This is a genomic window from uncultured Enterovirga sp., from assembly GCF_964242715.1.
Classification (GTDB): Bacteria; Pseudomonadota; Alphaproteobacteria; order Rhizobiales; family Beijerinckiaceae; genus Enterovirga.
Genome location: NZ_CAXTAZ010000046.1, coordinates 1 through 41,068, shown reverse-complemented (window position 1 = coordinate 41,068; position 41,068 = coordinate 1). Strand labels below are relative to the sequence as shown.

Below are 41,068 nucleotides of genomic sequence, written 5' to 3'. Positions count from 1 at the left end.
GTGGTTCAACCCCAGCGACGTTGGCCGGTCACATTGGGTCGTCTCGAAGGCAAATATAAGATCCCCGCTGACTTCGATGCACCTCTTCCGGACGAGATCTTGGACCTGTTTGAAGGCAAGTCTTGAAGATCCTGCTGGACACTCAGGTACTGATTTGGAGCATCATGCGGACGAGAGATCTTCCGCCGAAGCTGCGTCAGATGCTCGAGGAACCGGGCAACGAGAAGCTCTCCAGCGCGGGAAGCATTTGGGAAGTCGCGATCAAGCGAGCGCTGGGTCGATCGGATTTCGATGTCGATCCCCTCGAGCTCGCCGCTACCGCCCGCCTGGATTACGCCGAGCTTGCCGTTACCTCCGAGGTCGCCGCCCGCGTGGCGACCCTCCCCCATCACCACCGTGATCCTTTTGACCGGCTTCTTGTGGTGCAAGCTATCGAGGCGAATGCGCTCCTGGTCACTGTTGATCGGCAGCTTGCCAGTTATGGCTCCAACGTGCGGCTCTTCGCCTAGACGGCGCGGCTGCTGAAAGTGCCCATGTCCGATAGCGTCACCGACACCATCGAGGCCTTCGCGCAGGGCGAGATCGTCGTCGTCACCGATGACGACGACCGCGAGAACGAGGGCGATCTCGTCGTTGCGGCCTCGCTCTGCACGCCGGAGAAGATGGCCTTCATCATCCGCAATACCTGCGGCATCGTCTGCGCGCCGCTGACGGTGGCCGAGGCGAAGCGGCTTCGGCTCGACCCGATGGTGGCCTCGAACGACGCCCCGCTCGGCACGGCCTTCACGGTCACCGTGGACGTACGCCACGGGCTCACGACCGGCATCTCGGCCGAGCAGCGCACGAACACGGTGCGGGCGCTCGCGAACGGCAATATGGGGGCGGCGGATTTCGTGCGACCCGGCCATGTCTTCCCGCTGATAGCCCGGGACGGCGGCGTCCTGATGCGGTCGGGCCATACGGAGGCGGCCGTCGACCTCTGCCGGCTCGCCAAGCTGCCGCCGGTCGGCGTCATCTGCGAACTCGCCAATGACGACGGCACCGTGATGAAGGGCGAGCAGATCGTCGCCTTCGCGGCCCGGCACGGGCTGAAGCGGCTCTCGGTCGCCGATCTGATCGCCCACCGGCAGGTTCGCGAGAAGCTCGTCGAACGGATCGGCACATTTCCGGTCAAGACCGAGTTCGGCGAACTCACGGGTTATGCGTATTCCACGCCCTTCGACGCCGTGCAGCATTACGCCTTCGTCCATGGCCGGATCGGGGACGGGCGCGACATTCTGGCGAGATTGCACCGGGCCAATGTCGTGGCCGATGTCCTCGCCGGAGGTAAGACGATCGCTGCGTCGCTGAAGCGCTTCCGCGAAGAGGGCAGGGGCGTCCTCGTCTATCTCCGGGAGGGAACGGCCGGCGTTCCGGTCACGGCTTTCCCGGACGAAGCCGGGGCAGGTTCCGAGGCGGACCGGACGCGGCAATGGCGCGAGGTCGGGGTCGGGGCCCAGATCCTGCGTGACCTCGGCGTGACCTCGATCCGCACGCTGGCGTCGGGTCCCCGGGCCTATGTCGGGGTTGGCGGCTTCGGCATCGAGCTTGTCGGCACCGAGACGATCTGAGACCCTGCCCGGAGAGGTGATTGCGATGGATCGACGGCAACTTATCCTCGGCCTCGCAGCGGGCGGAGCCGCGGCCGGACCGGCTGCCGCCCAGCATGCGGGCCACGGCGGCGCCGCCGCGCCGCTGCCGGAAGCCAAGCCCTCGCCGGACCCGTTCGCAGGGCTGCAGGGCGGCAAGCCGCATCACCTGACGCCGGAGCAGGAGGCGCAGCGCGTCATCGGCTCCTCCGCACCCCCGGGCGCGCCGGGCCGATGGGTCGCTCGCGCGGCGCTGCCGATCCCGCGAAGCGAGATGGCCTGGGCGACGGCATGGGCCGGTCGCATGCACATCATCGGGGGCTACGGCGAGGGCCGGGTGGACCGCACCTACCACCACATCTACGACCCGGCGCAGGACCGCTGGTATAACGGCGCGCCGCTGCCGCGAGGCGCGAACCACGTCTCCGTGACGGCCGATGCCGGGCGGATCTACGCGCTCGGCGGCTTCATCGAGCAGAACCGCAATCCCGACCACAACGCTTATGCCTATGAGGTCGCGTCCGACCGCTGGACCCGCATCGCACCGCTCCGCCGCCCGCGCGGAGCCGGGGCCGCCGAGGTTCTGAACGGCCGCATCCACCTGATGGGCGGGGCCTCCGAACCGACGCTCGAGCGTGCCAGCGTCGGCTGGCACGAAGCCTACGACCCGGCCTCGGACACCTGGTCGGTCCTCAAGCCGATGCCCGGGGCCCGCGACCATGTCGGGTCTGTGGTGCATGAGGGCCGGATCCACATCGTCGGCGGCCGGTTCAATACCTTCGAATACAATACCGGCCTTCACCACGTTTACGTGCCGGAGCGGGATACGTGGGAGGAACGCTCGCCCCTCCCGACCGTCCGATCCGGCCACGGCCTCGTCTCCTACCGAGGGCGCTTCTTCGCGATGGGCGGGGAATCAGGCGTGATCGACCGCGGGCGCATCACCCAGGCCCGGGTCTTCGGCCAGATGGAGAGCTACGATCCGGCGACGGATGCGTGGCAGAGCCACGCGGCGATGACGACCCCGCGCCACGCGGTCGGCGCGGTCGCGATCGGGGACTGGATCTACGTCGCCGGCGGAGGCGCGGTCACAGGCGGGGCGGTGCAATCCTCGGTCCACGAGGCGTTCACGCTCACGGCGTGATCCGCTCGGTCAGAGCTGCGAGCGGTCTTTGGGAAAGATAAGGTCGAGCTGGGCCTCGACCAGCCCCGCGACGTCGAGCGGCAGGTGCCGGTCGAACAGGCTCGTCCAGACGATCCCGACGAGGGCGGGCGCGAAGAGCAGCTGCGGAAACCGCGCCAGCACCTCGCCTCCCGCTTCGCCTCGCGCTGTCGCCCGGCCCCCAAGGTCCTGAAGCGCGGCGAGCCCAGGTGCCATGACTGTGCGGAAATAGATCGAGGCCAGATCCGGCACCCGTGCCCCTTCCGAGATCATCAGCCGGATCACTTCGCCCCGGCTCGATCCGGGTAGGCCGGCGAGGATCGGAACCACGACCCTGCGAAGGAACGCTCCCGTGTTCTCGTCCGGCTCCGGCCGCTCGGTCGCGATCCGGTCCACCGCCGAAGAGAGAACCTGCTGCAGGATCCCTTCGAACAGGGCCTGCTTGTCCGTGAAGTTGAGGTAGATCGTGCCTTTCGCGACCCCGGCTCGCTTCGCGACATCGTCCATCCTGGTGGCCGCAAAGCCTTTCTCGGAGAACTCGGCCAGGGCGGCCGACACGATGGCTTCACGGCGGGCTGCTGCGCCGGAGGCGCGCTTACGGTCAGGAACGACTTCAACAGCTTCCTTCATCCTCATCCTACTAACATATGACTGACTGGACAGTCATCAAAATCGAACTTAGACGTCAAGTCTCGTCCTGACGTTCCCGTCAGGGCTTGCTGCTCCGGAGCTGCGCCATGTCCGAATTCACAACGAACGAGGTCGAGACCACCGACGTCGTCATCGTCGGCGCGGGACCGACAGGCCTCATGGCCGCATCGCTGCTGCAGCGCAGCGGTCTCTCGGTCCGCATCTTCGATAAGAGCCTGGATTCGGCGCAGCAATCGCGGGCCTTCGCGGTCCAGGCTCGGACGATGGAGCTGTTCGCCAGCATCGGCCTTGCAGAACCCGTGCTGGAATCCGGTCTGCTCGCGGCCGGCGCCCGCATCGTTGTCGAGGGGCACGAGGCGGCGGAGGTGGATTTCGACGACATCGGCCGCAACGACACGCCCTATCCGTTCGTGCTCGCCATTCCGCAATCCGAGGTCGAGACCATCCTGTCCCGAGACCTCGCGGCGCACGGGGTCTTGGTCGAGCGGGGCGTCGACGTGCAGAGCTTCACGCAGGAGAACGCCGGGGTCACGCTCCGGCTTGCGACCCCGGACGGAGTGACCCAGGAGGTCCGGGCCGCGTTCCTGCTCGGCGCCGACGGCGCGCACAGCATGGTCCGGAAGGGACTCGGGCTGACTTTCGCCGGGGAGGCTTACGCGCAGAGTTTCCTCCTCGCCGATTGCCGCGTCGAGGGCGCGATCGATCCGGAGCGGCTGAACATCCTGCTGGGCCGTCGCAGCTTCGGCCTCGTCTTCCCGCTGCGGGGTCGCGGGATCGTCCGGGTCATCGTCAGTCAGCCTCGCGCCGAGGGCGAGCCGACCGGCATGGCGTCCCAGGGCCTCGCGCCCGCGACGCTCGACGAGGTCGAAGCCGCATTCCGGGATGCGGCCGGACAGGATGTTCGCCTGACGGACGCGGTCTGGGTGTCCCGCTACCGAATCCATCACCGCAGCGTGGATCGATATGGCAAGGGCCGGGTCTTCGTGGCCGGGGACGCCGCGCATATTCACTCGCCGGCCGGCGGCCAGGGCATGAATACCGGCCTGCAGGATGCCGCCAACCTGTGCTGGAAGCTCGCCGCCGTGCTGAAGGGCTCGGCTCCTCCGGTCCTGCTCGACACCTATCATGACGAGCGCTGGCCGGTCGGGCAGAAGCTGCTCGAGGTGACCGACCGCCTGTTCGAAGGCATGACGGCCCAGGCAGGCTGGAGCACGAAGCTCCGCAACATCCTAGTGCCGGTCGTGGCGGGCGCCATCTCGCGTTTCCGGCTCGCGAGGGCACGCGCCTTCCTGTTCCTCTCGCAGCTCGGCATTCGATACCGCGCGAGCGCCTTCGTGCGTGACGAGGCGCCGGGCTGGACCGGAGCGCCGGGCATCGGCGAGCGGGCGCCGAACGCGTCCATCGGGCGGTCGCTCGACGTCTTCGGCCTCATCGCCGATTACCGCTTCCACGTGCTGGCCCTGTCCCGTCGCGCGCTCACCGAAGCCGAGATCGGCGACATCGCGGCGGGGCTTGCCAGCCTCCCGAAGGTGCCGGGGATGTCGTGGCATCTCGTGGCCGCGAGCCTTGCCGGCCGAGCACCGCACCTGAACCGGGTCGAAGGCGGGGATGTGCTTCGCCGCTACGGGCTCGACGGCACGATACCGCAAGCGCTGTTCTTGATCCGGCCCGACGGTCACATCGCCTGGCGCTGCGACCGTCTCGACATGGCGGCGCTCGCGAGCTTCCTCATCGGCCGTTTCGCGCCGGATCCGGACGGCTCTCAGGCCTCCATCAACGCGGCGACGTGAGCGGCGGCCGAAGCCGCGAGCCCGTCGAGGTCATAGCCGCCTTCAAGGAGCGAGACGACCCGCCCGCCCGCATGGCGCTCCGCCACCCCCATCAGCGCCCGGGTGGCCCAGGCGAAATCCGCCTCGGTGAAGCGCAGGCTGCCGAGAGGGTCGCGGTGATGGGAATCGAACCCGGCCGAGATCACGACGAGATCGGGCCCAAAAGCCTCGATCCGGGGCAGGATCACGGCCTCCATCGCTTCCCGGAAAGCCTCGCCGCCGTCGCCGGGGCGGAGGGGGGCGTTGACGATGGTGTCGTGGTCCCCGCGTTCGGAGGCGGCGCCGGTGCCTGGATAGAGCGGCATCTGGTGGGTCGAGGCGTAGAGCACGCTCGCGTCGTCCCAGAAGATGTCCTGCGTGCCGTTGCCGTGATGGACGTCGAAATCCATGATCGCGACCCGCTCCGCCCCGTGCTTCCGTTGGGCGTGCCGGGCCGCGATCGCGGCGTTGTTGAAGAAGCAGAAGCCCATGGCGCGGGTGCGCTCGGCATGGTGGCCGGGGGGCCGCATCGCACCGAAGGCATTCGCGGCCTCGCCCGTCATGACGGCATCGACGCCCGCCACCGCCGCCCCAGCCCCGCGCAGGATCGCCTCCAGTGTGCCGGGGGACATGATCGTGTCGGAATCGACCTGGACGAGCCCGGATTTCGGGTTCGCCTTGGCGATGGCCTCCACCCAGGCGATCGGATGGGCAAGGGCCACCTCCTCCATCAAGGCTTCGGGCGCGAGCTGCCGCTTCAGCGTGCCGAACGCCTCGGCCGAAAGCGCGCGCTCGACGGCCCGGATGCGGTCGGGACGCTCGGGATGCCCGGCGGGCGTGGCATGGGCGGCGGCGGCCGGGTGATGCAGGAGGAGGGTTGTCATCGGGGGTTGAACGGCCGGGGCTGAGGATCGTTGCGGGCGATTCGCACGATGCCGCCGCGGCGGCAAGGAAGCCCGGCGTCCAGCCCCGGATGGCCGCGCTACGCCGTCGGCAGGCGGTAGTCCCGGAAGCGGTGGCGCAACTCCGTCTTCAGGATCTTGCCGGTCGCCGTGTGGGGGATCTCGTCCACCACCACCATGTCGTCCGGCATCCACCATTTGGCGATCTTCGGCCGGAGATATTCGAGCACGTCGGCCTTCTCCGGGCTCATCCCGGGTTTCGCGACGACGACGAGGAGCGGGCGCTCGTCCCATTTCGGATGCGCGATGCCGATCACGGCGGCCTCAGCCACATGGGGGTGGCCTACGGCGAGGTTCTCGAGGTCGATGGAGGAAATCCACTCGCCGCCGGACTTGATCACGTCCTTCGACCGGTCCGTGATCCGCATGTAGCCGTGCGGGTCGAGGGTCGCGACGTCGCCCGTGTCGAAGAAGCCATCCTGGTCGAGGATTTCCTCTTCCTCTCGCCGGAAGTAGCGGCGGGCGACCGCCGTGCCCCGCACCTTCAGCCGGCCGAAGGTCTTTCCGTCTCGCGGCAGCTCACGACCGGCATCGTCGGTGATCTTCCACTCGACGCCGAAAGGCGCATAGCCCTGCGTCGCCTTGACGCCGAGCAGCGCACCGTAATCCTCGCTCTGCACCTCGGGCTTGATCGAGCAGATCGAGCCGACCGGGCTCATCTCGGTCATGCCCCAGGCGTGCAGGACGGGCACGTTGTATTTGCGCTCGAAGGCCTCGATCACGGCCGGCGGGCAGGCCGAGCCGCCGATCGCGACGCGGGTCAGGTCGGGTAGTCCGCCGCCCACCTTCTCGAGATGCTGGAGGAGCGCGAACCAGATCGTCGGCACTGCCGCCGTGAAGGTGACCCGCTCGGTCGTCAGGATGTCGTAGATCGATGGCCCGTCGAGCTTCGGCCCCGGCAGGACGAGCGCCGCGCCCGCCATCGGAGCCGCGAAGGCGAGCGACCAGCTATTGGCATGGAAGAGCGGCACGACGGGCATCACGACGTCGCGGGTGGAGAGCCCGAACGCGTCCGGCATCACCGTCATCATGGCGTGCAGCACGTTCGACCGGTGCGAGTAGAGGACGCCCTTCGGCTCGCCCGTGGTGCCGGACGTGTAGCAGAGGCCGGCCGCGGTGGTTTCGGGGAAGTCCGCCCAGCGGAAATCCTCATCGACCTCGTCGATCCACGCCTCGTAGGCGACCGCGTTCCGGAGCTTCGTCTCCGGCATGTGGGCCCCGTCAGTGAGGACGACATAGCGCTCGATCGAGGGCAGGCGGTCCGCGAGCTTCTCGACCAGGGGCACGAAGGTGAGGTCGAGGAAGAGGAGCCGATCCTCGGCGTGGCTGATGATGTAGACGATCTGGTCTTCGAACAGGCGCGGGTTCACCGTGTGGTAGACTGCGCCGAGGCCCGTGATGCCGTACCAGGTTTCGAGATGGCGGGCGGTGTTCCAGGCGAGGGTCGCGACCCGGTCGCCGAGCCGGATCCCGTCCTGCGTCAGCCGCTTCGCGACCCGGAGCGCTCGCGACCTCACCTCGGCATAGTTCGACCGGACGATCGGCCCCTCGACGCTCCGCGATACCACCGCCCGGCCCGGATGCTCGGTCGCGGCATAATCCATGACCTTGTGGATCAGGAGCGGCCAGTCCTGCATCAGCCCGCGCATGATCGTCTCCTCCGCAGCCTTGCCGCGTCGTCGCGGTCTTCGCCGCAGGTTCTAGGGCAGAGCGCTCGCCCCTGCCAATGACGACGATGGGAGCAGGCCGGTGCCGCTACCCTGCCCGTACCGGCCGCTCGCGCAAGGCTACGGCGGCGCCCGCGGTACGCCGCTCGGCCCAGCCCCGAGCCGCGTCGATCGCCGCGACCGCGAGCCCGACAGCGAGCACCCACCAGCCCGGCCGCACGCCGAGACCGACGTCGAAGATGGCGGAGAGGAACTGGGTCGCGAAGGCGAGGACGGGCTGGCGGAAGGCGAGCGCGATCCCGACCGCCTCGCCGACGAAGGTCAGCGCGGCCGCGGCGACGGCCAGAAGCACGAGGGCGAGGGGCGTCAGCGCCTCCTCGCCGCGCCATCGGGCGAGGATTCGGTAGCCCAGGAGCCACACGAACAGGCCCGCATAGAGCGTCGGTACCGAGACGTCGGCCTTGGTCTGCTGGAAATAGTGGATCAGCGCCAGCAGCGTGATGCCGTAGGTCAGCATGTGCAGCCGCCGCCAGGTGAGGCCGCCGAGGCGCTTCACCATCGTGTCGTTCGAGGTCACGGCGAGCGCCAGGAGGCCTAGGAGCGCCACGAAGCCGATCGTCAGATAGAGGCGGGACACGATCTCGGTCGCGACCTTGACGAGGCTGAAGCCCTGGTCGGCGACGAAGAGCAGGATGTGAACCGACGCATAGAGGGCGGAGGCGACCCCGACCATGCGCCGTATGTCGATCAGCTTGCCGAGCCGGGCCGAGCGACGCAGCGGCGTGATCGCGAGCGAAGCGAGGAGGAAGACGAGCGCCCACCAGCCGGTGCGGTGGATGACCTCGTTCAACGGGCGGCCGCCGAGCGCCCCCCGGGCATAGTCGATCCCGAACAGGAGAACCGGCCAGAGCAGGATCGCGAGCGTCGCGATGCGGAGGGGAGACAGCCGGCCGCGTCGGTCGCGCCAGAGGACGAGTGCGTTCAGCATGCTGGCGGTCCAGACCTGGTCGAGGAGACGCGGCCTCTCACGCCGGATGCGCCGTGGCCCATTCGCATAAGGTGTCCTCGCCGGTCTCGACCTGCAAGGTGACGTGGCCGATCGCGAAGGAGTCCTTGAGCCCGGCCGCGGCCTCCATCAGGAAGGCGTCGCCGGGGAAACCCGCCGGCATGACGAGATGGGCCGTGAGCGCCGTCTCGGTCGTGCTGGTCGGCCAGATATGGAGATCGTGCATCCGGGCGACGCCCGGCCGTGACGCGAGGTAGGCCCGCACCGCATCGTAATCGACGGTCGCGGGCACGGCTGCGAGCGACATGTCGAGGCTTTGGCGGAGCAGGCTCCAGGTCCCCCACACGATCACGACGTTGATGAGGAGCCCGGCGAGCGGGTCGAGCCACAGCCAGCCCGTGAGGAGGATCAGGATGCCGGAGAGGACGACGCCGGCGGACACCGCGGCATCCGCCGCCATGTGCAGGAAGGCGCCCCGGATGTTGATGTCGGTCCGGCCGCCGGAGGCGAACATCCAGGCCGTGACCCCGTTCAGCACCATCCCGATCGCCGCCACCACGATCACCGTCATGCCGGCGACGGGCCGGGGATCGCGCAGCCGCTCGATGGCTTCCCAGCTCAGCGCGCCGACGGCGACGAGCAGGAAGACGGCGTTGAAGAGCGCGGCCAGGATCGAGGAATTGCCGAGCCCCCAGGTGAAGCGCGGGCTCGGCTTCTTGCGGGAGAGCACGACCGCCGCATAGGCGACGACGAGACCCAGCACGTCGGACAGGTTGTGGCCGGCATCCGCGAGCAGCGCCATCGATCCGGCGGCCCAGCCGAAACCTGCCTGGAGGGCGACGATGGCGACATTCAGCGCGATGGCGATCTTGAAGGTCGGGCCGAAATCGGCCGGCATGTGGACGTGGGCGGCCCGATGGGAATGCACGTGGCTATGCGCATGGTCGTGGTGACCGCCATGCGGGTGATCGTGCGGCTCGGCGGCGTGGTCGTGCTTCTCGGCCATCACTGTCCCGCGGCGAGCCCTGACATGGCCGGCGCCCCCGGTCCGAGGGTGTCCAGCCAGTCCGGCAGGTCGGCGATCGTATCCACGACGTGGTCCGCATAGGGCTCGATCGCGGCGCGCGCCGCGTGGCCGAGCGGGCCCGTCAGGACCCCGACCGCCACGACGCCTGCGGCGCGGGCGGCCGCGAGATCGTGAACCGAATCGCCGATCATCGCGACCTCGTCCGGGGCAAGGCCGTGATGGCGGACGAAGGCCGTCACCATGCCGGGATCGGGCTTCGAGCCGAAACCCGAATCGTAGCCGGCGATGAAGGGGCAGAGCCCGGAAAGCCCGAGCGCCTCGGCCTGGGCCCGTGCGGATGCCTCGGCATCGTTGGTCGCGATCCCGAGGTGGAGACCGCGCGCCGACAGGCCGCCGAGAATGGCCGCCGGATCGAAGATCGGTGCGAGGGTCGCGAGGCCCCAATGCCGGAACAGATCGTCCATTTCGCCGTAGAGCGCCGGACCGGGCTCACGCCCGAGCGCCTCGGCCCAGAGCGGCCCGTATTCGGCCGAGGAGCCGCCGACCAGCGGCGAGGAGGGCAGGAACCGCCGCTCCTCCTCGACATATTCGCTGACGGACATCAGCCGCTCGAGCAGCATCCGGTCGCCACGCGACAGCGTCCGCATCACCTCGTATCCGGCCGGACCCCAGGTCCGGTCGAAATCGATGAGGGTGCCGTCCTTGTCGAACAGGATCGCCCGGATACTGGTCATGCTGCTCCGGCGACCCGTTCCACGTCGATCGAAGTTCCCGTCGCCGTCCGTCTCTCGCGCGCGACGATGCGGTCGGTCGGTCCCATGACGCCGAGAGGCACGTCTCGATCAGGGAGGATCACGGTCGCGCTCTTGTTCAGGAAGACGATCACGTGCTGCCCCCGGCCGGCGGCGGCACCCGACCATTGCTTGAGCTGACGGTAATACGGCTCCGCCCGCCACGCATTCGGAGCGCCATGATCCACCTGGACGAGGAGGAAACGCGTCGCGGCATCGATGGTCAGCACCATCTTCGAGCGGTCGGGCTTCCATTCCGGGCCAAGCCAAGCCTGTGTGATCCACAGGCAATGAAAGTCCCGGCAATGCTGCGGTCGGTCCGGGTGGATGACGCAGCCGCGTCCGGGCCGGCAATGCCGGCACCATGCCCCGGCCGGCTTGGCGAGCGGCGGGATGTCATAGACCTTGCAGCAGAGCGTGCAGGTTCCGCATGCGCGGCCCGGCGCCGGCTCCATCGCCAGGGCGGCGGGATCGAGCATGGGACGGGTTCTAGAGGAGCCGCGCGGCCCGGTCGAGGGAGACGTCAGGCCGCGGGCGCGGCGGGAAGGAGCCGGCCGAGGCTCAAGCAGGCGCCGAGCAAGGCGAGGCCGGCCGCGACGGTGAGCGACGTCGCCGCCCCCCCGGTCGGGCTCAGCGCGAAGAACACGGCGACAGCGGTCGCGCCGCCTGTCTGGCCGGTGAGGCGAGCGGTCGCCAGCATGCCGCCGGCCGCCCCGGCCCGGCTTCGCGGCGCCGACAGCATCATGGTGCGGTTGTTCGGCGCCTGGAAGAAGCCGAAGCCGCAGCCACAGAGCGCCATGCGCCATGCGACGTCGACGAAGCTCGCCTCCGGCGTCAGCATCGCGAGCGCGCCGAGGCCGACCGCGAACAGGACGAGACCGATGCCGCCGAGGATCGCGGCCGGGAACCTGTCCGACAGGCCTCCGGCGATCGGCCCGAGGATGCCGACCATGATCGGCCAGGGCGTCATCAATAGCCCGGTCTCGACCGGGGTCCGGTGCAGCACGCCATCGAACAGGAAGGGCAGCGAGATGAAGGCCAGCATCTGGGCCGAGAAGCTGCAGATCGAGCTCGCGACGGAGAGGGCGAAGACCGGGATCCGCATGAGGTCGACCGGAAGAAGCGGGCTCGGCTCCGCCCGGCCTTTGAAGGCGAGCAAGGTGCCGCTCGCGATGCCGGCCGCGATGGCCACGCAGCCCAGGAGAGGCCGCCCGGCCCGCGTCAGCAGGTCGACGCCGCCGATCACGAACCCGAAGGCAAGCGCGTTCAGGACGGCCCCGCCGAGGTCGAACCGCCGCGCAATTCGGGCCGTCCGGGGGAGAGCATAGGCCGCGAGCGCAAAGGTTACGAGGCCGAGCGGCGCGTTGATTGCGAACAGCCACGGCCAATGCGCGACGGCCAGGATCGCGGCCGCGATCGAGGGCCCGACCGCCGAGGCGAGGGAGACGACGAGCGCGTTGAAGCCGATCGCACGGCCGAGCAGGTGCTGCGGATAGGTGAAGCGGACGAGCGCGGCGTTGATCGACATGATCCCGGCCGCACCGAAGCCCTGCAGCATGCGGGCGAGGGTCAGTTCGAGGAGCGTCGAGGAGAGCGCGCAGAAGAGCGAGGCCGTCGTGAACAGCGCGAGGCCGGCGAGATAAACCCGCCGGTAGCCGACGATCTCGCCCAGCGAAGCCAGCGGCAGGAGGGCGGTCACGATCGCGAGCTGGTAGGCGTTGACGATCCAGATCGCCTCGTGCGCCTCGACGCGGAACTCGCGTGCGATCGTGGGCAGCGCGATATTCGCGACCGAACTGTCGAGCACCGCCATGGCGATGGCGAGCCAGATCGCGATGGCGGACCAATAGCGCTGCGGGACGGGAAGCCCGTCCTCCGGATCCACGGCTTGACTCACGCGCGCCTCATGAGGCCGGGCCTACGCCCGGCCGGACCATGCCGCAACACGCAACCGACGGCTCGGCCATCCCGGTTCCGGAATGACGGTCGTGCCTATTCCCGATCGATCGGCCAGGCCTTGAACACGTCGAGCTGTTCGCAAGCCTTCGCCTGTGCGGCGAGGGCCGGCCAGCGGCCTTCGTCGACATGTTCCGGGATGACGAAGCGCGAGAAGCCCCAGGCGACCGCGGCCGCGATCTCGGCCGGCTTCAGCTCCGGACCGTGCCGGAGGTCGCCGTTCCAGGCGGCCTGGTTCAGGAGGTCGAGTGCGGTGTGGAGCTGAGCGAGGATGCGTTCCTGCCACGGCCCGTAGCGCTGGGCCTCTGGGCGTTTCCGCTCGTATTCCACCGCGACGGCCTTGTCGGCGGCCACGATGCCGATCCCGGTCAGGCTGAGGTCGAAGCGTCGGGCGGCCGGATTGTCCGGCCGGAGCGAGCGGCCGGCGAGGTCCTCGAAATGCTGGATGATGAGCAGCGATTCGCTGATCACGACGCCGTCGTCGCAGACGAGGCTCGGGGCCTTGATCAGCGGATTGATCGCCCGGAACGCGTCCATGTGGCGGAAGACCGAGACCGACCGGTGCTCGACATCGAGGCCCAGCAGCGTTCCGGTGACCGCCGCCCGGCGAACATACGGGCTGTCCAGCATCCCGACGAGTATCATGACGGTCTCCTCCGCTCGGATGTAGATTGCGGAGGCGCCGGCCGGAACGCACGCGAAATGCTGTGATGCGACCCATCAGCATTCGCTGGACGGCGTCCCGCGTCAGCCGGCGAGCCGGTACTCGCCCCCAACCTGCGGGGGCCCGTCCGTCGCGACCACGCCTCGCCGGACGAAATCCTCGAGATGGGCGAAGACGGAGAGCCCGGCAGCGCGGTGCAGCTCGGGTTTCAGCCCGGCATAGATGGCCGGGACGATCTCGGCGATGCGGCGGTCGCCGGCCGCCAGCCGGTTCAGGATCGAGGCCTCGCGCGCCCGGCGATGATGGATCAGTGCGCGCACGAAACGGGGCGGATCGCGCACCGGCCCGCCATGGCCCGGCCAATACACGCTCTCCTGTCGCCCGCGCAGCTTGTCGAGCGAGGCCATGAAGTCGGTCATCGATCCGTCCGGAGGGCCGACGATCGTCGTCGACCACGCCATCACGTGGTCGCCGGAGAAGAGGGCGTTCTCCTCCGGGAGCGCGAAGGCGAGGTGGTTCGCGGTATGGCCGGGTGTCGCGAGGGCTTGAAGCGTCCAGCCCGGCCCCGAGACCGCATCACCCTCGCGCATCTCCGCATCCGGTCGGTAGAGCATGTCGCCCGACCCCTCCATCGTATCGGCCTCACCCTCGGACAGCGCCCGGGAGCGCCGATGCGGTCCGCAGCCGACGAGGGTCGCACCGGTGGCCTCGGCGACGGCACGGGCTGACGGAGAATGGTCGACATGGGTGTGGGTGACGACGACATGCGTCACGGTCTCGCCCGCTACGGCCCGGAGCAAGGCCGCCACGTGCTCCGGCCGGTCCGGCCCGGGATCGAGGATCGCGACCCGACCCTGCCCGACGATGTAGCTGCAGGTCCCCGTGAAGGTGAAGGCGCCGCCATTCGGGGCGACGAGCCGGCGCACCAGCAGCGACAGGGTCATGCAGGTGCCGGGCGGCGGCCGGTCGTCCAGATCGAGGGGGAGATCGTCGGACATGCGCTCGTGACATTGGCGCGGCCTTCGGGTTGAGAGCCGCAGCGAGCGCCCGTATAGAACCGGCTGCGCCGCCGGCCAACGGGCGGTCGGGACAAGGGTCAAGCGCCATGACAGCAGCCGATACGGAAGCCTCGGTGACGACCTACGCGGCCCTTGTGTGGCCTGCGAAGGCGGAAGGCTGGTCGAAGCCGGTGCGGGCGGTCATCCTCGTTCTCCTCGGCGCGGCTTTCCTGACCCTCTCGGCCAAGATCCAGGTGCCCGGCCCCGTGCCGATGACGCTCCAGACCCTGGCCGTGCTGGCGCTCGGCGCGATGCTGGGCTTCCGGCTCGCGACGCTCTCGGTCCTCCTCTACCTGGCTGAGGGCGCGCTCGGCTGGCCCGTCTTCGCCAACACGCCGCCGCTCGCTCCCGGCCTCGGCTACCTGCTCGGCCCGACGGGGGGCTTCCTGCTCGGCTTCGTGCTGGCTGCCGGCATCTCGGGGACGGCCGCCGATCGCGGCATCGCGCGCCGCCCCCTCCTGTTCGCAGGTTGGCTCGCCACTGCCAGCGCCGCCATGTTGGCGATGGGCTGGCTCTGGCTCGCCTTGGTGACGCTGCCGGCCGGGAGCTTCGTCCGGGCGTTCGAGATGGGCATACGGCCCTTCCTGCTCGGCGAGGGGATCAAGCTGGCGCTGGCCGCCGTCTCCCTGCCGCTCGCTCTCGACGGGCTACGGCGCCTGCTCGGCCGCTGACGTCTAGCGGACGTGCTTGCGAATCAGCGTCTCCGCGATTCGCTTCCTGAGGGCTGAGGGGAGCTCGAGCGACACGAGACGCCATCTCAGCTGCCCGAGCCGGAGCTGCAGGCGGAACCGCTCCTCGCGCGGCTCGTCGGGCGGCAGGTTGATGTAGACGTTCCGGAACCCGCGCCAGGTCGAGGCACCCAGGAAATCGTCGAGGTCCTCGAGCGACACGCCGCGGCCCTGGCTGAAGGGAGAGCCCGAACCGACCTCGCCGGACGAGCTGGTCCGGAGCAGGCGCAAGATCCCGTCGGCCGTGAGGACCTCGTCGAGGAACGGATCGGCGAGCGCCAGGACCGTAGCGGCGGCGAGCTGGGCATCCGAGCCCGAGATGCCGCCGCTACGGTCGGCCGCCGCGAGGTCAGCCGCGATCTGCTTTGCCAGCGAGACCCGCAGGGCTTTCAAGTTCACCCGCGCGGAGACGGCCGCCACGTCGCCGCGCTCGACGGCGGCGGCGAGCCGGTAGATCGCCCAATAGGGCGACGCAAGATAGAGGATCCAGCCGAGAAGAAGCACCAGCGTGATCGCCACGAACCAGCGCATGCCTTCGGTGTCTCCCTTGGATCTGCGGCACGCGAGCCGCCGTCGGCCCGACCGGGCGATCCTACCCGCTGCCAGGGCTCCCGGGTAGCTTGCTCCGATGACGTAAGCCTGCAGTCGAGCCTGCTACATCGGATTTACGCTTCGTTTACCCCGTCTCGGGATAACAGGATCAGCGCGTCACCCGATCCCACTCTCAGCCGATCACAGGATCCAAGGACCGAGGCGATCTTACAAGGCGCTCATTCGCGTGCTCGAGGTGAGCAACAGGACAGCGGTTCTCGACGTTATGAACCAAGCGAAATCAGACGCTTGTTCATGCTTCCTCAGACTATGAGGGAGGTTCAAGCGGCTCACATTCCAGAGGAGCAATCTACCATAAGCCCCTGGCGTTTTTCATCTCTGCGGTCCTCTCTCTCGCTCTGGCCTTCCGGGCGGGATGGCTGCGGTCACAGCCGCGACATCAGGCGATCCTGAGGCAGGACAGATCGTTGAGATTCACATGTCGTCAAGGATAACGGGCTAGATCGAAGCCCGGCCGCTCGGCGGGATCCGGTCCACCCCGCCGGAGGACGAACGACGAGCCCCGCCGAAAAGGCGGGGCTCGCTTCGCTCCCGGTCAGCGCGACGCGGCACGGACAGCCTCGACGATTCGGTCCTGGACCGCCTCGTCGAGATAGGGATGCATCGGCAGGGAAATGACCTCTCGGGCGAGCATGTCCGAGACGGGCAGGCCATTCCCGCCGATCGGGTAGTCCCGGTAGGCGCTCTGCTGATGCAGGGGCTTCGCATAGTAGATGGCGGTCGGGATGCCTTGAGCTTTCAGGTCCGCGGCGAGCTGTTCGCGTTGCTCGGGCCGGACCCGGATCGTGTATTGCGCCCAGCTGGACACGCAATCCGGCCGAATGAAGGGGGGCGTGGCGACATGCGCCAGCTCCTTCGAATACCTTCTCGCGATGCGGTTCCGGGCATCGATCTCGTCCTCGAAGACGCGCAGCTTCTCGATCAGCACGGCCGCCTGAATCGTGTCGAGCCGGCCCGTCATGCCGATCCGGACGTGATCGGTCCGATCGGGGCTGAGGCCGTGGAAGCGCAGCGAGCGCAACTCGTCGGCGAGGTCGTCATCCTCGGTGAAGATCGCGCCCCCGTCGCCGTAGCAGCCGAGCGGCTTGGCCGGGAAGAAGCTCGTTGTCGTCGCGATCCCGAAGGTGCCGAGGCGGCGACCCTTGTAGCTGCCGCCAAAACTCTGGGCGGCGTCGCAGAGCATCCAGAGACCCTCGCGCTCGCAGACCGCCGCGATCGACCCGTAGTCGGCCGACTGGCCGAAGAGGTCGACCGGGATCACGCCGACCGGCTTCAGGTCGAGGCGGCGGGTCGACCGTATCGCGGCCTCGAGGCTCTGCGGATCGAGGTTGAACGTGTCCTCGAGCACGTCGACGAAGACCGGCGTCGCGCCGGCCCGCGCTACGACCTCGGCCGTCGCCGTGTAGGTGAAGGACGGGCAGAAGACGGCGTGGCCCGGCCCGACGCCCTTCGCCATCAGGACGAGGCTGAGCGCGTCCGTGCCGTTGCTGCAGGAGATCACGTGTTTCGCGCCGCAGAAGGCCGCGAGATCGGCTTCCACCTGCGTCACCTCGGGACCGAGGATATAGGCTCCGTGCCGCACGACGCGGAGGATCGCCTCCTCGATCGCAGGCCCCAGGCGAACGCGCTGGGCGGCGAGGTCGATGAAGGGCAGGCTCGGCGGCGGGACGGCTTTGTTCATGGCGACGAAGCTCCTCGGGCGGCTTGGTGCCCGAATCAGGCCTTGACGATGGTCGGGCCGGAAAGGCCGGCCCGCGCCATCGCGTTGCGGGTGTCGACGACGAGCCGCGCCGCCCCGGCGAGCGCGGGGTAGTCGATGGCATCGTGGTCGGTCGCGATCACGACCGCGTCGAAGCGGGCGATCGTGTCCGGCGCGAGGTCGACCGAGCGGCGGCCCGACAGGGCGGCGTGCTCGCGGGTCGGCGGGATCACCGGCACCCAGGGGTCGTGATACGCGGTCCGGGCCCCGCGCGCCTCGATCAGCTCGATGAGGCGGAAGGCCGGACTCTCGCGCGTATCGTCGACATTGCGCTTATAGGCGAGCCCGAGGATCAGGATGTCGGCGTCGCGCAGGCCGCGTCCAGCCTGCCGGTCGAGCGCACCCGCGAGCCGGTCGACCACGAAGGCCGGCATGGCGGTGTTGATTTCGCCCGCGAGCTCGATGAAGCGGGTCGCGACGTCGAATTCGCGCGCCTTCCAGGTGAGGTAGAAGGGGTCGATCGGGATGCAATGGCCGCCGAGCCCGGGGCCGGGCTGGAAGGGCATGAAGCCGAAGGGTTTCGTCGCCGCCGCCTCGATCACCTCCCAGACGTCGATCCCCATCGCGTCGTAGACGAGCTTCAGCTCGTTCACGAGCGCGATGTTGACAGCCCGGAAGATGTTCTCGGTGAGCTTCACGGCTTCCGCCGTCCCAGGGGTCGAGACCGGCACCACCCGCACCACGAAGGACCCGTAGAGCGCGATCGCGAGCCGCTGGGCAGCCGGGCCGTCGCCGCTCACCACCTTCGGGATCGCGGCTGTCGAATGGGTCGTGTTGCCGGGATCCTCGCGCTCCGGCGAATAGGCGAGGGCGAAGTCCTGGCCCGAGCGCAGGCCGGCCCGCTCCAGGATCGGCCGCAGAACCTCGAGCGTCGTGCCCGGATAGGTTGTCGATTCCAGGACGACCAGCTGCCCGGGCCGGAGCGTGGCGGCAATCGCCTCGGCGGTCCGCTCGACATAGGTCAAGTCCGGCTCGCGGTGGCGCCCGAGCGGCGTCGGGACGCAGATGAGGAGGGCGTCGCATTCGCCAAGCCGTCCGAAATCGGCGCTTGCCTCGAAGCGGCCCGTCGCCACCATGGCGGCGACCGCGGAATCCGGGACCTGGCGGATATAGGAGCGCCCCCCGTTCAGGCTCTCGACCTTTGCCGGGTCTATGTCGAAGCCGATCACCGGAAAGCCGGCCGTGCCGATCGCGGCGACGAGCGGCAGCCCGACATAGCCGAGGCCCAGGATTCCGATCCGGGCCGTGCGGCTGTCGATCCGTTCGAGGAGCCCGTCGAGGGCAGCGGGAAGAGGGGTCGCATTCGGCGCGACCAGGGCTGCATCCATGACGCTTGTCCGGCACCGGACCAGCCCAATGCCTGCGGGCGGTTTAGGCAACGGTCTCCCGGCGATCAAGCGGCGGGGTTGAGGAGGCGCGTCTGGCGGGCTACGCCAGTCGCATGGGAGACGGCGCGGTCCTGGTCACCGGCGGGACGGGATTCGTCGGCAGGCGGGTCGTCGAGGACCTGCTCGCGCGCGGCCGGCAGGTGACGGTCGCGGTCCGGGGGACGTCTCTCCCGCCGGAGCCCCGGCCCGGCCTGCGCCACGTCGTCGTCGGCGAGATCGGGCGGGAGACGGTCTGGGACGAAGCGCTCGCCGGGATTTCGGCGGTCGTCCATCTAGCCGCCCATGTCCATGTCGCCCCGGAACGAGCCGGGGCCGAAGTCGAGATCTTCGACGAGGTGAACCGGCGGGGCTCGCTCCGCCTGTTCGAGGCTGCCACGGCCCGCGGAGTCGGCTCCTTCATCCAGATGAGCAGCATCACGGTGCTGGGCGGCGAGAGCCCGCCCGACGCGTCCTTCGACGACCGGACGCCGCCTCGTCCGGAGACACCCTACGGCCGGTCGAAGCTCGCGGCCGAGCAGGACCTGCGGAATGCGGCGGAGGACGACCGCTGCCCGACCCTGCTGACGATCCTCCGCCCGCCGCTGATCGCGGGGCCCGGCGTCGGCGGCAATCTCGGGCGGCTCGCCCGCCTCGCGGCTCTGCCGCTTCCCCTCCCGCTCGGCGGCATTCGCAACCAGCGCACGCTCCTGTCGCTCGACAACCTCGTCGCCGCCATCGCCCTCGTGCTCGACCGGCCCGCCTCCGGCACCTTCGTCCTCGGCGATGCAGAGCCGCTCTCGACGAGTGCCATCCTGCGCCGGCTGCGCGAGGGGGCGGGGCAGCGCGCCCCGCTGCTGCCGCTGCCGGTCGGGCTCGTCCGCAACATCGCCGTGAGGCTCGGTCGGGAGGGCATGGCCCGGCGGCTGTTCGACGACCTCGCCGTGGATTCGCGCGGCTTCCGCGAGCGTTTCGGGTTCCGGGATGTCGTCGATACGGCAACCTCGCTCCGGGCGGTCGGAGCCGCGGTGCGTGCGCGGCGCTGAGGCTGCCCGGACGCCGCGCCTTCTGATAGTCAGGGCCGCAGGCCGGGCCGGCACGAGGCCGCTCGCCCGCAGGGACGCGCTGTGAATTATCGCCGGCTGATCATCGGGGCCCATGACGTCGCCATGACGGCGGTGGCGCTCCTCGTCAGCTTCTATCTGCGCTGGGGCTCGCCCGAATTCTGGCTCCGCTTCGACAGCATCCTGCTCGTCTGCGCGGCCGCGATGCCGCTCGCGCTCATCGCCTATTACCTGTTCCGGCTGCCGCGCTCGCCCTGGCGCTTCGTGTCCATCGCCGATCTCGGGCGGATCGCGGCCGCCGCCGCCGTGCCGGCCGTGTTCCTGGTCGTGGTGGATTTCCTGGCCCGCGGCGAGGTGATCGTGCCCCGCACGGTTCCGGTGATCTACTGGCTCGTGCAGATCGCGCTCCTGGCTGGGCCACGGGTCCTCTACCGCAGTTATCGCAGCCGGCGGCGCGACCGCCGGGCCCTTCGGGGCGCCTATCGCATCCCTGTCCTGATTGCGGGGGCAGGCGACGAGGCCGACCAGCTCATCCGCCGCCTCCGCTCGGATGCCGTAAGTTCGCTCGACCCGGTCGCGCTCCTCACGGTGAAGCCGCGCTATCTCGGCGAGCGCATCCACGGCGTGCCGATCATGGGCCGCCTCACCGAACTCGAGGAGGTGATGCGGCAGCTCGAGATCCGGCGCATCAAGCCGCGCCGCCTCGTCATCCTGCGCGAGGTGCTGGAGGCCGGGGCAGGCGTCGACGATCTCCTCGGCACGGCGCGCCGGCTCGGCCTCCCGACCGTCCGGGTCTCGCAATCGATGACCCAGATCGGCCAGCAGGGAAGCCCCGTGAAGCTCGCGCCGGTCTCGATCGACGACCTTCTCGGGCGCTCCGCGCGCGAGATGGATCTCGGTCCTGTCCGCGCGCTCGTCGGAGGTCGCAGCGTCGCCGTGACGGGAGCGGGCGGCTCGATCGGCTCGGAACTCTGCCGGCAGGTGGCGGAGATGGGCCCTTCACGGCTCATGCTCCTCGACCATTCGGAGCTGGCGCTGTGGGGCATCGCCCGCGAGCTGAAGAGCCGAGATCCCGAGATGGACGTGGTGCAGCATCTCGGCAGCGTCTGCGACGCGGCCGATCTCGGCCTCGCCTTCTCGCGCTTCCGGCCGGACATCGTCTTCCACGCGGCGGCGCTCAAACATGTCGATATCGTCGAGGCCCATCCGGTCGCGGCGGCAGCGACGAACACGCTCGGCACGCTCGAAGTGGCCCGGACTGCGCAGGCGGTCGGGGCCGCCTGCGCAGTCTTTATCTCGACGGACAAGGCCGTCGATCCCGTCTCGGTCCTCGGCGCGACCAAGCGGGCGGGCGAGCTCATCTTCGCCGATGCCGACCGGCGATCCAGGGCGGCCGGTCAGCCGACCCGCTTCCTGAATGTCCGCTTCGGCAACGTCCTCGGCTCATCGGGCTCGGTCATCCCGCTCTTCACCGAGCAGCTGAAGGCGGGCGGACCGATCACGGTCACGCATCCGGATGTCGAGCGCTATTTCATGACGATCCAGGAGGCGGTGCGGCTCGTCCTGATGGCGTCGGCGGATGGCATCCGGTCGCCCGACGCCTCGCCGACCTTCGTCCTCGACATGGGCCAGCCGATCCGGATCGTCGACCTCGCCCGGCGCATGATCCGCCTCGCCGGGCTCGAGCCCGACATCGATGTCGAGATCGCCTTCTCGGGGCTGCGGCCCGGCGAGCGGTTGAGCGAGGTGCTGGAGAGCGAAGGCGAGGAATTGCGCCCGACCGGCATTCCGGGTGTGCGGGCGGCCGCGCCTCGCGCCGTCGATCCGGCAGAGCTCGATGCGGGGCTCGCGCGGCTCCGGACCGCTGTCGCGGCCCATGACGGCCCGGCAGTGCTCGCCACACTCCTCACGCTCGTCCCCGAATACCGGCGCGGCGAGGGAGCGGCCGACCATGAGGCACTGCCGCCCGCGGTCGCGGCCGGCGATCGGCCCGCGGCCCGGCTCCGGATCGTGGGCGCCTGACGCAGCCTCCCGGCCGACGTCCTACGTTTTCAGCTGCGCCGCCATGCTCTGGAGCGCGTCGGCCGTGCCAACGAGGCTGGCCATCTCCTCGGCCGTGGCTTGCGCGGCCTCTTCGACCTGCTCGATCGTGTGTTCGGAGGTGATGAAGAAGCGCAGGCGCGCCAGCCGCTCCGGCACGGCCGGATGCAGGATCGGCATGACGTTGAAGCCGCGTTGCGAGAGCCGGTCGGACAATGTCGCGGCCTTGAGCGACTCGCCCACGATCACGGGCGTGATCGCGAGGCCGGCGCTCGTGCCGACATCGAGGCCATGGCGTTTCGCGGCGGCCAGGAAGGCGCCCCCATTCGCGTGCAGCTTCGTGACCCGCTCCGGCTCGCGGAGGAGGATTCCGAGCGCGGCATGGGCGGCCGCGGCCACCGGCGGGGACAGGCCGACGCTGAACACGAAGGCGCCGACGCTCGTCCGGATGAAGTCGATGAGGGGCGACGGCCCGGCGACGTAGCCGCCGGCGCCAGCGAGGGTCTTCGACAGCGTGCCCATCCAGATGTCGACGTCGCGCGGATCGATTCCGGTCTGTTCGGCAACGCCGTGGCCGCGGGCGCCGAGCACGCCGAGGCCGTGCGCGTCGTCGACCATCAGCCAGGCGCCGTGGCGCCGCTTGATCTCGATCAGCCGGGGAAGGTCGGGCCAGTCCCCGTCCATGCTGTAGAGGCCTTCGACAACGATGAGGGCGCGTCCATGCTGGTGGCGCTGCGCGTCTAGCAGGGCTTCGAGCGCGTCGAGGTCGTTATGCGGGAAGGAGCGGCGCGTCGCGCCGGAGAGCTGGGCGCCGAGCGCCACGCTGTTGTGGATCAGGTCGTCGTAGAGGACGATGTCGCGCGATCCGATGATCTGGCCGATGACGCCGACATTGGTCGCGTGGCCGCTGACCATGACGACGCAATCCTGGGCAGAGTAGAGCGAAGCCAAGGCCCTCTCGAGTTCGCCATGGATAGGCCGCTCGCCGGCCACGACCCGCGAGGCCGAGGTCGAGGTGCCGTAGCGGTCGATGGCGGCCTTCGCGGCTGCCGAGACCTCGGGATGGCCGTTCAGTCCGAGATAATCGTAGGAGGCGAAATTGGCGTAGGTGCGGTTCCCGATCCGGGTCTCGGCGCCGGCCCGCTCCTCGTGCACGCGGAAGAACGGGTTCTCGATCCCGAACATCTCCGCGAAGGAGCGCTGCGTCTGCATCTCCCGGTAGCCCGGGAGCGTGGTGAAATCCGTGGCCGAATCCGGCACGGCCGGTCGCTCCCGCAGCGGGGGCGGGGCCGCACTCTTCCGACGTGACACGCGCGCAAGCAGCGCCTGCCGCTCAGCCGCGGACAGGCGAGCGTCCTGGCCGGTGCTCAATGCATCAAGCCCTTCAGGTCCTTGCTGCGGGCCGTCACGGCCTGCGCCACCGAGGACACCGCCTCGAGATCGAGATCCACCCCCGCATGGCGGTCGTTCAGGGCCTGCGTCACCCGGATCTCTTCATCGGGATGCGCCGCCTGGACGAAGCCGATCATGTGATCGGCCAGAGCCGCGGTCGTCATCGCGGCGACCGAGCCGGTCGGCGGCGCGTCGAGCTCGAACCGGTCCTGGAGCGCGGTCGCGAGTTCGATCGCCATCAGCGAGTCGAGGCCTGTTTCGGACAGGCGCTTGTTCGGGCTCACGTCCTGTTTCGGCACCCGGAGGACGGTCGCGATCTCCTCGACGATCGCCTCCAGCACCCGCTTGCGCACGACCTCCGGCGGCTGCGACGCGATCAGCCCCTTCAGGTCCAAGCTCTGGCGCTCGGCCGCCTCGCCGACACTGCCTTCCCGGACGAGAGCCGCGAAGGTCGGCGACCCGAGCGCGGGTAGCCGGCGCGCCGCGCCCCAATCGAGCGACCCGACGGCAAGCACCGCGCGGGACGGATCGGACCCTGTCTCGGACAGCGCCTTCGCCATGAGATCGAGCGCGTCTCGGGCCGGCATCGCCCGCACCCCGACCCGCTTCGACAGAGCCTCGGCGAGACCCTTCTGGCGCGCCAGGACACCGACATCCGAGATGGCGCCCCAGGCGAGCGCAAGCCCGGGTAGACCACGTTCCCGCCGCAGGCGGGCGAGGCCTTCGAGATAGCCGTTCGCCGCCACGTAGGCGCCCTGGCCCGGATTGCCCAGAAAGGTCGTGATCGACGAGAACATCACGAAATAGTCGAGAGGCGTGTCGGCCAGGAGCCGGTCGAGCTGGATCGCGCCCTCGACCTTCGGACGAAGCACCCGCGTCAGCTGATCGGCCGTGAGATTCGCGACGAGCCCGTCGTCGAGGACCATGGCACCGTGCAGCACGCCGGCGAGGGGCGGCATGTCCGCCGCGACCTCCGTGAGGAGGCCGGAGAGCGCCTCCTCGTCCGCCACGTCGCAGGCCGCGGCACGGACCTGGACGCCGCGGGCCACGAGTTCGTCGACCAGAGCCTGGGCCTCCTCGCTTTGGGGGCCGTTCCGGCCGATGAGGACGAGGTGGCGCGCGCCCTTGTCGGCCAGCCAGCGCGCGGCCTCCAGGCCGAAGCCGCCGAATCCGCCCGTGACGAGATGCGTCCGGTCGGGGTCGAAGCGGAAGGGTTCGGAGCGGCGGTCCACGACCGGCTCCGCCGGAGGCCGGAGCAGGATCTTTCCGACATGCCCGGATTGCTGCATCAGCCGGAAGGCGTCCAGCGTCTCGTCCGCCGGGAAGACGCGGTAGGGCAGGGGCGTGAACTCGCCCGATTCGAACAGCGCCATGATCGTGCCGAAGATCTCGGAGGCGCGGTCCTGGTCGGACAGCAACTGGTCCACGTCGACGCCGAAATAGCTGAGATTGCGGCGGAACGGCCTGAGGCCGATCTGGGTGTTGGCAACATAGTCACGCTTGCCGAGCTCGATGAAGCGGCCGAACGGCGCGAGAGTGGACAGGCCGCGTTCCATCGCCTCGCCCGAGAGGCTGTTGAGGACGATATTCACTCCCTCCCGCCGGAGACGACGGATGTCGTCGGCGAAAGCTGCCGAACGCGAATTCAGGACATGCTCGACGCCGAGCGAGCGCAGGAGGTCCCGCTTCTCGGGCGAGCCCGCGGTTGCGACCACGGTTGCCCCGCGCCAGCGCGCAATCTGCAGAGCCGCGAGGCCGACGCCGCCCGCCGCGCCGTGGATCAGGACCCACTCGCCGGCCTTGAGGCGCCCCAACGTCACGAGCCCGTAATAGGCCGTCAGGAAGGCCACCGGGATTCCGGCTGCCGCTTCCGTGCTCCAGCCCGAGGGGACCGGGGCGACCACGCTCTGGGAGATGGAGACCCGGGTCGAAAAGGCCGAGGGCGCAAAGGCCACGACCTTTTCGCCCGGACGGAAGCGGCTCACACCGGCCCCGACGGCGCTGACCCGGCCCGCGCATTCGAGGCCGAGCGTCGCGCCCGCATAGCCGTCTTCGAGGATGTCGTCCGGCAGGAGCGACATGGCCCACATCACGTCGCGGAAGTTGAGTCCGGTCGCCTCGACCTCGATCTGGACCTCGCCCGGGCCGGGTGCGGCCGGGTCGGCAGGCTGCCAGGAGAGGCCGGCGAGCCCGCCCGCATGGCCCCTCTCGAGCTTCGCAGCCGCGGCCCGAGTGGCTCCCACGGGACGCTCGCTGCCGAGGGGCAGGACCCGCATCGCGGCCGTGCCGGCCTCGCCGATGACGATGTCGGTCTCGGTCTGCTCGACCGCCAACAGGGCCCGCAAGGCCTCGGCGGCCCTTTCGGGGGTGGCTGTCGTGCCGATGGCGACACGGCGGACGACGAGGGTCGCGTATTCATTGGCGAGGGTGCGCGAGAAGGCGAGCAGGGCGGCCGCGTTCGGGTCCGCCAAGGCGTCGCGGCCGCGATCGGCCTCCACCACGATCCAGAGCTCGTTCTTCCCGCCGGCACAGAGTTCCGCGCAGGTCTTGAGGGCGAGGCAGCCGTCGCGGAGACGCGAGACGTCGTCCTCGTCCGAGGCAGAGGCCACGAACAGCATCGTCTCGCCCGGCTGGATCGCGAGAGCCGCGGAGACCTGGTCTCGGCCGACGAGACGGACATCGTGACCATCGAGCGCGAGAAGGGCGTCTAGACGGACGGCGAGCCCGAGGCCGGCGCCTTCGCGCTCAGCCTGGATGACTATGGTGCGGCGGCCCAACTCTCCGGCCTCGACGGGCGGCACGGCCCCGACCAGGAGAACCGCATCCTCCGATCCGACCGGCAGCGACTCCGTCGCCGTGTCCGCGAACCCGGCCGCGCCCACCTCGCGCAGCCATTCCTCTCCGGATCGAAGCGGACTGAGCGGAATCGGCCCTGCGCCGGTCTCGAACCACCCCTCCCCAAGGCCCAGGACCACGTCGCGGAACAACGATGGCGAGGCCTCGAGCGCGACGAGCAGCCCATCGGGCGCCGTCACCTTGCGGATTTCGGCGAGCGTCGCGCCGGCGCGTTCGAAACGATGCAGCCCGTCCGCCGACACGACCAGATCGAAGGATCCGGACAGGCTTTCGATCGACGGAGCGAAGGCGAGATCGCTGCCGTGAACGGCCAGCTTGGCGCGTTCGACTCGGCGTGGATCGAGTTCCAGGATCGTCAGGCGGGACTGAGATTGCGTGCAGATCCGTGCCAGGGCATGCGACAGCGGGCCGTAGCCGATCTGCAGGATGCGGAGACCCTGGCCGCGAAGCGCCCCGCCGGCATCCAGCAATCGCAGCAGCATGTCCCCTGCGGCGCGCGCGGCAGCACCGCCGAGTTCCAGGCCGTCGACGATGTTCGACGGAGGAGGCGAGAGGGACGCGAGACCTTCCGAGACCGCGACCGGGCCCGTCAGACGTCCGGCGAGAAGGAGTTCGGCCGAACGCTCCGGATGTTCGGCCGCGAGCGTCCGCAGGATGGCATCCGCACGCGGCAGGCTGTCGGCCGCCGCGAGCTGCCACCCCTCTTCGGTCTCCTCGGCCAGCCCGCTGCTCTCAAGCGCGTGGAGAATATGGGCGAGCCAGGCCGCCGCACGCGCCTCGAGCCCAGCAAGCCGGTCGCGCGAAAGCTGGCCCGACGAGGCCACGCCATGTGCGGCCTCGAACCCGGCCGCCTCGGCCCAGCCCTCGAGCAGCAGATATGCGTCGCCCGCCCGGTCATCGCCTTCGGCGGTCGGAGCGACCAGGCTCCGGGCAGCGGTGAGGATCGCGTCGGCCTTGGCCGGGACCCCGGACAGCCCGAGCGAGCCAAGATCCATCGCGACCGTCTGGGTCGTGAGCGCGGTGTCGGAGAGGACCACGGGGCGGCGGACGCGGGCCGCCTGGAAACGCGCCTCGTGCAGATGTCCGATCGCCTGTCCGGCTTCGTCGAACAGCGTGAAATCGGCGACGATCGAGCCCTCGCCCGAACGCACGATCTCGATGAGGGCGCGAGCCAGGACTGCACCCGGCCGGAGCAGGCGGGTATGTCCGAACCGGACCGGGATGTAGGCCGTGCCCCGCCGCTCCGCCCCGAGATCCTGCAGCAGGACGAACAGGCCGTGGAAACAGGCGTCGAGACGGGCCGGATCGATGCCGTAGCCGGGCATCGTCTCGGACGGGATCAGGTCGACCAGCAGCGAATGCTCGCCGACCCGGGTGACCGATTTCAGCAACCGGAAGGCAGGCCCGTAGCGCAGCCCGACCGCCTCCGCGGCCCGGTAGATCCCGTCGGCCTCGACGACCTCGTCTTCCGAGACCGGGAGCGTCGCCTCGATCTCGTCGTCGGTGCCGGGGGACAGCCTCGCCGTCGCGTGCAGGTGCCAGCCGGCTCGCGAAAGGCGCGCGCGGCTCAGGATTTCGAGCGTGTTCGTGGCCGGCGAAAGGCGGACCTTCACCTCCTTCGCCCGGTCCGATTCGAGCGGGAGCGCCTGGACGATGTCGAGTTCGAGCAGGGCCGCATTGGGGCGGTCGAACCAGTCGCGCGCAGCCTTGAGCGCCATTTCGACGAAAGCCGCGCCCGGCAGGATCGCCTGGCCGCCGACCTCGTGGTCTGCCAGTTCCGGCAAGTTCAGCGTATCGAGCTGGTTCAGCCACTCGACGCCGTCGGAGCTGTTGCGACCGCCGGCCAGCCTGTGCCAGCTCGCATCGAGCGTGAAGCCGACGGCCTCCGGGGTCTCGGCCGTCCTGAGATCGCGCCGCTGCCAGGGATAGGTCGGGAGCGAGACCGGCCGCGAGGGCTCCGGGCCAAAGAGCTTCTCGAGCTCGATCGGGGCCCCGAGCGTGAAGGCCGAGAGCACGGCCGGCCGAATAGGGTCGCGCTCCTCGGGCTCGCTCCGGCGCTCGAGCACGCCGATCGCCGCGACCGGAAAGCCGCCCGATTCGAGCGTCTCGGTGATGTTGGCGAGAAGCAGGCTCCGGGGGCCGATCTCGACGAAGATGCGCGCACCGCGACGGGCCGCAGTCATCAACGCGGCCGACAGCTTCACGGGCTCGCGGACATTCCGCCACCAGTATTCCGCGCCGAGCTCCGCGCCCTCGATGAGGTCGCCCGTCACGGTGGAGATCATGTCGACCTTGGTCGACCTGGCTTTCAGGCCGGCGAGGTCTCGCATCAGCGGCTCCCGGACGGGATCGATCAGGCCGCAATGGAAGGGATAGTCGAGGTCGAGCTGGCGGAACACGATCCGGCGCTTCCGGGCGAGCACGCCGAGCGCGGCGAGCTTCTCGGTCGGGCCCGCGACCGTGAAGGTGCGGGGGGAATTCTCGGCTGCGATCTCGAGTTGTCCAACCTCGGAACAGAGGGCCTCGACCTGCTCGCGCGTCCCGACGACGACGCCCATCCGGCCCGTGTCGCGGACGATCTCCTGGCGCACGGAACGGGTGTGGATCACCCGTACGGCATCGCGAAGCGAGAGGGCGCCGGCCACAGTCGCGGCGGCGATCTCGCCGACGCTGTGTCCGAGCACCATCACGGGCTCGAGGCCTTCGGCGGAGAGGGCCCGCGAAACCCCGATCTGGGTCGCGAAGATCAAGGGCTGCGCGATGTGGGTCAGCCGGAGGCGTTGCTCGATGTCGTTGCTGAACAGGGCTTCCGTGACCGACCAGCCGAATTCGACGTCGAAGAGCGCGTCGATCTCGTCGAAGGTCTCCCGGAAACGCCGGCTCGAGTGGTAGGCGCCGCGTCCCATTCCGGGCCATTGGCTGCCGTTGCCGGAGAAGACGAAGGCGACGGGCGCGTCGACTTCCGTGACCGTTCCCCAGGTCACGTCCGCGACGTCGCCGTCCTTGTCCGCGACACGCTCCAGCTTGCGGACGAGGTCGCGCGGCGAACCCCATTGGATCACGGCCCGCTCGGACAGGAGTTCACGCCGGTGCGCGGCGGCGGCCACGATCTCGCGTGCCTCCTCGAAGCTCGCCGACGAGAGGCGCTCGCTGTAGCGCCGAGCGAGGTCGCGCACGACCGGACGGCTGGCCGCCGAGATCGCGAACAGGTCGGAGCTGCCGCCGTACCGCCTCGTTGCGGAAGGCCGCGCGACGGCGTCCGATACGACGACATGCGCGTTCGTGCCGCCGAAACCGAAGGAATTCACGCCCGCATAGCGGGGCCGGTCGCTCGCCGGCAGCGCGGTCGCGCTTGTGCAGACCGCAAGGCCAAGCTCCTCGAACGGGATCTCCGGATTCGGATCCTCGTAATGGAGGGACGGCGGCAAGGTGTCGTGCTCGAGCGCCAGCATGGCCTTCAGCACGCCCGCCAGGCCCGAGGCGGGTTCGAGATGGCCGATATTCGACTTGATCGAGCCGATCCAAAGGGGATCGGTGCGCTCACCTCCGAGGACGTCGCCGATCGTTCGGGCCTCGATCGGATCGCCGACCCGGGTGCCGGTTCCGTGCGCCTCGACGAAAGCGACCTGGGACGGCTCGATCCCGGCGCCCTTGTACACCTCGCGCAGGAGTTTCGCCTGAGAGAAGCGGGACGGCAGCGCGATGCCGTTCGTCCGGCCGTCCGAATTGACGCCCGAGGCGACGATCCGGCCATGGACATGGTCCTCGTCGCGAGCCGCCTTCGCGGCCGTCTTCAACACGAGGACGACCCCGCCTTCGGCCCGGACATAGCCGTCGGCCTTGGCGTCGAAGGTCCGGCAGAGACCCGTCGGCGACAGCATCGAGGCCTGCGAGAAGATCACGAAACCGAACGGGCTGAGAAGCAGGTTCACGCCGCCGACGATCGCGGTGTCGATGCGGCCGGACCGGAGAGCCTCCATCGCCTGATGCAGGGCGACGAGCGAGGACGAGCAAGCCGTGTCGACCGTGAAGCTCGGGCCGTGAAAATCGAACGCGTGCGAGATGCGATTCGAGACGATCGAGAGGGCGCCACCCGTGGCCGTATAGGCGTCGCCGCCGGCCATGTCGGTGTTGCGGATGTTCTGGTACTCGGTCGAGGACGCGCCGACGAACACGCCGACATCGGTGCCGGCGATCGCCGAGCGCCGGATCCCGGCATCCTCGAGCGCCTCCCAGGTCAGCTCCAGCATCAGCCGCTGCTGCGGGTCCATCTGCTCCGCTTCGCGCGGAGAGATACCGAAGACCGACGGATCGAAGCCCCAGACGTCGTCGAGCACGCCCGCCGCCCAGACATAGCTCTTGCCCGGCTCCTTCGGTCGCGGGTGCCCGTGCTTGGCGAGGGACCACCGGTCCGGCGGCACCTGCGTGACGGAGCAGCGCCCCGCGACGAGGTTGTCCCACAACGCGTCCACCGAGGAGGCGCCCGGCAGCCGACATGCCCTCCCCACGACAGCGACATCGCGCGATGGTTCTACATTCCGCACCCAGACAGCTCCGATCGCGACACGGCATTGAAGCCTGCCGTCATAGAACGGTCGTCCGAACTCAGCAACGTTGGGTCGAGGGACCAAGACGTCGTCAGAGGAGTCGCCGTCCGACGGCCTGCATCGCCGCCCCGCTTCAGCCCCCTTTACGGGCGACCAGCAGCAACGCGTTAGGTCCGGTGCGGGACGGTAGAGGACAGACGGCGTAGATGGCCCGCGCGATGGCGTAGCTGACGGCGAGGGCGACGTGCCAGCTCACTTTCGGCGCGAAGAACAGCTTGGAGCAACGGATCGGAGTGACCTTGGCCATCCAGTAGATGAGCGCTTCGTGGCGACTCATCTCGACCGGCCGCACGTGGTCGGGCTCGAGCCCGAGCTCCCGCGCGAGCGCCTCCAGGGAGCCCTTGCTCCACCAGGTGAGGTGGTGCGGCGGCGCGTTGATGATGAAATTGGGGATCGTCGTGTTGGGCGAGGGCCAGAAGGGGACACCCAGGATCAGGCGACCGCCGGGTCTGAGGCATGCCACCATCGCACGGACGAAGCCGAGCGGGTCGGGCACATGCTCGATCACCTGGAAGGCGCAGACCACGTCGTAGACGGGCCCGCATTGCGCAGCGTGCTCCTCGACACCGACCGCGAGGACGGCCCCGTTAGGATCGTGTCCTCCGAAATGAGGATCGATCCCGGTGTAGCCCGCCTCAGGCACGTAGGCCCGGAACCCCCCGAGGCCGCAACCGACGTCGAGGATCCTGTCGCCGGGCAAGACCTGCGCGGCGGCCATCTGGAACTCGCGCCGGACGGTTTTCGGGCCGGTCAATTTCTCGTGTGCGCCGAGATGCTCGTAGAAGCGCTGGTAGAAGGCCGCGTCGCCCGCGATCGGCGGATCGAAGAACATGAGGCCGGTCGGGGATTCCCAAAGCCCGAGCCGCGGCCCCGCCGGCCGGAGCAGGTCGGCGACGTCGACGCGGCCGCCGTAGCGCCAGAGGTCGGCCAGAAAGCGCGTCGAGATCCATTGGACGTGACGGAAGGCCGGGCGCCGTGTAATCGGGCAGAGCGGCGCAGGCGGCATGCCGGCTTGAGACGATCGGCTCGGATCGGCAATCATGTTGGGTCTGTATGGGCTGATCTTCGCCTGGCTGGCGCAATTCGTCGTCGCGATGTGGTTCGCCTGGCGGTTCCCGAGGGACCTCGGTAAGCCACTCTCGCCCGAAAGTGAACCGCCGGTCGTCGTCGTGACCCCGGTGAAAGGGGCCGGCCCGGACCTCCCCGGTTTCGTCGCCCGCCTGCGCTCCTTTTCCTACTCGGACTACACGGTCGTTGCGGTGGTGGAATCAGAGGCCGACCCGGCCTTCGCCGTGCTTCAGGAGGCGGCGAGAGGGGAGGGCGCTCCGATGTCCGTCCTGGTCGCCGGATTGGCCGAGACCGAGGGCCAGAAGAACCACAATATCCGTCATGCCATCGCCCATCTCGGGCCGGATCCGCAGATCGTGGCCTTCGTGGATGCGGATACGCTGCCGCAGCGCGACTGGCTGACCCGCCTCGTCCGGCCGCTGGTGCGCGACCCCGACATCGCGGCCGTCACGGGCCACCGCTGGATCGTGCCCCGGGGGGACGACCTCCCGAGCGCCATCGTCGCAGCCGCAAATGCCTCGCTGCTGACGCTGCCGCGGCTGTGGAGCGTGTGCTGGGGAGGCACGCTCGCCATGCGGCGCGAGACGCTGGAGGCGATCGACCTGCGGAGAGGCCTGTCCGGGGCGGTCGTCGACGACGTCCTGATCACCCTGATCCTGCACGAGCACGGGCTTCGGGTCTTCACGCCGAAAGGGCTCGTCGTCATCTCACCGGTCGAGCATAGCTGGGCCTCGGCCTTCGCCTTCATCCGCCGGCAGCACATGTTCGTCCGCTTCTACCTGCCGGGCTCCTGGATCACGGCCCTCGTGATGCTGACGGGACCGATCCTGGCCGCGCTCGCGGCGGCAGCCCTCGCGTTCACGGGGGACCGGCTCGCGATAGCGGTCCTCGCGGCCGCGATCGGTCTCGGGCAACTGAGAGTGTATCTCCGGGCCCGGATCGCCAGACGGCTTTGGGGCCTCGACGGCGACGCCCTGAATGCCCGAACCCGGTTTGCCGAGCGGTGGCTTGCCCCTGTCTGGATCTGCTTTCACGCGGCGGCGGCCTGGGCTGCCGGATGGTCGCGCCAGATCCGATGGGCGGGGGTCGTCTATGAGGTGCGGGGCCGGAATGAGACTCGCATCCTGAGCCACGGTGGCAGACCGTCCGAGAGCGGCATGACGACTTGACGCACCCAAAGGGAACTCTGGCGCGAGATCAGGGTTTTACTGACAAGCCGGAACGGTCGGCAGTATGGCGAGGCATCTCATGATCGGCTGGGCACTGACTTTCCTGCTCGTTGCACTTGTCGCCGCCGTATTCGGCTTCGGCGGCATCGCCGGCAGCGCGGTCGAAATCGCGAAATTGATCTTCTTCGTGGCGGTCGTCCTCTTCGCCGTCTCGGCGGTGGTCGGACTGCTGCGTGGTCGCTCGCCGACGGTCTGACCCGGATCGCAACCGGTCGTGAAAACGCCGCCCGTCGGGCGGCGTCTTCGTATCCGGATGATCGGATCGCCAAGCGTCAGCCAGTCAACTGCAATGCCGCCCTCGTCATCTTGTCCGGACCCAGATCTTCGACATCATCGACGGCGAGGAGGCTGGCCAGCCGGGAGCGTGCGCGGTTGACGCGGCTCTTGATCGTGCCGACGGCGCATTGGCAGATGTTGGCGGCTTCCTCGTAGGAGAAGCCGGAGGCCCCGACCAGAAGCAATGCTTCGCGCTGGTCCGGCGGCAGCTTGGCGAGAGCCGTGCGGAAATCCTCGAAATCGAGGCGGGCGCCTTGCTCGGGCTGGGTCTTCAGGCGGCCGGCATAGGACCCGTCCGGATCTTCCACCTCCCGCCGCCGCTTCCGGTACTCGGAATGGAAGAGATTCCGCAGGATCGTGAAGAGCCACGCATTCAGATTGGTGCCGCGCTCGAACCGATCGATATGCGACAGCGCTCGGAGGAGCGTGTCCTGAACGAGGTCGTCCGCCCGATCGACTTGGCCGCAGAGGGAGATCGCAAACGCCCGGAGGCTCGGCACGGCGCCGAGAAGCGCGTCCCTGATTTCCGGTTCTGGGCTCACGAGCCGGTCTCCCGTCCGGCGGCCCCGATTCGGGAGAGAATCGCGGTGAGCCGGTCCGGGACGGGCTGGTCGGTCAATTCACCGTACATGGCGCGCAACTTGTCGCCGATCTGCGCCTGGATCACCCGATCGAGTCCCGGGCCCTGATCTCTCATTCCGATATGCGTCGAACCATTCATTACGGCCCTGGGATCGTTGTCGCCCCGTTTCGCCGAACCCGCCATGCCCACCCCAATCGAAACACGTTGTAAACAGCTTCTAACGCGGAGCTCAGGACGTCGGTTCCACCCAGCCTGGAACTTTTCCCTCGCTTGCGGGTTGGGCGCGGATTGTCTACCACCCGGCCCATTCCAAACCGGTCGCGTCCCCAGGGGCTCTGAATGTCACCAGCGCAACTCGTCGTGCAATATCTCCCGTATTTGCGGCGTTACGCGCGGGCGCTGACGGGGAGCCAGCTTGCGGGCGACGCTTATGTGGCAGCCACGCTCGAGACGCTGGTGAGCGATCCTGCCACGATCGGCGCCGACGCCAACGTCAAGGTCGCGTTGTTCCGCGTCTTCACCCGGATCTGGAATTCGCTCGCCGTGAACGGCGAGAACGAGCCCGTCATCCGCGATCTTCCGGCCGAGGTGAGGCTCGGGCAGATCACGGCGCTGCCGCGTCAGGCCTTTCTGCTGTCCAGCCTCGAAGGCTTCTCCGAGGAGGAGGCGGCGATCATCCTGGACGCCGGCGTGGACCGTGTCCGCGAATTGGTGGACGAGGCGGGACGCGAACTCGCGGCCGATATCGCGACCGCTATCATGATCATCGAGGACGAGCCGCTCATCGCGATGGATCTCGAATCCCTCGTCGAAGGGCTCGGTCACAACGTCACCGGCGTTGCCAGGACGCGCAGCGAAGCGGTCGAGCTTGCCGGGCGCAAGCGCCCCGGCCTGATCCTTGCCGACATTCAGCTGGCGGACGGAAGTTCCGGGCTGGATGCCGTGAACGATCTCCTGGCCACCTTCGAAGTGCCGGTGATTTTCATCACGGCCTATCCCGAGCGGTTCCTCACCGGCGAGCGTCCCGAGCCGGCCTTCCTGATCGCCAAGCCGTTCCAGCCCGCCAACGTGTCGGCCGTGATCAGCCAGGCGCTGTTCTTCCAGCAGGCCGCGCGGCGCCGCGATCACGCCGACGCGTAGTCCCACGAACGGCAAACGTCCAAGGAACCGCGAGGCCCTTTCCAAGTTGATCCTCTGCCTTCTGGCGCGGAGGACCTCATGGTCCGCGATCGTTCGAGCCTTGCTGTCATCGCGCTCGCCTCGGCTGGGCTCGCCTACATCGTTGCCCCTTCAGGCCTGGGCGCCGCCGCCAAGGAGGCTGGCAGCGGTGGTCCCGTGGTCGCAACGACGATCGAGACACCTCGACAGATGACGCTTACCGCGACCGGCTCCGCGTCGGGAAACAAGGGCGCGGCTGAGCCTTCCGCCCCGGTTTTGATCCGGCACGCGGCGCGGATTGCTCCCAAGGATACTAAGCGGGTCAAGGTCCCGGTCGGTTGCGAGCGGGTCATCAGCGGGTTGGTCCGCTCCGCCATGGCCTCTCAAATCGCGCGGTGCGTGACCTGAGAAGGCGCGGTCGTCCGGAGCCGACAGGTCGTTTGACGGTCGGCACTCCTTACCGCCATGCGTGATCCTCTGCCAACGTCCTCAACGTTTTCGGCTCCCCAGTTGGCACCAGGAAAAGGGCGTGATCGCAAGGAGATCACGCCCTATTGGTGCCCGCCCATTTGGGGCAAAAGTTAGCATCCGCTTATCGCAGAAACGGCAGCGATAGCGGGAATGTTCCGAGGCTTGACGCGATTGTTCTTCCGAGTTTTGTCTCAGAAGCCATCGTCGCCGGGATGTCTCGGCGGGCCGGACGCCTGGCCACCTTTTCGACCCGCCTCGGAGGCCAAGCCGCGATCCTGAGAGAAGGAACGCTTCTCCGCCGGAACGCTGCGGCCACCTTTGCTCGCGATCTCACGTTGACGATCTTCATCCATCGACGCGAAACCTCGCGTCGAGCCGAGATGACCTTTCGGCATCTTGTTCTCCTGTCCTGGCTATGGACCGACAACCGCCAAGCTGAATCCTTGGTTCCGCTCCGGTGACCAAAACAAGTCGGTTCGAAGCAAGTCGTTGGGGCGAAACATTGACTTTTCGGCGCAGCGCCCGCATATGCGGCTCACAGCGTCAGCGCTCGGAACTCGAGACGCTTGAGAGGGGCTGCGTGACGGTACCCGCGTTCAGCGCGGCCCGGCCCCATCTTCATTCGCTTCATCGTCGGTGCACCCCATCACGCGGGTGCCCTCTCCGAGACGGCGCCGCTCCGGCTATCGATGCCCGGCGCCTGGTTGAAAGATCCCATCCTTGTCGAACTTTGAACAATTCGGCCTCGCGGCGCCGATCCTGAAGGCGCTTGCGCAGGAGGGCTATGTCACGCCCACGCCCATCCAGGTGAAAGCCATCCCGGACGTCATGGCCGGGCGCGATCTCCAAGGCATCGCCCAGACGGGCACCGGCAAGACCGCCGCCTTCGCTCTGCCGATCCTGCATCGTCTGGCCGAGACGCCGACGCGGCCGCAGCCACGCGGGTGCCGCGTTCTCGTCCTCAGCCCTACCCGTGAGCTCGCGAGCCAGATCGCCGAGAGCTTCCAGACCTACGGCCGCCACCTCCGTCTCTCGACCACGGTCGTCTTCGGCGGCGTGCCGATCGGGCGCCAGCAGCGCGCCCTGATGGGCGGCGTCGACGTCCTGGTCGCGACGCCGGGTCGCCTGCTCGACCTGGTCGACCAGCGCAGCCTCTCGCTGCGCGATGTCGAGATCCTGGTCCTCGACGAGGCCGACCAGATGCTCGATCTCGGCTTCATCCACGCGCTCCGGCGCGTCGTGACGCTCGTCCCGAAGAAGCGCCAGACGCTGTTCTTCTCGGCCACGATGCCGAACGCGATCGAGTCGCTCTCGGCTCAGTTCATCTCGGATCCGGTCAAGGTCTCCGTGGCGCCGGTCGCGACCACGGCCGAGCGCGTCGAGCAGACGGTGATGTTCGTCTCGACCGGCGACAAGGCGGCGCTTCTGCGGACGGTGCTGTCGGACGAGGCGATCGAACGCGTGCTCGTCTTCACCCGCACGAAGCACGGGGCCGACCGTGTCGTGACCCAGCTCGGGCGAAGCGGCATCCCGGCCTCCGCCATTCACGGCAACAAGAGCCAGGGCCAGCGTGAGCGCGCACTTGGCGACTTCAAGGAGGGGCGCTGCCGCGTCCTCGTCGCGACCGATATCGCGGCGCGCGGCATCGACGTCGATGCCGTTTCGCACGTCATCAATTTCGATTTGCCGAACGTGCCGGAAAGCTACGTCCACCGGATCGGGCGGACCGCCCGGGCAGGGGCCGCCGGCCAGGCGATCTCCTTCTGCAACGGCGACGAGCGGGCCTATCTCCGCGATATCGAGAAGCTGACCCGCCAGAAGATCCCGGTCGCGCCGCTCCCGTCCGGCTTCGCCGCCGCGAAGGCGGAAATGCCGGCCATGGTCGACGAGCCCCGGGGGGCCGCGCCGCATTCGCGCGGCGGCAATGGACGCGGCGCCCCGCGTCCCGCCGGCCAGGGCCGCCCGCCGGCCCGGAAGGACAGCTGGGCGCCGAACCTGCGGGGCGAGTCCCAGCCGCAGCGGCAGCGCTCACAGGGCGGCCAGGCGAACGGCGGGTCGCAGGACAGCCCCCGCCGCGACGGCCAAGGTGCCGGCCGGGGGCCGTCCTCGCGTCCGGCCCGCCCGGCGGCTTCGCCCGGGCAGGGCGGCGCCGAGGGCCGCAGCGTCGCCTGGCTCGACCGCGGCGGTCGCTGACGCCAGGGCTCAGAGCGGTCAGCTCTGTTTCTGCCGGGTTGCGCCCCGGCAATCAGCCCGACAGGGCTGTACCCCAGAGCCAAGTCCACGTGCCGCGCGATCCTCGCGGCGGCTTGGTCATGTCGGCCGCGTGAGACTGGGGACAGGCAATGGGCGATCGACCCGATTGCAGCGGCCGGGATCCTCCCGGTTTCTCCGATGCAAGCTCTTCGGGTCCGGAAGCCGGCAGCATTTCGATCACCGACAGCCTTTACGGCGATAGCCGTACGGGGACGGCGCTGGCAGCGGTTCGTCAGCCTGCCGAGCTTCGGTCACGACGACAGCGCGGGCGGGAGAGCTTCTCCGAGACGCGCCAGGTCTCCTGGTTCGAGAAGATGTCGGGGGCGATCGGGCGGTGTGCTGGCCGGCCTCGCGCTCGTCGTGGTCACGGCGGTAATGCAGGCGGACAACCGGACGTGACCTGGATCATCCGGCTGGTCGCCACGATCCTCATGGGGGTCGGCTTCGCGATGGTGCTCCGGCCGATCGCGGTGGTCGGCGACATCGTCCCGATCGTCGGCAGCTTGCTCGGCGCCGGGACGGTGCTCGCCGCCTTCGCGCTGACGGCCGTGCTGGCGCCGCTGGTCGTGGCGATCGCCTGGCTTTTCCATCGCCCGCTCGTATCCGTCGGCATCCTGGTGGCGGGCGTTGCGATCATCTACGGGGTGAGGTGGCCGTCGAAGCAGCGCCGTGGGGCGCAGGCGGTCACCGGGCGAGCAGGCTTGCGCCCGGCAACCTGACGGGAGCGCCGGATGGGGCGGGAGATCGCGTATTACTTCACGCTCGGCTCCCCTTGGGCCTATCTCGGCTATCCCCTCCTGACCGAGATCGCGGCCCGGCACGGCGCCGCCATCCTGTACCGGCCGATGCCGGTCCGTCGCGTCTTCGACGAGACCGGCGGCCTGCCCCTGCCGCGACGGCATCCGGTGCGGCAGCTTTACCGGCTGGTCGAGCTGCAGCGCTGGCGCGAGCGGCGCGGCCTTCCGCTGAACCTCGCGCCCAGACACGCTCCGTTCGATGCGACCCTAGCGGATGGCTGCGTCGCGGCCCTTCTCGCTGCCGGCCGCGATCCCGGCCCCTTCATCCGAGCTGCGGGTGCCGGCTTCTGGGCCGAGGATCGCAACCTCGCCGAGCCGGAAACGATCGCGGCGGTTCTAGGCGAGGCCGGCACGAGCGATCCTGGCCAAGTGCTGAAAGCGGCCCGGGCAGAGGCCGCCATCGGACTCTACGAGGCCAATTTTGCGGCAGCCCTGGAAGCCGGCGTCTTCGGCGCCCCCACCTATTCGCTCGACGGCGAGCTGTTCTGGGGCCAGGACCGGCTCGAATTGCTGGGCGAGGCGCTGCGGAGCGGGCGCCCGGCCTACCGGCCGGATTAGGGCTTCAAGGCTCGTCTTCTGCCTCCGCCCCGCAAAGCGAGGCCTCGAAGGACCCACTACGGCCCACCAGCTCAGTGATACGGGTCGGCGGCGTCCCGCATGCCGTCGCCCATGAAGGAGAAGGCGAGGACGACCAGCACCACGGGCAGGATCGGCAGCAGCAGCCAGGGGTGGAGCTGCACGGCTGCGAGGTTCTGGGCCTCGTTCAGGAGCACGCCCCAGCTCGTTACCGGAGGCCGGAGCCCGAGACCGAGGAAGGAGAGCGCCGTCTCGCCGAGGATCATCGACGGGATAGACAGGGTCGCCGACGCGATCAGGTGGCTCATGAAGTTCGGGATCAGGTGGCGGGCGATGATCCGGGTCTTCGACGCGCCCATGAGTTCGGCGGCCCGCACGAAATCCTCTTCGCGCAACGCCAGCAGCTTCGATCGCACCGCTCGAGCGAGACCCGGCCAGTCCAGCATCCCGAGGATGATGGTGATGCCGAAGAAGACGAGGATCGGGCTCCAGTTCGGCGGCAGGGCGGCCGAGAGCGCGAGCCAGAGCGGCAGCTCCGGCAGCGAGCGCAGGATCTCGATCATCCGCTGGACGACGTTGTCGACCCAGCCGCCGAGATAGCCGGCGAGCCCGCCGAAGAAGAGGCCGAGCGTGAACGACACGGCGATGCCGACGAGACCGATCGTGAGCGAGATCCGCGCCCCGTAGATGATGCGCGAGAACAGGTCGCGTCCGAGCCGGTCGGTGCCGAACAGGAAGGCCGTGCCGCCCGTGGGCGGGCACATCAGATGCACCTTGGCCGGGATCAGGCCCCAGAGCTCGTAGGCGTCACCCTCGCAGAAGAAGCGGAGCGGCTGCGGCTTCGTGCGGTCCACCACATAATCGCGCCGGAAGGTCTCGAGGTTGAAGGTGAAACGGTACGGATAGACGAAGGGGCCCACGAAGCCGCCGTCGTGGAACAGGTGCACCGGCTGCGGTGGCGCGTAGATGAAGTCGCCGTCGCGCTTCGTCTGATTGTGAGGCGCCACGGCCTCGACGATCGGGACGAGCGCATAGAAGAAGAGGAGCAGATAGGCCGCCGCGACCGCCACCTTGTGCCGCTTGAACTTCCACCAGGTCAGCCGCCAGGCGGAGGCGCGGTAGAAGCTGTCGCTCTCCGCGCCGCCGGGCTCCGTCGCGCCGGGATCGAACGGGGCGTCGTCGACGAAATGGCCCGGCCGGCTCGCCAGAAGCGCGCTCATCGCGCCTCGCCCCCGAGCCGGATGCGGGGGTCGAGCATCGCCAGCAGCAGGTCCGAGATCAGCATCCCGACGACCGTCAGCATGGCCACGAACATCAGGATGAACCCGGCCAGGAACTGGTCCTGGCTCTTCAGCGCCGCGAGCAGGATCGGCCCGACCGTCGGCAGGCTGAGAACGAGCGAGACGAGAACCGAGCCCGAGATCAGATGCGGCAGGAGGTTGCCGATGTCGGCGATGAAGGGGTTCAGCGACATCCGGAACGGATATTTCAGGAGCGCGCGCGTTTCCGGCAGGCCCTTCGCCTTGGCGGTCACGTAATATTGCTTGCCGAGTTCATCGAGGAGATTCGCCCGCATGCGGCGGATCATGGCCGCCGTGCCGCCGAGCCCGATGACGAGCGTCGGCACGATCAAGTGCGACATCAGCGACTGGATCTTCGGCCAGGTCCATGGCTGGCCCGAATACTTCGCGTCATAGAGCCCGCCGATCGATATCCCCATCCAGCGATTGGTGTAATAGAGGAGGATCAGCGCCAGCAGGAAGCTGGGGGTCGCGAGGCCGATATAGCCGATGAAGGTCGCGATGTAGTCGCCGACGGAATATTGCCGCGTCGCCGAGTAGATCGCGATCGGGAT

35 protein-coding genes are annotated in these 41,068 nt (G+C 69.0%); 14 read left to right on the top strand and 21 right to left on the bottom strand.

Annotation, left to right across the window (positions count from 1 at the left end; all coding sequences use genetic code 11):
- The first annotated feature begins 122 nt into the window (after positions 1-122).
- Genes ACFE87_RS19315 through ACFE87_RS19305 form a run of 3 tightly spaced genes read left to right on the top strand, consistent with a single transcriptional unit; the run spans position 123 to position 2,772 of the window.
- The gene (locus tag ACFE87_RS19315; protein ID WP_375461285.1) at positions 123-509 is read left to right on the top strand and encodes a type II toxin-antitoxin system VapC family toxin; all 387 of its coding nucleotides are present in this window, start codon (positions 123-125) and stop codon (positions 507-509) included.
- 24 nt (positions 510-533) lie between these two features.
- Complete coding sequence (gene ribB, locus ACFE87_RS19310; RefSeq protein WP_375461284.1) at positions 534-1,610, top strand: 3,4-dihydroxy-2-butanone-4-phosphate synthase; 1,077 nt, start codon at positions 534-536, stop codon at positions 1,608-1,610.
- 25 nt (positions 1,611-1,635) lie between these two features.
- Entirely contained in the window at positions 1,636-2,772 is a 1,137-nt protein-coding gene (locus ACFE87_RS19305; RefSeq protein ID WP_375461283.1) for a Kelch repeat-containing protein, read from the top strand.
- 9 nt (positions 2,773-2,781) lie between these two features.
- Here ACFE87_RS19305 and ACFE87_RS19300 read toward each other — a convergent pair whose 3' ends face one another.
- A complete protein-coding gene (locus tag ACFE87_RS19300) occupies positions 2,782-3,420 on the bottom strand; it encodes a TetR/AcrR family transcriptional regulator (protein ID WP_375461282.1) in 639 nt (212 codons plus the stop codon).
- Positions 3,421-3,527: 107 nt separating this feature from the next.
- Between ACFE87_RS19300 and ACFE87_RS19295 the strand changes: the two genes are divergently transcribed.
- Positions 3,528-5,231 (top strand): FAD-dependent monooxygenase, encoded by a 1,704-nt coding sequence (locus ACFE87_RS19295; protein WP_375461281.1) that lies wholly within the window; start codon positions 3,528-3,530, stop codon positions 5,229-5,231.
- Here ACFE87_RS19295 and ACFE87_RS19290 read toward each other — a convergent pair.
- From ACFE87_RS19290 to ACFE87_RS19250, 9 genes are all read right to left on the bottom strand, one after another.
- On the bottom strand, positions 5,204-6,133 hold the full coding sequence (locus tag ACFE87_RS19290; protein WP_375461280.1) for a histone deacetylase family protein: 930 nt from the start codon (positions 6,131-6,133) through the stop codon (positions 5,204-5,206). The genes ACFE87_RS19295 and ACFE87_RS19290 overlap by 28 nt on opposite strands.
- Positions 6,134-6,231: 98 nt before the next feature.
- Entirely contained in the window at positions 6,232-7,860 is a 1,629-nt protein-coding gene (locus ACFE87_RS19285) for a long-chain-fatty-acid--CoA ligase (protein ID WP_375461279.1), read from the bottom strand.
- A 106-nt stretch (positions 7,861-7,966) separates the two neighbouring features.
- Positions 7,967-8,866, bottom strand: coding sequence for a sulfite oxidase heme-binding subunit YedZ (locus ACFE87_RS19280; RefSeq protein WP_375461278.1), 900 nt, complete (start codon positions 8,864-8,866; stop codon positions 7,967-7,969).
- A gap of 37 nt (positions 8,867-8,903) precedes the next feature.
- Positions 8,904-9,890 (bottom strand): cation diffusion facilitator family transporter, encoded by a 987-nt coding sequence (locus tag ACFE87_RS19275; protein WP_375461277.1) that lies wholly within the window; start codon positions 9,888-9,890, stop codon positions 8,904-8,906.
- Positions 9,890-10,645 carry an HAD family hydrolase gene (locus tag ACFE87_RS19270; protein WP_375461276.1) on the bottom strand — a complete coding sequence of 252 codons (756 nt, stop codon included), beginning with the start codon at positions 10,643-10,645 and terminating at the stop codon, positions 9,890-9,892. The genes ACFE87_RS19275 and ACFE87_RS19270 overlap by 1 nt, the downstream gene beginning before the upstream one ends.
- Complete coding sequence (locus tag ACFE87_RS19265) at positions 10,642-11,181, bottom strand: hypothetical protein (protein WP_375461275.1); 540 nt, start codon at positions 11,179-11,181, stop codon at positions 10,642-10,644. Before ACFE87_RS19265 ends, ACFE87_RS19270 begins: the two co-directional genes overlap by 4 nt.
- A gap of 44 nt (positions 11,182-11,225) precedes the next feature.
- A complete protein-coding gene (locus ACFE87_RS19260; RefSeq protein WP_375461274.1) occupies positions 11,226-12,599 on the bottom strand; it encodes an MFS transporter in 1,374 nt (457 codons plus the stop codon).
- Positions 12,600-12,694: 95 nt separating this feature from the next.
- Positions 12,695-13,303 carry a glutathione S-transferase family protein gene (locus ACFE87_RS19255; RefSeq protein ID WP_375461273.1) on the bottom strand — a complete coding sequence of 203 codons (609 nt, stop codon included), beginning with the start codon at positions 13,301-13,303 and terminating at the stop codon, positions 12,695-12,697.
- A gap of 102 nt (positions 13,304-13,405) precedes the next feature.
- On the bottom strand, positions 13,406-14,320 hold the full coding sequence (locus ACFE87_RS19250) for an MBL fold metallo-hydrolase (RefSeq protein ID WP_375461272.1): 915 nt from the start codon (positions 14,318-14,320) through the stop codon (positions 13,406-13,408).
- A gap of 107 nt (positions 14,321-14,427) precedes the next feature.
- On the opposite strand from ACFE87_RS19250, the gene ACFE87_RS19245 reads away from it, so the two are divergent.
- Positions 14,428-15,051, top strand: coding sequence for a biotin transporter BioY (locus tag ACFE87_RS19245; RefSeq protein ID WP_375461271.1), 624 nt, complete (start codon positions 14,428-14,430; stop codon positions 15,049-15,051).
- 3 nt (positions 15,052-15,054) lie between these two features.
- Here ACFE87_RS19245 and ACFE87_RS19240 read toward each other — a convergent pair whose 3' ends face one another.
- The 3 genes from ACFE87_RS19240 to ACFE87_RS19230 all read right to left on the bottom strand — a co-directional run bounded on the left by ACFE87_RS19240 (position 15,055) and on the right by ACFE87_RS19230 (position 18,807).
- Positions 15,055-15,639 (bottom strand): DUF2939 domain-containing protein, encoded by a 585-nt coding sequence (locus tag ACFE87_RS19240; RefSeq protein WP_375461270.1) that lies wholly within the window; start codon positions 15,637-15,639, stop codon positions 15,055-15,057.
- A 616-nt stretch (positions 15,640-16,255) separates the two neighbouring features.
- The gene (locus ACFE87_RS19235) at positions 16,256-17,401 is read right to left on the bottom strand and encodes a DegT/DnrJ/EryC1/StrS family aminotransferase (protein ID WP_375461269.1); all 1,146 of its coding nucleotides are present in this window, start codon (positions 17,399-17,401) and stop codon (positions 16,256-16,258) included.
- 35 nt (positions 17,402-17,436) lie between these two features.
- The gene (locus tag ACFE87_RS19230) at positions 17,437-18,807 is read right to left on the bottom strand and encodes a nucleotide sugar dehydrogenase (protein ID WP_375461268.1); all 1,371 of its coding nucleotides are present in this window, start codon (positions 18,805-18,807) and stop codon (positions 17,437-17,439) included.
- Positions 18,808-18,920: 113 nt separating this feature from the next.
- Between ACFE87_RS19230 and ACFE87_RS19225 the strand changes: the two genes are divergently transcribed.
- Positions 18,921-19,889 carry an NAD-dependent epimerase/dehydratase family protein gene (locus tag ACFE87_RS19225; RefSeq protein ID WP_375461267.1) on the top strand — a complete coding sequence of 323 codons (969 nt, stop codon included), beginning with the start codon at positions 18,921-18,923 and terminating at the stop codon, positions 19,887-19,889.
- Positions 19,890-19,970: 81 nt separating this feature from the next.
- Complete coding sequence (locus tag ACFE87_RS19220) at positions 19,971-21,929, top strand: polysaccharide biosynthesis protein (protein ID WP_375461266.1); 1,959 nt, start codon at positions 19,971-19,973, stop codon at positions 21,927-21,929.
- A 21-nt stretch (positions 21,930-21,950) separates the two neighbouring features.
- Here ACFE87_RS19220 and ACFE87_RS19215 read toward each other — a convergent pair whose 3' ends face one another.
- From ACFE87_RS19215 to ACFE87_RS19205, 3 genes are all read right to left on the bottom strand, one after another.
- Positions 21,951-23,207, bottom strand: coding sequence for an aminotransferase class I/II-fold pyridoxal phosphate-dependent enzyme (locus ACFE87_RS19215; RefSeq protein WP_375461265.1), 1,257 nt, complete (start codon positions 23,205-23,207; stop codon positions 21,951-21,953).
- Between the two features lie 107 nt (positions 23,208-23,314).
- Positions 23,315-30,739, bottom strand: a complete 7,425-nt coding sequence (locus tag ACFE87_RS19210) for an SDR family NAD(P)-dependent oxidoreductase (protein ID WP_375461264.1) — start codon at positions 30,737-30,739, stop codon at positions 23,315-23,317.
- 136 nt (positions 30,740-30,875) lie between these two features.
- Entirely contained in the window at positions 30,876-31,808 is a 933-nt protein-coding gene (locus ACFE87_RS19205; protein WP_375461263.1) for a class I SAM-dependent methyltransferase, read from the bottom strand.
- A gap of 34 nt (positions 31,809-31,842) precedes the next feature.
- On the opposite strand from ACFE87_RS19205, the gene ACFE87_RS19200 reads away from it, so the two are divergent.
- Positions 31,843-33,039, top strand: coding sequence for a glycosyltransferase (locus ACFE87_RS19200; RefSeq protein WP_375461262.1), 1,197 nt, complete (start codon positions 31,843-31,845; stop codon positions 33,037-33,039).
- Between the two features lie 79 nt (positions 33,040-33,118).
- Positions 33,119-33,295 (top strand): DUF1328 domain-containing protein, encoded by a 177-nt coding sequence (locus ACFE87_RS19195; protein ID WP_375461261.1) that lies wholly within the window; start codon positions 33,119-33,121, stop codon positions 33,293-33,295.
- A gap of 76 nt (positions 33,296-33,371) precedes the next feature.
- Here ACFE87_RS19195 and ACFE87_RS19190 read toward each other — a convergent pair whose 3' ends face one another.
- Positions 33,372-33,917, bottom strand: a complete 546-nt coding sequence (locus ACFE87_RS19190) for a sigma-70 family RNA polymerase sigma factor (RefSeq protein ID WP_375461260.1) — start codon at positions 33,915-33,917, stop codon at positions 33,372-33,374.
- Entirely contained in the window at positions 33,914-34,072 is a 159-nt protein-coding gene (locus ACFE87_RS19185) for a NepR family anti-sigma factor (protein ID WP_375461259.1), read from the bottom strand. Before ACFE87_RS19185 ends, ACFE87_RS19190 begins: the two co-directional genes overlap by 4 nt.
- Positions 34,073-34,297: 225 nt before the next feature.
- On the opposite strand from ACFE87_RS19185, the gene ACFE87_RS19180 reads away from it, so the two are divergent.
- Complete coding sequence (locus ACFE87_RS19180) at positions 34,298-35,098, top strand: response regulator (RefSeq protein WP_375461258.1); 801 nt, start codon at positions 34,298-34,300, stop codon at positions 35,096-35,098.
- A 78-nt stretch (positions 35,099-35,176) separates the two neighbouring features.
- A complete protein-coding gene (locus ACFE87_RS19175) occupies positions 35,177-35,524 on the top strand; it encodes a hypothetical protein (protein ID WP_375461257.1) in 348 nt (115 codons plus the stop codon).
- Between the two features lie 254 nt (positions 35,525-35,778).
- On the opposite strand, the gene ACFE87_RS19170 is transcribed toward ACFE87_RS19175, so the two are convergent.
- Positions 35,779-35,982 carry a general stress protein gene (locus ACFE87_RS19170; protein ID WP_375461256.1) on the bottom strand — a complete coding sequence of 68 codons (204 nt, stop codon included), beginning with the start codon at positions 35,980-35,982 and terminating at the stop codon, positions 35,779-35,781.
- A gap of 325 nt (positions 35,983-36,307) precedes the next feature.
- Between ACFE87_RS19170 and ACFE87_RS19165 the strand changes: the two genes are divergently transcribed.
- The 3 genes from ACFE87_RS19165 to ACFE87_RS19155 all read left to right on the top strand — a co-directional run bounded on the left by ACFE87_RS19165 (position 36,308) and on the right by ACFE87_RS19155 (position 39,195).
- A complete protein-coding gene (locus ACFE87_RS19165; protein ID WP_375461255.1) occupies positions 36,308-37,780 on the top strand; it encodes a DEAD/DEAH box helicase in 1,473 nt (490 codons plus the stop codon).
- Between the two features lie 455 nt (positions 37,781-38,235).
- Complete coding sequence (locus ACFE87_RS19160) at positions 38,236-38,559, top strand: TMEM43 family protein (protein ID WP_375461254.1); 324 nt, start codon at positions 38,236-38,238, stop codon at positions 38,557-38,559.
- A gap of 12 nt (positions 38,560-38,571) precedes the next feature.
- On the top strand, positions 38,572-39,195 hold the full coding sequence (locus ACFE87_RS19155) for a 2-hydroxychromene-2-carboxylate isomerase (RefSeq protein ID WP_375461253.1): 624 nt from the start codon (positions 38,572-38,574) through the stop codon (positions 39,193-39,195).
- Between the two features lie 71 nt (positions 39,196-39,266).
- Here the strand turns inward: ACFE87_RS19155 and ACFE87_RS19150 are convergent, their stop codons facing one another.
- Entirely contained in the window at positions 39,267-40,433 is a 1,167-nt protein-coding gene (locus ACFE87_RS19150) for an ABC transporter permease (RefSeq protein WP_375461252.1), read from the bottom strand.
- The coding region (locus tag ACFE87_RS19145) for an ABC transporter permease (protein ID WP_375461251.1) at positions 40,430-41,068 on the bottom strand (639 nt) is incomplete at its 5' end. The genes ACFE87_RS19145 and ACFE87_RS19150, both read right to left, overlap by 4 nt.

Excerpts from the sequence above, each read along its gene's own strand:
- ACFE87_RS19295 (WP_375461281.1), top strand. The coding sequence starts at position 3,528 with ATGTCCGAATTCACAACGAACGAGGTCGAGACCACCGACGTCGTCATC.
- ACFE87_RS19230 (WP_375461268.1), bottom strand. The coding sequence starts at position 18,807 with ATGGATGCAGCCCTGGTCGCGCCGAATGCGACCCCTCTTCCCGCTGCC.
- ACFE87_RS19175 (WP_375461257.1), top strand. The coding sequence starts at position 35,177 with ATGGTCCGCGATCGTTCGAGCCTTGCTGTCATCGCGCTCGCCTCGGCT.
- ACFE87_RS19255 (WP_375461273.1), bottom strand. The coding sequence starts at position 13,303 with ATGATACTCGTCGGGATGCTGGACAGCCCGTATGTTCGCCGGGCGGCG.
- ACFE87_RS19205 (WP_375461263.1), bottom strand. The coding sequence starts at position 31,808 with ATGCCGCCTGCGCCGCTCTGCCCGATTACACGGCGCCCGGCCTTCCGT.
- ACFE87_RS19305 (WP_375461283.1), top strand. The coding sequence starts at position 1,636 with ATGGATCGACGGCAACTTATCCTCGGCCTCGCAGCGGGCGGAGCCGCG.
- ribB (WP_375461284.1), top strand. The coding sequence starts at position 534 with ATGTCCGATAGCGTCACCGACACCATCGAGGCCTTCGCGCAGGGCGAG.
- ACFE87_RS19150 (WP_375461252.1), bottom strand. The coding sequence starts at position 40,433 with ATGAGCGCGCTTCTGGCGAGCCGGCCGGGCCATTTCGTCGACGACGCC.
- ACFE87_RS19185 (WP_375461259.1), bottom strand. The coding sequence starts at position 34,072 with ATGAGAGATCAGGGCCCGGGACTCGATCGGGTGATCCAGGCGCAGATC.
- ACFE87_RS19245 (WP_375461271.1), top strand. The coding sequence starts at position 14,428 with ATGACAGCAGCCGATACGGAAGCCTCGGTGACGACCTACGCGGCCCTT.
- ACFE87_RS19285 (WP_375461279.1), bottom strand. The coding sequence starts at position 7,860 with ATGCGCGGGCTGATGCAGGACTGGCCGCTCCTGATCCACAAGGTCATG.
- ACFE87_RS19275 (WP_375461277.1), bottom strand. The coding sequence starts at position 9,890 with ATGGCCGAGAAGCACGACCACGCCGCCGAGCCGCACGATCACCCGCAT.
- ACFE87_RS19225 (WP_375461267.1), top strand. The coding sequence starts at position 18,921 with ATGGGAGACGGCGCGGTCCTGGTCACCGGCGGGACGGGATTCGTCGGC.
- ACFE87_RS19195 (WP_375461261.1), top strand. The coding sequence starts at position 33,119 with ATGATCGGCTGGGCACTGACTTTCCTGCTCGTTGCACTTGTCGCCGCC.
- ACFE87_RS19200 (WP_375461262.1), top strand. The coding sequence starts at position 31,843 with ATGTTGGGTCTGTATGGGCTGATCTTCGCCTGGCTGGCGCAATTCGTC.
- ACFE87_RS19265 (WP_375461275.1), bottom strand. The coding sequence starts at position 11,181 with ATGCTCGATCCCGCCGCCCTGGCGATGGAGCCGGCGCCGGGCCGCGCA.
- ACFE87_RS19180 (WP_375461258.1), top strand. The coding sequence starts at position 34,298 with ATGTCACCAGCGCAACTCGTCGTGCAATATCTCCCGTATTTGCGGCGT.
- ACFE87_RS19290 (WP_375461280.1), bottom strand. The coding sequence starts at position 6,133 with ATGACAACCCTCCTCCTGCATCACCCGGCCGCCGCCGCCCATGCCACG.
- ACFE87_RS19235 (WP_375461269.1), bottom strand. The coding sequence starts at position 17,401 with ATGAACAAAGCCGTCCCGCCGCCGAGCCTGCCCTTCATCGACCTCGCC.
- ACFE87_RS19170 (WP_375461256.1), bottom strand. The coding sequence starts at position 35,982 with ATGCCGAAAGGTCATCTCGGCTCGACGCGAGGTTTCGCGTCGATGGAT.
- ACFE87_RS19250 (WP_375461272.1), bottom strand. The coding sequence starts at position 14,320 with ATGTCCGACGATCTCCCCCTCGATCTGGACGACCGGCCGCCGCCCGGC.
- ACFE87_RS19270 (WP_375461276.1), bottom strand. The coding sequence starts at position 10,645 with ATGACCAGTATCCGGGCGATCCTGTTCGACAAGGACGGCACCCTCATC.
- ACFE87_RS19240 (WP_375461270.1), bottom strand. The coding sequence starts at position 15,639 with ATGCGCTGGTTCGTGGCGATCACGCTGGTGCTTCTTCTCGGCTGGATC.
- ACFE87_RS19155 (WP_375461253.1), top strand. The coding sequence starts at position 38,572 with ATGGGGCGGGAGATCGCGTATTACTTCACGCTCGGCTCCCCTTGGGCC.
- ACFE87_RS19300 (WP_375461282.1), bottom strand. The coding sequence starts at position 3,420 with ATGAAGGAAGCTGTTGAAGTCGTTCCTGACCGTAAGCGCGCCTCCGGC.
- ACFE87_RS19280 (WP_375461278.1), bottom strand. The coding sequence starts at position 8,866 with ATGCTGAACGCACTCGTCCTCTGGCGCGACCGACGCGGCCGGCTGTCT.